We start from the raw sequence: 57,671 nt of genomic DNA, 5'->3' as shown, positions 1-57,671 counted from the left end.
CAAATATAGTTTTACAATCTGTAAATGAATCTATAGAGATATTTATAAACAAAATAAATGAAAGTAATTATTATAAGAAGTTGTTTATTGGAAAAGAGGAGGCTATTGATAACTGTACTAAAAATACACTAGTTGTTGTAGTTGATACTCATAGACCTAATTATACTGAATGTGAAGAACTCTTAAAGTTATCAGAGAAGGTAGTAGTAATAGACCATCATAGAAGAGGTGTAGAGTTTATAAATGATGCAGTGCTTTTATTCCATGAAATATATGTATCTTCAACATGTGAAATGGTTACAGAATTAGTTCAGTATATGGATGAAGAGGTAACAATCAATAAACTTACAGCTGAAGGTCTTTTAGCAGGAATAAGCTTAGATACTAAAAACTTTGCATTTAAAACAGGTGTGAGGACATTTGAAGCTGCTTCTTACCTTAGAAAAGTTGGAGCAGATACAATAGAAGTCAAGAAGTTTTTCAATTCTGATGTAAAAGATTTTATAATAAAGGCTGAAATAATTCAAAGTACAAAGATAATTAATAATAGAATATGTCTAGCATATTCAAGTACAGAAATAGATAGTATAAACGTCATAATAGCTCAAACTGCTGATGAGCTATTAAATATAAAAGAAGTAGAAGCCTCCTTTGTATTAGGAGAAAAAGATGATACTATATTTATAAGTGCAAGGTCTTTGGGGCAAATAAATGTACATGTACTTATGGAAAAATTAGGAGGCGGGGGACATATAGATATAGCTGGTGCACAGTTAAAAAATGTTTCTCTAAAAGAAGCTTACAAGATAGTAAATAAAATAATAGAGGAGTATTTAGAGGAGGAAGAATAGATGAAAGTTATATTATTAAAAGATGTAAAAGGAACTGGTAAAAAAGGGGAAATGAAAGAAGTAAGTGATGGATATGCAAGAAATTTCTTATTTCCTAAGAAAATGGCTGTGCAAGCAGATAGTGTAGCAATCAAGGAATTAAATGAAAAGAATAAATCTAAAGAAATAAAAGCTCAAAAAGAATATGAAGAAGCTGTTTTACTAGGAAAACAAATGGAAGAAATTAATATAGAAATATATTCAAAATCAGGTGAAGGTGGAAGATTATTTGGTTCAATAACAGCCAAAGAGATAGCTGAGCAATTGAAGAAACAAAAAGATATAGATGTAGACAAAAGAAAGATTTTATTAGATGAACCAATAAGAACTTTAGGTTCAACATTTGTAGAAATAAAAATACATCAAAAAGTAACTACTAAAATAAGAGTAGATGTAAAAGAAAAACAGTAATAACTAGAGGTGATAAAGATGGAAGACATGACGAGAATTCCTCCTCACAGTGTAGAATCAGAGCAGTCAATATTAGGTTCTATACTACTAGACAAAGATGCTATAATAACAGTTACAGAAACTATAAGGCCTGATGACTTCTATAAAGAGGCTCACAAAATAATATATGAATGTATGATAACTTTAAGCAATAAAGGTGAGCCTATAGACTTAATAACATTGACAGAAGAGCTAAGAAAACAAGGGCATCTTAATGATATTGGAGGAATCAGTTATATTACAAGTCTTTCTACAATAGTGCCAACAACTTCAAATGTAAAATACTATGCTGATATAGTAAAAGAAAAGTCTGTACTTAGAAAGCTTATAAAAGCATCTAATGAAATAATAAATCTAGGATATAGTGGAGCAACGAAAATTGAAGATGTTTTGGAACAAGCTGAAAAGAGAATATTTGATATATCACAGGAAAAAACTAGTGACGATTTTAAATCTATAAACTTAGTTTTGATGGATGCCTATGATATGATAGAAAAATTATATACAAATAAAAGCGATGTAACTGGTATAACTACTGGTTTTAAAGATTTAAATAAAAAAATAAATGGTCTTCAAAGAACAGATTTAATATTAGTTGCGGCAAGACCTGCAATGGGTAAAACGGCCTTTTCTTTAAATTTAGTACAAAATGCAGCTTTAAAAGGAGATGCTTCTGTAGCTGTGTTTAGTTTAGAGATGTCAAAAGAACAGTTAGTACAACGTATGCTATCTTCGCAATCTAGTGTAGAATTGAAAAAGATAAAGACTGGAACACTTAATGATAATGATTGGCCTAGGATTATAGATGCAATGGCAGTACTGTCAGATGCAAAAATACACATAGATGATACTCCTGGAATAAAAATATCAGAATTAAGGTCAAAGTGCAGAAAGTTAAAGATAGAAAAAGGTCTAGATTTAGTGCTTATAGATTATCTTCAACTTATGGAAGGTGAAGGTAATAATGAAAGTAGACAACAAGAAATATCTAAAATATCAAGGTCATTAAAAGTATTAGCAAAAGAATTAAATTGTCCTGTAGTAGCATTATCTCAGTTATCACGTGCCCCAGAGCAAAGAGCAGACCATAGACCTATGTTATCTGATTTAAGAGAATCTGGAGCAATTGAGCAGGATGCAGATATAGTTATGTTTTTGTATAGAGATGAATACTATCATGCTGATTCTGAGAGTAAAAATATAGGAGAAATAATAATAGCAAAAAATAGACATGGTGAAACTGGTTCTGTGGAACTAGTTTGGCTTGGTGAGGTTCAAAGATTTGGGGATAAGTTGAGAGACCTATAATTTAACTAATATCCACAGAACATCCTTTCTTTCTACAGGAAAAATGTGGATACATGTCACTAAATATGTCTAAACCTTGAAATTTAGCTAAAAAATTATCCACACTATCCACAGATAGCCTGTTGATAAGTGTGAATAAGTAGATAAAGCAAGCTTTTAGCTTGCTTTATCTGTGTATAAGTATTAATTATCAGGAGGAATAATATGGAAAAAATAAGCTTAAAATGTATATATCCCAATATAATTAAAGTACTTGATGAAATAAACTTATTTAGGATAGTTGATAATAATTTAAAAGAATCAATTGTTGTTTATGCTAGTATTGTGGACAATCAATATCATATAAACATGACTAATACAAACTTTGGAAATATAATTAATGTATGTAAATTAGAAAAACTTTTAGACGTGGACAAGTTTATAGAAAAAGTTATAAAAAATAGCACAGAAATTAAAAAAATAGATGACTTTTCAAAAATAGAAGAGTATCTGTTAAATATTGGAGAACGTTAAAAAAGTTGAAAAAAATACGAATATTTGATAGAATAAATAAGTAAAGCGTTCGAGAATATATAAAATATAGAGGTGAATTACATGAAAACAGTTGCAATTGTTGGTTCTCAATGGGGAGATGAAGGTAAAGGTAAAGTTATCGATTATCTTGCTACTCAAGCAGATGTAGTAGTAAGAGGACAAGGTGGAAATAATGCAGGTCATACATTAGTTGTTGAAGGTAAAAAATATGCATTACACTTAATTCCATCTGGAGTTTTAAATCCAAAGACAGTGAACATAATCGGAAATGGAATAGTATTTGACCCTAAAGGATTCTTAGAAGAATTAGAAATGTTTAAAGCAGATAATATAAATACAGAAAACATAAAAATTAGCGATAGAGCTCATGTTATATTCCCATACCATAAAGAGCTAGATGCATTATCAGAAGAAGCTAGAGGCGATTTAAAGATAGGTACGACAAAAAAAGGTATTGGACCTTGCTATATGGATAAGACAGAGAGATCTGGAATCAGAATATGTGATTTAATGGATAAAGATAAATTTGCCATAAAATTAAAGGCTCAGATAGAAGCTAAAAACAAATTAGTTAGAAACATATATGGAAAAGAAGAATTATTTGATTTTGAAGCTATATATAATGAATATATTGGGTACGCAGAACAAATAAAAAAATATGTAGCAGATACATCAGTTATTGTATATGATGCGGTAAAAGCAGGTAAAAAAGTGTTATTTGAAGGAGCGCAAGGTACTTTATTAGACTTAGACTTAGGAACTTATCCATTTGTTACATCTTCTCATCCAATATCTGGAGGATTTGCTATTGGTGCAGGTATAGGACCAAATATGATAAAGGATGTTGTTGGTATAGTAAAAGCTTATACTACAAGAGTTGGAGAAGGTCCATTTGTTACAGAACAAATAAATGAAACTGGTGATAAGATAAGAGAACAAGGGCATGAATTTGGAGTAACTACTGGTAGACCAAGAAGATGCGGGTGGTTTGATGCTGTTATAGTAAAATATGCAGCTAGAGTTAATGGATTAACTAGTATTTCATTTATGTTATTAGATGTGTTAACTGGATTTGACAAAATTAAAGTTTGTACATCTTATAAAATGGACGATAAAATAATAACAGATTTCCCAGCTTCGTTAGATGATTTAGCAAAATGTGAACCTATATATGAAGAATTAGATGGATGGAATGAAGATATAACTCAAGTAGACAATTTTGATGACCTTCCAGAAAATGCAAAGAAATATATTGCTAAAATAGAAGAGTTGATTGGAGTAAGTGTAGATATGGTTTCTGTTGGGCCTAATAGAGCTCAAACTATAATAAGAAAAAACATATTTGCTTAGTATCTTAAGTAAGTGATTTAAATTATAAATGATTAAAAAAAAGAGTATCTCAAGATAATATTTACAATTATTAGAGATGCTCTTTTATATTGAGTTAAAATTATTTATGTATATTTTAATAAAATTAAGGTCGAATTTATACCCTTGAATTAGATGTCTTATTTAGATGATTTTGTTGAAAATCAATGATTCAGGATTATTTTAATTATATACTAAAAAAAATAAAAAAAACTGTTGACTAAAAGTTATACAGCAGTTATAATATAACTTGTGAGTGAAAGAAACGACGAAAAAAGTCGAAAAAATGTGGTCTATTAGCTCAGTCGGTAGAGCACCTGACTTTTAATCAGGGTGTCCCGCGTTCGAGTCGCGGATAGATCACCAAATCATGGCTCGTTGGTCAAGAGGTTAAGACACCGCCCTTTCACGGCGGTAACAGGGGTTCAATTCCCCTACGAGTCACCAATATGGGACTATAGCTCAGCTGGGAGAGCACCTGCCTTACAAGCAGGGGGTCACAGGTTCGAGCCCTGTTAGTCCCACCAGTTTTTAGATGAAAAATACTATATATGCTGGTGTGGCTCAACGGTAGAGCAGCTGACTTGTAATCAGCAGGTTGTAGGTTCGATTCCTATCACCAGTTCCACAAAATACATACATGTAAATTAATATAATTTTCTATGCTACAGGATACTTTTAGGTATCTTTTTTTTAATTGCGTCAAAAATTAATTATAATTAAATTTTTAAATATTATACAATATCATATATTTAGAAACAGAGTCTATAAATGTACTATAATAAATTTAAATAATGCAATATATTAAGAATGATATTAATATATATAAAATTACAAACTAGATAAATGATTAGTATATTAAAAGGTATATTAGGAATACAATTAGAAAAACTGAATGGATAATGTGATTATATAGTATAAGTTTTAAACAGAGAAGCAAGTATGTTCTTACCTCTCTATTTAAAAATAAAAAAATGTTTTTTAAGGGCTACTTTATTTAAATCTCTCCCATCTCAAATCATCTCCAGTAAATTCTAAAATTCTAAACTTATCTAAAATCCTAGATAGAATTCTTTGAGTATAAGTATTTCCTATTTGAGATGGTGTTAAGTTGGTTGATATAATAATCTTTTTACCAGCAACAAGTCTTGTGTTTACAATATTGAAAATTTCTCCACTAGTAAAAGAATTATTAAGTTCAGTACCAAGGTCATCTATTATTAATAAATCACAATCAAACAAGTTTTTATAATTTTCTTCACTTATTTGATTGTTTGGGTCTCTTCTAAATTTATAGTCTTCAAGAATATCTAAAATTCTAAAAGATGTTTGATAAATTACAACATTACCTTTGTCTAACAATTCTTTTGCAATACAGTTACACATATATGTTTTACCTAGTCCAGTAGAACCATAAAACAATAAGTTTTCACTATTATCTACCTTAAAGTCATGAACAAAATTTTCGCAGATACTTAGATTATTTAACATATTTTCTCTTGGAGATATTTCTCCATCAGGACTTTTCTTAGGAGAAAATATATTCAAGTTAAAATTCGAAAAATTTTCCTGACTTAAAATTCTATCTAAATTAGACATTTTATAAGCCTCATTTACAATTTCTTGTTTTAGACAAGAACATTTTTCACCATTAGGTAAAAATCCTTTGTCTTTACAAGAGTCACATTGAAACTTTATTTCTAAGTAATCAAGAGATATGTTGTTTTTAACTAAAAGTTCTTCTTTTCTCAATTTTAAAGATTCTATAGTTTTCTTAGACTCATTCACAATTTCATCTTTAGATTTAGGATTTAAAAGAACTGTTTTAGCTAAGTTAAGACCTATTTTAGAAATATCATCATCTATAGATTTTATCTCAGGAATTCTATTATAGACCTCATTTTTTCTATGTTCCAATAGTAGCTCATTTTTATCTCTTTTATTGGCATATTTAGCCAGTATTTTTCTTATTTTATCTTCATTCATTTAATCACCTACTTAAACTTTTCTTTTTGACTTTTTTTAATAATTTCATCGAGTTCATCAGATGTATATTGAGTAAATGTTTCGTTGAAATTATGAAACTTAGTTTTCTTGTAAGTATTGTTGTTTTGAGTAGTATTAATCTGCTTCTTATTAATATTCTCCTTAACTATACGTTCTTCCTCTTTTTGCTTTAAATCATTTAAATTTTTTATATTTTTTTCGTGCCAATTTTTAATTATTCCATTTATATAAGATATACTTGGGTTTGGTATATTCTTAGATTTAGAACATGCATTTACTATTAAGTCCATATCCATGTCAAATTTATCAAACCAAGCATCCATGAGTTCTTTTTCTGATTTCGTTGCTTGTCTTGAAAATCCCAATTCATTGAAAATAGTTTTATATAAAATATATCGTTCACTTCTAATCAAGAAGCTGTCTTCAACATCTTTTGGGGTATATAAATTTGAATCATACCAGTTTCTAATAATGCCTTCGATGTATTTAACTGGTTTAGATGTACCAGTTTTATCTTTAACATATTCATAAGCACAAAGTATCATATCAGGGCCCATGTTGTATTTATTCATTATATCCATAATACTTATTTTTTCACTTGGGTCAAGATATCGACCAACTATTTTATTTATAGAATTGAACATCTTTCTAATACTTGGATTTTCAGAAGTAGATACAACTTTATCTGTATTAGATTTTACAGATGAATTATTACCTAATATATTTTCGATATAGAAATTTTTTAAATCTAAAAATTCTATTGAATAATTAAAATTATCATATTCTCCATTATCATGTATTTTTATAATCTTTTTTTCTTCCCAGAATTTCCAAGCAGATAGTACATCAGACAAAGGTATATTTAGGTTCTTGGCTATTGAGCTATTGTCAAACTTAGGATTAGAAGTAATATCACATGCCTGTCTATAGCCTAAAAGATAAACTTTTACGTATAACCCGTCCGCCATTGGCATAAATATATCTATAAAGATATTGGGAATAGTGATTTCACCTAAATCTATTTCATTGCTTTCTTTGAAAAACATTTTATCACCTCAGATTAAATTATATCATTTTTTGTATTACATTTGGTTGTAAACAAATAAAAGGTCATAAGATTAGCATGTAAATATTTTCTAAAAGTATTCATTTTAAAAAGGAGGAGATATTTTGGTTATAAAATTCAACCAAAAAGTAAGAAGAACATTATCAGTAGCAATTTTATTTATGGTACTAATAATAGGTTGCTTCATAGAAAAGGATGACAGTTTAGAAACGTACAAAGAAAAATCTAATTCAAAGATAAATCAATATAATATGGATGTTATATTTGATGATGAAACTAAGAGGTTAATGTGCAATCAGAGTGTTGAGTACATAAATAAGACAAAATCAAACATGGATAAAATATATTTCCATATATATCCGAATGCTTTTTCTAAAAAAGAATTTGCTCCTTTTGAAAAAGGTGAGATGACAAGAGCCTATCCTAATGGATTCAATGAAGGATATATAGATATAAAAAACATACTAAATAATAGCAGTAAAATGGAATATAAAATCAAAGGAGATAAAAATGATATACTAGAAATAGAATTGGGGAAAGAGTTAAAGCCAAATGAAAAGATATCTCTGGATATAAAATATAACGTAAAAATACCAAACTCAGTGGGAAGGTTTGGATATGGAGAAAACACTATAAATATTACTAATTGGTTTCCTATAGCTTGTGTTAATGATGAAAGAGGATGGAATCTAAAGAGTTATGAAACTATTGGGGACCCATTTTATAGTGAAACTAGTGATTTTCATGTGAAACTATTGATTCCAAATAAGTATAAGATTGCTCATACAGGTAAACTTGTTAATGACAAACATGATAACAAGAAAATGTTGTATGAGATAGAAGCTGAAAACGTTAGGGATTTTGCATTTATATTAAGTAGTAAATTTGATGTAAATAAAGTTGACTCAAAGGGTGTAGCTATTAGTACATACAATTTAAATAAGAAACTTTCTAGCAGAGCAACAGAGATTGCAAAAGATTCAATAAATATATTTAGTGAGTTGTTTGGCAAATACCCATATAAAGAATATTCTGTTGTAGCAAGTGATTTCTTTATAGGTGGAATGGAATATCCAATGCTTGTTATGATAGACCAAAGCTTATATAATGAAAAAAATGAGTTTTTACTTGAGTATGTTATAGCACATGAAACAGCGCATCAATGGTGGTATTCTGCTGTTGGAAATGATGAAATAAGTGAACCTTGGTTAGATGAAGCACTTACTGAATATTCTACAATAGTTTATTTTGAACAAAAATATGGAAAAGAAATGGCAAATAAACTTATAAAAACTATGCAAATACAAACAAAGAGTTATTTGAGTGAAAACATATTTAAACCATCAAATGAGTATAAAAATTCTACTGAATACAGTTTAAATGTTTATACAAAAGGAGCAACAGCTTTTAATGAAGTAAGAAAAGAAGTTGGAGATAAGGTATTCTTTGAAACACTAAATGAATATTACAATAAATACAAACATAAAAATGCCAATGGAAGAGCTTTTGTAGAGTTATGGAACAGTAAAGGGGTAGATATAAATAAGATTATAAGTGAATACAAGTAAATTTCGTACAGAGTATTAAATTTTATTTAATACTCTGTTTTTTTGGTATAATATAATTTATAAGGCAGAAAAAGAGGTGAAATAATGCTAAAGTATTGTTCAGTGGGAAGTGGTAGTAGTGGAAATTGCCACTATATAGGATATAAAAATACTAATATACTGGTAGATGCAGGATTAAGTGGAAAGAGAATAACTACAGGTCTTAAAGACATTGGAGTAGATTCAGATAAATTAAAAGGGATATTTATAACTCATGAGCATATTGACCATATAAAAGGGGCAGGTATATTGTCAAGAAAGTTTGACATACCAGTGTTTGCTAATATAAAGACATGGTGTTCTATGAAAGACAAGCTTGGTGATATTAAGGACAAAAATATGAAGGTCTTTGAAAATGATAAAACTTATTCATTAGGAGATGTTATAGTAAGACCTTTTTCGATAGAACATGATGCAGCTGACCCAGTTGGATATAATTTCTATACAGAAAACGATGAAAAAATGTCTATAGCTACTGATATAGGGTGTATTACTGAAAATATAAAAAAACATCTATATAAATCTAAATTAGTGGTATTAGAATCAAATTATGACCCTAATATGCTTATGATGGGTTCATATACATATGCTTTAAAGAAAAGAGTAATGTCAGATACAGGACATTTATCTAATGAAGATGCAGCAAATTTCTGTGTTGAACTTATTGATAAAGGTACAGAATCTATATTGTTAGCACATTTAAGTAAAGAAAATAATTTTCCAGAATTGGCATATGAAACTTCAAAGGGAGTATTAGCATCAAACGATATAGTAGTTGGGCAAGATGTAAAACTAGATGTATTATCACGCAATGATGTTTCTAATGTTTATAAGATGAAGTAGAGGTGAATAACTTTGCTAAAAAGAAATTTCGAAAATGTTGAGGATAATAAAATCTTATATTCTATAAAGCAAGGGATGATTTTAGCAATACCTGCTATTATGACTGGTTCAATTGCACTTGTTATTTTGAATCTTCCAATAAAAATTTATCAAGAATATATAGCAAGTTTATTTAATGGTGAGATTTTAAATATGCTTACATTTATAAATGATTCTACCTTAGGAATTATCTCATTAATAATATTGTTGACAATAAGTTATAGCTATGGAAAAATCTATGGGAGCAAGTATACAGTACTTGTTCCTATAGTTGCAATGTGCTCTTTTTTAGTATTTTCACATGGTAGTGAAATAGATTCTTATGTGGAGATATTTAAAACAAAGTGGTTGTTTACAGCTATTATTGTTTCCATAACGTCTTCTATGTTATTTGTAAAGCTCACAGAGTCTTTTATAACAAGTGTAAAGTTTCATACAGAGGGGGCTGATGCTGATTTTAATATGGTGGTTTCAGCTATAATTCCATTTATAACTGTAGTATTTTTATTTTCTATTTTGCGTGTAATAGTAATAAATCTAATTGGAAGTTCAAATTTTCAAGATATATTTTATAATTTATTTTCAAATATATTTAATAGTATGGGAAGAAACCTTATGAGTGCTTTGCTATTTATATTTCTAATGCATTTTATGTGGTTCTTTGGTATTCATGGAAGTAATGTACTTGACACAGTTGCAAAAAATTTATTTGAAAATGGGATGGCAATTAACATAAATTTAGTTAATAATAATCAATTACCAACAGAAATTTTTACTAAGACTTTTTTTGATACAATGGTTTTATTTGGTGGATGTGGAGCTTTGTTGTGTTTAGTAATTGCCATTTTTCTTAGTGAGAAACGTATAAATGTAAGAAAGCTGGCTAAAATTGCTTCAATACCAGCTCTTTTTAATATAAATGAGATGCTAGTTTTTGGGATTCCAATTGTTTTTAACTACATCATGTTTATACCATTTATAATTACACCTATGATTCTAACAATTACAAGTTATGTAGCTATGTCTACAGGTATTGTACCTTGCACAGTTTCTGCAGTAGAATGGACATCACCTATATTTTTAAGTGGATATATGGCTACAGATTCAATAAGAGGAAGTTTGTTGCAATTGTTTAATTTGTGTGTAGGAGTTATGATTTATATTCCATTTATAAAGATGTCACAAAATAGATATATTTACATGTTTAAAAATAATATAGAAAATTTAACAAATTTAGTAAAAAAATGCGAATTAACAGGAGAACAACCAAATATTTTAAATCATAGTGGAAAAATAGGTTCAATATCAAAAATGCTAGCATCAGATTTAAAGTTTGCTATGAAAAAAGAAGATATAGAGATTTTTTATCAACCACAAGTTAATTATGATGGGAATATTGTAGGAGCAGAGGGGTTACTTAGGTGGAGGCATTCAATAGGTGGATTTATTTATCCGCCACTTGTTATACTTTTAGCTAAAGAAGAAGGTTTTTTAGATGAACTTGGAAAGTATATTATTAATAAAGCATGTGTTGATTTAAAGAAAAGTGAAAACTTATTAATAAATCCTATTAAATTTTCTGTAAATATATCTCCAGACCAACTTAATGCTCCTAATTTACCAGAGCAAATAAAAAATATAATTGAGAATAATAATATCAACCCTAATATGCTTGGTATAGAAATCACAGAGCAGGTTGCATTGTCAGGTTCTCAGATAATTATAGATCGAATAAATGCAATACATGATTTGGGTATAAAGCTTATTATGGATGATTTTGGAATGGGACACAGTTCCCTTGTATACCTCCAAAATAATAATTTTGATATAGTTAAGTTAGATGGTTCACTTGTTAAAGAGATACTTACAAACAAAAGAAGTAGTGAAATCATAATGTCTATTGTAAATCTTTCAAAAAACCTAGATTTTGATATAATCGTGGAGTATGTTGAAAATTTAAATCAGAGAGATAAGTTGTATGGCTTAGGATGTGAAATATATCAAGGATATTATTATAGTAAAGCTATACCTTTTGAGGAGTTTATAGATTATGCAAATCGAGAACTTGCTAAATAGTCTTACTAATAGTTTGTAAGTTATATTAGTATATAAATTTGTAATAAGATTAAGTTTAGGAGAAGTATATGAATATAAGTATAGTTGTAGTAGGTAAAATTAAAGAAAAATATTTAAAGTTAGGTATTGATGAATTTAGAAAGAGGCTTTCTAAGTATTGCAAGTTGGAAATTATAGAGTTAGATGATGAAAAAGCTCCCGAAAATTTAAGTGCTAAGGAAATGGAAATTATAAAAGATAAAGAGGGAAAGAAGATTTTAGGTAAGATAAAGCATAACAGCTATGTTATAGCTCTTGCTATTGATGGAAAGAATTTGTCTTCCGAAGAACTGGCTAAGACTATGAGTGATTTAGCAGTTAGAGGTAACAGTAGTCTTTGTTTTATAATTGGAGGTTCTCTAGGGCTTTCTGATGATGTTTTGGCTAGGGCTGATTATAGATTATCTTTTTCTAGGATGACTTTTCCTCATCAGATGATGAGGTTGATATTGTTAGAGCAGATTTATAGGGCTTATAGGATAAATAATGGGGAACCATATCATAAGTAAGGGAGCACGTTAGTCTTAACCACTGAAATAAGTTGGTTAAGGCTACTTTTATTTTACAGGTATATAATAAGTTAAAGTACAAATAATATATAGTATTTTGATATAAATTATCAGATTAGATTTAGTAAAGTATCGAAATTGATTAAAATATAGATAAATAAGTAGATAAAGAGGGATTAAACAATGAAGTATAAAATAATAAATTAGGTGAGGTCTGATTTAGAAGAGAAAAACTTTGAAAAAGTGGATGAAGTTGAAATTTTAAGAAACTTAGCATCTTGTGTCGGTTTAGGTGTAACTAAAGAAGAAATGAATAAATTAAGAAATTTATCATCAGAGGAATTAAAAAATATTGCGGAGAAATGCAAGAAAGCATATTTACATGCTGTAGACTTTATAACAACAGAACTGCCTTTAACTAGTCATGGATATTTGCCTTATTCATTACAGTTAACATATTTCATTTGCATTAAGAAATGCATTAAGTAAAACATATGCTCTTATTCTTTCTAGGAACAACCTTAGAAGCTTACTGGACGGAGCTCTAATAAATACACAGTCAGTACTGTCTATAGTCAATAAAAATGAATATCATCACATTTTCCCAAAAGATTATTTGAAAAATAAAGGGTTTAATAAAAATTAAATTAACTGTAATGGAAATATATGTATAATTAATCTGAATAACAGTAGAACTATATCAAATAAAGTACCTAGTGATTATTTCAAAATAATTAAAAATAATTTAGGTGAGAACTTAAAAGATGTGTTAAGTAGTAATTTCATAGATTAAGAAAGCTATGAGTACGCCTTAAAAGATGATTATGCTGGATTTATAACAGCTAGAATAAATTAATAGTAAAAAAGCTAAGGAATTGTGTGAAGATGACTTAGCTGTTTTACCTGGACATGATTTATTTAGAGAACAAGATATTGACGAAACAAGTAACAATGAACAATTAACTCTAATTTAATATTATTTTATAAAATTGTAGCAAAATATATGCTCTGTTGGATTTATAATGGAGCAGTGTTTCAAAGGTAATAATGAATAAGAAAAGAGAAATAGATAGCATAGAGATATAAATAAATGATGATGTGATAATATACTTAATGAAGGATGGGCTGCCTAAATAACAAGGTAACCCATCCTTTTTGTATTTACTTGGAATAAATTGTGTAAATTTGAAAAGTAAATATATAAAAAGTAGACAAATACGTAAATTATAGTCTATTTGTAGTTAATATGAGATTGGCATTTTAAATAGGATAATACTCTAATTTTTATAAGAGTTAAAGCAAGCATGTATTATTACTTAAATATTTGTATAATCAACATCTAGTAATTTACCTTTTTGGTGAAAATGATTAATAAGTTTTTTAGGATAATTCATTATTAATTCATTTGGAAAATTAATTTCTTTTAAGATATTCTCAGAATACTCATAGTTACCTATATCAAAACAAATGTGAGCATCTGAAGTTAGTATGATTTTAGTACCATGTTTTTTGCAAAGTGTAGCAATATACTTACAATTATCCGAGCTACCATTTCTTGACACTCCTTTGATAGAACAATTATTTATCTCTATTAAGATATTCTTTTCCATGGCTAATTTAATGATTAATTCATAGTCGATTGGGTAGTTTGGGTTTCCAAGGTGGCCTAATATTTCAATATTATCATGCTTATTTATTGCATTTATTAAGGCTTTAGTATTATTCTCTAATGTATTTGGTGAAAAAACGGCTTCGTGAAATGACAAAATAAGATAATCTAATCGAGAAATGACAAAGGGTTCTAAATCGATGTTTCCTTCAGTGTCTAGTGTATTTGCTTCACATCCTCTTAAGATTATAATGTTATTTATGATTCTTGGGATATTTTGAATGTTGTGAAAGTACCATTTGTGGGGAGAACCAGGCATCTTAGGACCATGTTCAGATGTACCTAGTATCTTAATTCCATTTTCTTTACAATAATTAATATTTTCTAACAAAGTGCTATAGCCATGACCACTGACTATAGAGTGGGTGTGTAAATCTGATAAAAAATTCATATAAATTCCTCCTCTATAAAAGATGAGGGTAACGTAATTTATATTATAAAATGAACAGGAAAGAAAATCAATAGTTACACAATTAGACAAAAATATTGAAATATTGTAGAATTAAGCTTAATAATAAATATTTAACAGTATTACTGCTTATAGGGGAGGTTAACTATGATACAAAAGAAGCTATCAAGGAAAGAAAAAGTTTTAATTTGCTTGAAAAGATTAACAGAAGAACACTTGAACCTTAATAATGGCATTAGATTTGGATTTGATGCAGAACATATTGCTACTGAAGTAGGTATAAATAGAAGTAATGCTAGTAAGGAATTAAATCAATTAATAAAGGAAAATATCATTATAAAGATAAAGGGAAAACCTGTTCAGTACTTATATAAAGAACGTATTGAGAGTATTTTAGGAAAGAAACTAAATACAGGGATATTTGATAATATTAACTCTATAAACGAATATAGTGAAAATGATTCTATCAAAGATGAGTATATTGTAGAGGGTATAAAAAAAGAGAACAATATTTTTAATTTAGTAGGATGTGACGGAAGTTTAAAGTCCCAGATAGAGCAAGCTAAAGCAGCAGTAATATATCCACCTAAGGGGTTGAGTACATTAATAATAGGACCTACAGGAGTTGGTAAATCTATATTTGCAGAATATATGTATAAGTATAGTTTAACTATAAAAGAAGATAGTGATAATGCACCATTTATCATATTTAACTGTGCTGATTATTCTGATAATCAGCAATTATTATTAGCACAGCTTTTTGGATATGTAAAAGGAGCATTTACTGGAGCTGATAAAGATAAATATGGTATTGTACATGAAGCTAATAATGGAATATTGTTTTTAGATGAAGTTCATCGACTATCTGCAGAGGGACAAGAAATGTTATTTCTGCTTATGGATAAAGGTATATATAGAAGATTAGGAGAGGCTAATAAGGTACATGAGTGTAGGGTTATGATAATTGCAGCTACTACAGAAGATCCAGAGATAGCAATGTTGGAAACGTTTTTAAGAAGAATACCTGTAACTATAAAGATTCCGTCTTTAGAGGAAAGAGGCTTTCAAGAGAGAATGAAGCTTATATGTTATTTTTTTAAAGAAGAAAGTATTAGGATTGGTGTTAAGTTAAAGGTTTCAAAAGAAGTTATTAAGGCATTTATTTTATATAAGTGTAAGGGAAATATAGGACAATTAAAAAGCGACATACAATTAATTTGTGCAAGAGCTTTTTTAGATTATATGACCTATAAAAGAGAATGTGTATATGTAAGACTCTCTCTTCTACCAAACAATATTAGAGAATCATTATATGGAAATAATAGAAAAGAGGAGTTTGTACAAAACTTCAGTTTTATTGGGAAAGATGATATTATTTTTTTACCAGAAGAAAAGAATTTTGAAAGTGAAAATTTATTAATAGAAAATAAAAAATATGATTTAGATTTCTATGGAATGATAAAAGAAACTTGGAATAAACTTCAACAGGAAGGGATTAAAGAGTCACAAATTAGAAGCGTTATAGATGAAGATATACAGAAGTATTCCTATAATTTAATGAATACTTTTATATATAATAGTAGTAATCAAACAGCTTATAACAATATTGTTAATGATTCAATTGCAACTACTGTGAAGTATATTTTACAAAAGCATGATAAATGGAGCAAAAGAGAAGGATTAGATAAATTAATAAAAGCTATAGCCTTACATATTCAGAATTTAATTGAAAGAATAAAGATTGGGAACATAGTAAAGCATCCTAATAAAGATGAGATTATGAAGGAAAGAGCATATGAATATAACATAGCAAAAGAAATATTATCTAACATGTCGTTAATGTATGGAGTTGAGTTTCCAGAAGATGAAGCAATTTTTTTAGCAACGTTTCTTTATTTATCTTATGTGGGATTAAATGAGGAGAGTATAGCAATATTAGTTATAATGCATGGTGAATCTACGGCATCTAGCATGGTGAATGTAGCTAATACTTTACTGGATTGTAACCATGCGGTGGCAATCAATATGGGATTAGAAGATAGAGTTCAGGATATTTTAGTCCAAGCTGTAGAAATAGCCAATGAAATTGACAAAGGAAAGGGAATTTTAATTCTAACTGATATGGGATCTATTTTAACATTTGCTAAAGTTATTCATGATGCTACTGGAAAAGAAGTAAAAGCAATAGATATGGTAAGTACACCTATTGTAATAGAAGCAACTAGAAAGGCCTTAACTCCGGAAATGACATTAGAGAAATTATATTTTAATATTATAGAATCTATAAAGAAACATTATGGAGATATGGAAATTATGTATGCTGAAAAAGATAATGGTGGTAGATATTTTGATAGATTACTAATTGATAATATTAGTAAAACTTTGACTTTTTTAAATGGGGAAAAGGCTTATTTTATATTAAAAGAAGTAATTAATAGAATTAGCGAACATTATTCTTTAGTAATTCAAGATGAGCTTTTAGTAAAGTTTATATTTCATTGTTCATGTATGATTGAAAGAGTAATAATAAAAGAGTCTTTAGTTTATAAATTATATGAAGAAAGAATTAGTAGAAGTAAAGAATTATATTTAGTTATAAAAGAAAGCTTTAAGCTTGTAGAAGAGACATTCGATATAATTATTTCAGATATGGAATATGCAAATATATTAGATATATTTGAATCACAGTATGATACAGATAAATTCAAAAGTTGATACAAAATTTAAATATAGCCAAAAGGCTATCTTTTTTTTACCTATTTTTGATACAGATTTGATACAGGTTTGAAAAAGATTTTGATACATATTGAAAAAGTGAGTTTTTTTTATAAATTAAGTAAAAAGATTTGATTAAATCCTGTAAAATAGCCATTTGTTATTGATACACATAAGTTGGCACAACAATTGCTTATATAAAAAGTGACAAGAAAAGTGAGGTGAGATTGGTGATTGGGATAATAGTTATGACTCATGGGAATTTTAGTGAAGAAGTTATAAAAAGCTGTGAACTTATTGCAGGACCAGCAGAAAGAACAGCAGCAATTAAACTAAATAGGAATGATAATATTGAAGACTTAAATAGAAATTTTGTAGAAAAGTTAAATGAATTAGATGAAGGTGACGGAGTTTTAGTATTAGCTGACCTATTAGGAGGTTCACCAAGTAATGTTGCAAGTTTAAACCTTAAAAAAGGTGGAAAGTTTCATGCACTTACTGGAGTAAATCTTCCAATGCTACTTGAAGCTTTAATTAATAGAGATGGAAAAAGTTTAGAAGAGTTAGCAGAGACATGTATTGAAGCGGGGAAAACTGGTATAAACCATATTAATAAAGTTCTTGGCTCAATGTAATAGAAAAAGGAGTTCGATTAAAAATGTCTTTAGTAAAATATTGCAGATGTGATGATAGATTAATACATGGTCAAGTGATATATAAATGGGTTAAGCATCTAGGTGTTAAAAAAATAGTAGTAGTAGATGATGAAACAACCAATGATGTTATTGCTAAAGGTTTGATAAAAATGGCAGCACCAAAGAATATTGATTTATCAATATTAACTGTAAGTGAATCAAGGAGGTATTTTTATAATAACCAAGCTGATGATAACGTTTTTGTATTAATTAAAAACTTAGATACTGCAAATAGAATGAGAGAAGAAGGAATTGATATTAAAAAACTTATTATTGGAAGAATACCTACAGGGATAGGAAAAAAGAAAATATCTCAAAGTGTATACATTAATAAAAAAGAATTTCTTTTAATAGATGAATTTATTAAAAAAAATATTAATGTATCAATTCAAATGGTACCTGACGAGGACGAAGTAGAGTTAAATCACATTATTAATCGCTATAAAGGAGAGTTTGTTTAGCAATGAATAAATATAAGGCAATCATACTCTGCCATGGAACTTGGGGAAAAGTATTAGTAGAAGAAGCAAATAAAAACTTTGGATTGTCAAATCAATACGAAGTTTTATCACTAAGCCCTGAAAAAGATGTTTCTGTATTCATGAAAGAGGTTGAAGAAATAGTAGATAAAGAGGATGTGAAAATTATAATATCAGATCTGTATGGGGGATCTACATCAAATGTTGCAATAGCTGTTGCTATAAGAAGAGGGATAGATGCAATAAATGGACTTAGCTTACAGACAATTTTAATCGTAGATGAAGAATTAAGCAAAGAAGATAAAGTACATACATTACCAGAAAGAATCGTCAGAAAAAATAATAGCCTTTGTGTGGATTTAATTAAAGAATTTAAAAAAATATAAATTATGAGGTGGATATAATGTCAAAAATAACATTAGTAAGAGTAGATCATAGATTAATTCATGGACAAGTTATAACAAAATGGGTGAAAATCGCTCAAGCTCAAAAAATAGTAATAGTTGATGACTTCTTAGGTCAAGATGAATTTATGGCTGACGTATATAGGATGGCAGCACCATCAGGAGTAGAAGTGGCTATTTTAACAGTAGAAGATGCAGGGCAAGCATTCCAAAACAATACTTTAGGAGATAAAAATATATTTATTCTATTTAAGAACGTTGATATGGCAAATAAGGCGTATAAGGCAGGTCTTAAGTATGAAAAGATTCAATTAGGAGGTATTCCAAATGAAGCAGGAAAGAAGATGGTATTTACAGCTGTTTCATTAGGAAATGAAGATGTAGAACAACTAAATGAACTTAATGAAAATGGGGTTGAAATAGTTCTACAGGTTATACCAGAGGAATCATCTATGACGTATGAAAATGCGTTAAAGAAATTTAAATAAAAATTTATAAATTAGGAGGAATTATAAATGGAATCTGTTTTGATGTTGGCAATTGTAACAGGATTATGGTATTGGTTTGCAGCAGGTCTTGCAGGGTATACCCTTTTCTCAACACTAAAGTCTCCTTTATTTATAGGTTTTAGCCTTGGATTACTTTGGGGTGATGTAACAACTGGTATGATTGTTGGTGCAAGTATAGAAATGGTTTATCTAGGAATGGTAGCAGCAGGAGGAAATATTCCATCAGATAAATGTTTAGCTGCTCTTATTGCAATACCAGTAGCACTTCAAACTGGTGTTAATGCAGAAGTTGCAGTATCTATTGCGGTACCTTTAGGTGTTATAGGAGTATTAGTTAATAACTTAAGAAGAACTGGTAATGCTGTATTAGTTCATAAGGCAGATAAGTATGCCGAAGAAGGTAATACAAAAGGTATCTGGAGATGTGCAACACTTTACTCTTTAATATTTGGGTTTGTTTTAAGATTTCCAATAGTTTTTGTATGTAACTTTTTTGGAGCAGATTTAGTTCAATCATTATTAGATGTTATACCACAATGGTTAATGAATGGATTAACAGTAATGGGTGGTATATTACCTGCATTAGGTTTTGCAACAACAATATTTACTATAGGTAAAAATAAATTCTTACCAATGTTTATTATAGGATTTTTTATGGTTCAATATTTTGAAATATCAATTACTGCAGCTGCAATATTTGGTGTTTGTATAGCTCTTTTAATTACATTTATGAAAGAAGATAAAAGGGTGGGTGAAGTATAATGCAAGAAATAAAAAACAAAGAAGTTAAAAATGAACAAGGTACGACTGAAGTTAATAAGACAAGAGTACTTACGAAGAAAGATGTAACAAAAACATATCTAAGATGGTGGTGGACAGCAGAATTATCTAACTCTTTTGAAAGAATGCAAGCATTAGCAGTTTGTGCAAGTTTCACTCCGGCTTTAGAAAAGTTATATAAGAGAAAAGAAGATTTAATAGATGCGTTAAAGAGGCACTTACAATTTTTTAATACTCAAGCTATATGGGGAGGGTTAATTCACGGTACAGTTTTAGCTATGGAAGAAGAGAAAGCTACTGAAGGAAAAATCCCAGGAGAAGTTATTTCAGGTGTTAAGAATGGGCTTATGGGACCTTTGGCTGGAATTGGAGATACTTTAGATTTTGGTACATTTCAAACAATATTCTTGGCTTTAGGTGCTTCATTTGGAGCAGAAGGAAGTGTTATAGGTGCATTTTTCCCAATAATGTTTAGTATATTACTATTTTGCGAAGGTTATTACTTATTCCATTTAGGATATTCTTTAGGTAGAGATTCAATTAAGAAAATTCTATCAGGTGGTATTGTCAATAAGATAATTGATGGTGCTTCAATTCTAGGAATGTTTATGATGGGAGCATTATCTGCAACTACAGTTAAGCTTTCAACTCCATTATCATTTGATATTGGTGGTAAAGCAATTGTTGTTCAAGACACATTAAATATGATTGCTCCAGGTTTATTACCACTTGGTGTTGTATTCTTCGTATATTGGGGAATGAAATACAAGAAGTGGACAATAACTAAGTTATTAGTAATTTTAGTTGTAGTAGCATTAGTAGGATCATTAATTGGAATATTCTAATTTACAATGATTAAAATATAGAATTTAATTTTAGGAGGAGAAAGACATGTCAGAAAAAATGTATACAGAGAAGGAATATTTAGAAGGAATTAGAGGAGCAACAGGAGAAAGAGCAGTATGGTTCTATCTTCTTATGAAAGAAGCTGAAAAATTAGGAGTTAATCCAGATGATATATGTAAAGAAGCAATATATGGATTTGGCAAAATGAGAGGTCAAAAATATAGCGTAGCAGATACTCCAGGAAAAATGGCAGAAATGTTATATAACAGTAAAGGACAAAAAGTGTTTGAAATGGAATTAGTAGAAAATACAGATGAGAATGGAGTTTTAAAATTCCATCACTGTCCATTAGATGCTGCTTGGAAAGAGTATGGATTAACTAAAGAAGAAAGAAAAGAAATTTGTAGATTAGCTTGCTACGGTGATTATGGAAGAGTTGATTGTGCACAAGGTGTTAGATTAGAGTTTGCTCAAAAATGTGCTCATGATGATGAAGTTTGCGAATTAGTATTCACAAGAAAATAGTTTTTAATGCTAAAAGCCTGTTCTTTAAGAACAGGCTTTAAAAAACAGAAAGTAGGTTGATTTATGGATATAAGCAGAAGTGTAGATAATAGTTTAAATAGAACAGTAGAATTCCTAAAAGAATTAATAAAAATTGATACACAACAAGGTGAACCTATTTCACAATGTCCTTTTGGTATCGGACCTAAAAAATCTTTAGATAAAACTTTAGATTACTGCACTAGTTTGGGTTTTAGCGTTAAAAATATTGATAATTATATTGGATATGCAGAAATTGGAGAGGGAGAAGAATTAATAGGAATTCCAATGCATTTAGATGTAGTTCCCCCAGGAGATGGTTGGAGTGTAGATCCATTTTCGGGAGCAGTAATTGACAATGTTATTTATGGAAGAGGTGCCATAGATAATAAGGGGGCTGTATCTATGCTTATACATGTATTGAAAAACATAAAGGATATGTACCCTACAATTAATAAAAGAATAAGATTAATTTTTGGTACAAATGAGGAAACAGGTATGAAGTGTATCAAATATTATTTAGATAAAGGTGAAGAAATTCCAAGTATGGGCTTTACTCCAGATGCTATGTATCCAGTGGTTAATGGAGAAAAAGGAAGAGTTCATATAAGGATAGAAAAAGAGATTAAAATTGATAAAAGTAAACCTTACATAATAGTAAGTGGAGGAACTAAAGAAAATGTTGTTCCGTCTTATTGTACTGCAAAGATTATTAATGGAATTATTTCAGAATTAACTACTAAAGGAGTAGCTGTGCATGCAAGTAATCCTGAAAAGGGAGAAAATGCTATATCTAAAATGATAATAAAGATAGTTAAAGATAATATGGATTTTCAGTATAGAGAAGATATAGAATTAGTTTCAAAATACCTTTGTAGTGACTATTATGGAGATGCATTGGGAATTAATCAATATGATGAGGTGTTCAAAAGCACTACTTTAAATTTAGGAATATTAAAAGTGAATGAAGAAAAAATCATATGTGAGTTAGATATAAGGTATGGTAAAAATATAGTTTTAAACAATATAATAGATAGATTCAAAAAGTTTTTTTGTAATGGTTGGAAAATAAAGATTATTGATCATAAAGACTTACATTATGTGGATGAGAGTAGTTTAGTACTTAAAAAGTTATTAGAAGCCTATGAAAAAGTAACAGATGAAAATGGATATACAATTGCTATGGGTGGTGGCACATATGCAAGTTGGTTTAAAGATATGGTGGCGTTTGGACCTAAGTTCTTAGAGTATAAAACTGGTGGTCATGGAGCAGATGAAAGAGTACCAATAGAGCATATACGAAAGAATATGGAGATATATACCTTGGCTTTAATAAAACTATTAGAATTGTAAAAGGAAAATAGAACTTATGTGCAAATATAATTAAGAATACATTAAAGGTAGGTATACCTGGAACTGGGAAAATAGGAATAAAAATAGCAGCTGGACTTGGTGGTGTTATTAAAACAATAAGGTTTTTGAGTTTGGAAATATTTATGTGTATTCTTTAAATAAAAGTTTATCTTTTAAGTGATAATTAAATATTTATTGATAAGGCTATGGCTTTAAAAATCATAGGCTTATTTTGATATTTTTTCCATTTTTGCAAAAATTATTATCCCTTTAAGAAAATTTCTTGAATTTTTTGAAATATTTTTTTATTAACTTAAAGTTAAAATTCTTTCTTCAAAGTAAATACTTAAATGAACTAAAATTTGAGTCCAATTTCTAATTACCTTTGGTTCAAAATCTCCATTTCGGTCTCTTGGAATATTTAAAGTTATTTCTCCAAAATCTGATTTAACATTTTTATTTCTATATCCATTTCTAGAGTTTTAGTATTTTTATTCTTATTATCATACCTATCATAACCTAGATGCTCATCAAGCTCCGCTTCTAACATTTGATGAATTGTACTTGCAAATAAATCCTTTAACATGTCTTGAACATCTGTAGTTGTTTTAACATCATATTCTTCAATAAGTTTTTTTAATATTTTGTTTTTGTTAAACATAAAAAGTGTGCACCTTCATTTATATAGTGATATTTAATATTTTAATTATCATTACTTTTTAGAAGAATACACACTTTATTTTAAAGACCAAGTTAATATTAATTAATTTTATATTATAGAAATAAATTTTTCTAATGCTGGATTTGTATTGTTTTTATTCCATACAACTACAACCTCGATTCTATTTTGTACTTCATTTATAGGTACAATTGCAATATCCTGTTTTATCATAGTATCTACAACACAAAATGAAGGTAAAATGGATATACCCATGTTAGAGGCTACTAGTGACTCAATAGTATTAAAATCATTTGAACGTTGTACAACATTAGGTACAAATCCCGCTTCACGATATCTATTCTGTATCATGGATTTTTGCCCATACTCATCTCCTGTTTCCTTTACAAAAATAAACTTCTCATGTTGTAGCTCAATTAAATCAATAGAATCCTCATTGCAAAGTGGATGACCATGGGGTAAAAGAGCTACCAAAGAATATCTTTCTACAGTTTTATATTCAAAATCTTTTAATGGTTGATTCTCTGGATTAATAACAAAGGCAAGATCCATAAAATTATTTTTTACTAAGTTTAAAAGTTCAGTTATCTCGTTAGTACAAATTTCCATAGATATATTAGGGTATGTATTAGAAAATTCTTTTAAATATTGTTGGAATTTGTTTTTTTCATATCCTATTAAGATTCCAATACTCAAAGTTCCAAAAGAACCATGTGCAAATTGTTGTGTCTTTTCAATAGCGTCATTGATATTTTTTATTATAGTACGAGCCTCAGATAAAAAAACTTTTCCAGCTGGTGTTAGCTCAACATGTCGTTTACTTCTTGTAAATAGAGTCACATTTATTTTTTCTTCTAAAGCTTTTATTTGTTGTGTAACAGCAGTTTGGGAAATATAAAACTTTTCTGCTGTTTTGGTAAAACTTAGATTTTCTGCTACAGATATAAAATATTCCAATTGCTTAGTATTCAAATAATCACCCCTATTTAAACTTTATTGTTTGTAGACCTTATTCATATATAATTAAAACTTATTATAGTATAAGAAAATTTACTTTTAAATAATATTGGAAAATATTTGTATAAAAATATATGTTTTAGACATATTTCTATATTAGGTTTTATAAAATTATCAAAGATAGACTAACTACTCCATCCTCAACATAAGTAGGCTGGAAAGGTAGTTAACATGGAGTAGCTCAATAATAAGAATAACTTATATATTCCCATGAAAACGATATTGGATTTAAGTAAGTTTGTCTCATAAAATGAAAGTATAGCAATTAATAATATTTTAAATGAGAAGGGAGAAAAAATGGAAGATAAATTTTATGCAAAAGGAAAAGGAAATAACGGATATGTTAAAAATCTTGAAGTTTGTTCCTTTAATGACTTAGATGGAACTTGTGGAATGTTTCAGATGGCTCTGTACAAAAGAGATGAAAAATACTATTTATATGGATGTTGTTTTGGGGGAAGTAAAAAAAATGGAGTAATGATTAGTGATGTGACAGATCCTTATAATCCACAATTTATAAAACATTTTCAAATGTTAAATCCAAAAGAGTATCCTACAACAACTACTCCAAAAATTCAAATAGCAGATGATTTAATGATAGTAGCTATGAGTTGTGGAAGTGGACCAGGAGCACTTGTAGATCAAGCTAAATTAGCAAGTATTAAGTGTGAAGCAGGAATCAGAATATATAGTTTAAAAGAAGACCCTTTAAATCCTAAGTTTTTAGGTTACTGGGATTGTGGATTAAAGCATGTAATGGGTGTTCATAGATTTATGTACAATGGTGGAAGATATGTACATTTATCAAGTGATTGTGTTGGATTTGAAGGTCTGATTTATAGAGTTATAGATATAATAGATCCAACTAATCCAGTGGAAATAGGTAAGTGGTGGAGACCAGACCAATATGCAGATGGATATCCAGATAGAACTTTTGATGCAGGAGCACCTCATTGCCCAGAATTTATGGATAAAGGATGGCTCCATGGGCCTCCATTTGTAAGAGATGGAAAAGCATATTGTGGTTATGGAGGAGCTGGTTTAGTTGTATTAGATGTTGAAGATTTAACAAGACCAAGATGCTTAGGTGAATTACCATTTATGCCTGCATTTTCTAGTAAACTCGCAGGAGCAAGAACTCATACAGCACTACCATTACCAGGAAGAGATTTAGTTGTTGTGCAAAATGAGGGAGAACGTTTCCAGTTTTTTAAGCCAGAGAGTATTACAGATGTTCAAGCTATGAATAATATACATATGGTTGATGTTAGTAATCCAACAAGACCAACATTAATTGCTCAATTCCCATATCCTGAAGTACCAAAGGATTTCCCATATCCTAACTTTAATGTTGCAGGGCTAGGAAAACCAGGGCCATTTGGTCCACATAACCTTCATGAGCCAATGGATAATAAACCATGGCTAGAGCAAAGAGGAGATAGAGTATATTGCTGTTATTTCCATGCAGGATTAAGGGTTTATGATGTATCAGATCCATATTACATCAAAGAGTTAGCATATTTTATACCACCAAATCCAAATAAAACGCCAGAAGAATCTTATTTCCCAGGATTCCCTGGACCACGCTTGGCAGTAACAGAAGATCTTATTGTTGACGATAGAGGTTACATCATTATAGATGCCCTAGATGATGGATTCTATATATTAAAAATGAAAGAAGATTAATAAACACTAAAGAGGGAGAGTTAAAAATGAAAATACTAGGTATTTCTTTTGGAACAAAAAATGGAAATAATGACACCATGTGTAAAGTGGCACTTAAAGGTGCTCAAGAAGCAGGAGCTGAAGTAGAATTTATTCAAATGTCATCTCTTAACATTAAACATTGTACTGGATGTTGTGCATGTGTTAAGACTTTATTATCTGGAAAAGGTAGTATGTGTGTATTAAAGGATGATTTTGAATGGTTACTTGACAAAATGAAAGATGCAGATGGGATAGTAGTTTCAGACCCTATATTTGAGGAAGGAGCATCAGGTCTATTCCATACTATAATGGACCGTTTTGGACCAAGAGCAGATAGAGGAAATAATATTATAGGAATAAAAGTTGCAGAAGCTACAGGAGGAAAAACTCCAGACCCAAGAATGCTTAATGATAAAGTAATATCATTCATGGGAATAGGAGGGTCAGACTGGGGTACAAGAGTTCAATGTGAGCATGCTATGTTAGCATTAATACCAATGTGGAAAGTTATAGATAATGCTTGGTTCCCATGGGCAAAGGAATTAGTAATGGATGGCTCAAAACTTGCTCAAGTTCATCAAATAGGTTTAAACATAGTTGAAGCAGCAGAAGATTTTGAAAAAGCTTTATACAAAGGAGAAGAAGGAGTCTGTCCACATTGTAATAATAGATTATTCTACCTTGAGCCAGGTACTAAAAAATCAATATGTGCTCTATGTGGTATAGTTGGAGAATTAGATACTGCAAGTGGAAAAACTGTATTTAGTTTCCCAGAAGAGCAATTAGGTCATGCTCATGATACTTTAGCAGGTAAGTTTATACATGGTGATGATATTAAGAAAATGGAAGGTCATTATGCAGAAGTTCGTAAAACACCAGAATTTAAAGAAAGAAAAGCCGCTTACAATTTTATAGAACCATTAACCAAAGAAAAGCATGCTGAACTTTCATTAGGAGAATAATTAAAATATGAAGACTCATATTTTAATTAGTGTTATAGGAGATTTATTATATGAATGAAAAGCCACACTTTAAACAAATTGGAATTATTAATATAGTAAATAATATCCAAATAGCACTTATCATATCGACTATAGAAGCAATTATTGCTTTAGTACCTGCATATTACAATGTTAGATTAGCTCCAGTGTTCATTGCTATGTTTATACCACTACACTTAATTTGTTTTGTAGTATCTATGATTGCAAATCCAATAACAATAAGGTTAGTGGGAATGAATCAAGCTATAGAAACTACTAATTATAATATAGGAAATGGATAGAAAGAAAAAAGAAATATTAACACTATCCATAGGGATTGCTTTACTACCTCCTTTATGGGCAGTGCTAGCACCTTATATAGGAATAAAAACTGGAGCAGTAGCATTAATTTGTGCAGGATTATATGTAACAAATGGTAATAAACGAAAAGATGGATTAAAAATAATGTTTGGTTTTTGGTGTGGAGATTTATGGGCAGTGTTGGCTATTATAATTATGGAATACATAAATCTCAACCCAAATCTAGAATTATTTTTAACACTTGGTATATTAGGTTTTTTTGCAGTTATAATTGCATCCTTATTTGAAAAAGTAATTTTCTTACCATCATGGCTTTGTGGTTGGGCCATAGGGCTAACTATTATGACAGGTGAAAGTATTATTAACTTACAAAGTCTTTGTATTCAAGTTGCTGTGGCTATGGCAGTAGGAGTATGGTATGTAGGAGCAGGTGTAGATTTATTTACTGTATGTATTTTGGAGAAAGATAAAAAAACGGGAAATTGAAAGCATATGAATATAATTTGATTATAGGAGAATGTTTATGGGATTTGAATTTAAAATAATGAGAAGTTTAATATATGTAGGACTTGCTAAGGAAGAGTATAGACCTAAATTAATGGACTGGTTATATCGCTACCATATTCCAGATAGTATTAGTAATTTTGGGCCATATTGTACTAAATATGCTTTTTATCAAGCATATCCTACACCAGATGAAGGCGAACGTTTTGGTGTACGTAAGATGCAATTAACAGAGCATTATTGGATTGTAGATGAACATATGCCTGAAATGGCAAATAGAATTATGACAGAATACATGCCTATGGATGTTCTCCGTTGGCAAGGGTGTATACCAGATGTGGAGAATAAAAAAGTTCATGAGAATGCAGAAAGTGGAGATGCAGGACGTGCAGTAGGTGGGGATAATGGATGTCCACCATTTATATTTGCTTTTGTTCCAATAAACTGGGAAGAAGATTTTAGAGGAAAAGGACGTACTGTACAAGATGGACCAAACTATCGTTGGCAATTTATGATTAAGTACCCAGATGGAATTTCTAAAGAAGAAGGAGAAGGATGGTTCTATGATGAGGTAGTTCCATACTTTACAAACTGCTGTTATGTTAATCGTTTTGTAAGTAGTAAAATCATGATTAACTATGGAGCAACTGCCTTTGATCGTGTAGTAGAACTATGGTTTGAAGGAGAAGAAGAATGGTATAAAGCTGTGGTTGAGGGGACAAAATCATTTATCAAAAAGCCAGAATGGGCACAAGAAGAAGAGTTCCCATATTTAAAACCACAATTTAATATTGCCTCAGTATTCTTAGGTGATATAGCAACTATGGACGCATATTCACAGTATCGTGGATATATTCCAATGAGATAAAATCAAGAAGTTCCTTTTATGATGACAAATAGTTAAAATAATAAAACTGTTATCATGAAGGGAATATTTTTGTGTCTAGAAAAACTTTTGAAGTAAAAGTTAAATATGTGAGAGAGTATTTTAAAGGTAAAGAATCATTGTTAGATACATGTAGACAATATAATATTTACAACGTATCATATTAATAAGTTTATACTTGAGTTATGAAGTAAAAAGAGTAATTCCAAAGATTACAAATGGTATGATAATTGTGATACTTCAAGTTTTAGAAGGTGTTGGAATTGTTAATAGGAAGAAATTTAATGAACATGAAGAACTCATATAACAGTAGGAGGATACAATGTATACAATTGGACAAGTATCTAAATTTTTAGGAATGTCTAGAGACACACTAAAATTTTATGAGGATAAAGGATTAGTAAATCCTAAGAAAAATGATGAAAATGGATATAGAAAATATAATCAGTTTGATATATATGATATTACAACAATAAATTTTTATAGAGAGATTGATATCGAAATTAAAAAAATTCAAGAAATAAGAAAAAGCAAGAGTATAAGCAATTTAGAACTTTTGCTATAAGAGAAAGAACAAACTCTTTAAGAATGTAAGGGATAATCATATGCTAAGTGAGTGATATGATTATCTCTTATTTATTAATTGAATTTAAGTAAAAATTACTTGTAGATATTCTCTTAAGCTGGAGCCTAGTTTTAATAGGTTTTTCACAATAAAAATTTATAGGCTAATATTTACTTTTATAGTAAAATATAAAGAAATTATTAGAGTAACATTCAAGGAGGAATAGGTATGGTTTTATTAATTGTTGATACACAAAAACTAATAACAAATGAAAAATTATATAAATTTCATGAATTTGTAGTAAATATAGAAAGCTTAATTGATACAGCAAGAAAAAATAATATAGAAGTAATCTATGTACGTCATGACGATGGAGTTGAAAATGAGTTGACTAAAGGTAAAAACGGATTTGAAATATATGAAAAATTTAAACCATGTGATGAAGAAAAAATCTTTGATAAAGGAGTAAATAGTGCTTTTAAGGGAACAGGCTTATTAGAATACTTAAAAAGTACTAGTGAAAAAAATATAATTATTGCTGGACTTCAAACAGATTACTGTATTGATGCTACTATAAAATGTGGATTTGAACATGGATTTAACATAATAGTCCCAGCTTATGCAAATACAACTGTTGATAATTCATTTATGTCAGCAGAACAATCATATAAATACTACAATGAATTTATCTGGAATGAAAGATATGCAGAATGTATTTCAGTGGACGAAACACTTAGAAGGATGAAATAAATATAGATTATTACATAAGAAAAAACTTAACTTATTTAGTCTAAAATATTAAAATCATAAGGAACATAGACTGTGACATTTATATTTACATAAGTTGATTTCAAATTTAAATTCCAACAAGGGATGTTAAATTCCAAATTAAAAATCAGACTTAATATATTAGAGTTATATATAAGGCACATCAATTTTATTTTGAATTAATGTGCTTTTTAGTTGTAGTAATTTATTCATAATCAATATAATTTTTATTATTTAAATCAATTTTTCTTGTGTTTCTTTATTTAAGAAACTCTTTTTTTATCTATAGAATCTATACATGTATTATAGTTTGTATTTTAGATAAGTTTAATTTTTGTCTTAATCTAAAACAAAAGTTAGACTTAAATGAAATTGAAAAGGCTAAAATTATCAAATAAAATAAATATTGTGGAGGTGATGAAAATCTAGTGATAATATAAAGACTAATCTTAACAAGAAAGTAGGGATTAATAGAAGTGGATAAAGAAATTGTATCAATTCTTCAGGTTTTATTAAATAGCACATTGATTACAGCTGACGAACTACAAGAAGAATCTAATGCATCAAAGAGGCAAATTACTTATAGAATAAATAAAATCAATGACATACTTAAAGTAAAAAAAGTACCACTTATATATTTAAGAGCTGATAAAGATATTATTGTTAAAAAAGATACAAAAGATGCAATTAGAGAAATCCTCGAAAAAAACTATTCTAAGAATACTTACTATTTTAGCAAAACAGAAAGACTTTTATATATGTATTTAATGCTTTTTATTAATCTGGAGGATATTTCAATTAATCATTTTATAGATTCTATAAAAGTAAGTAGGTCTACTGTAAATCTTGATTTTAAAGATTTGATACCAGAACTTGAAAAAAAGAACATTAAAGTTAAGAACAATCGTATAAACGGATATTACCTAGTCGGGAATGAGATGGAAATTAGAAGAGTACTTATTAAAAACATTATAGAAACTCTATCTAATGAGAAAAGTTCAAGAGTATTTGATATTTTTATTGAAGAGTATAAGTTAGATAGTTTTGAAGAAGCTAAAAAAATTATATTAAAGCTTGTAAAAAAATATGAAATTACTTTTGTTGAAGATAGATTAATAGAGTTTATATATATCTTTATCTTTCTAAAAGCAAGAATGTATTCAAATAGAATAGTTATTCAAGAAAATATAGATATTCCTAATATTGCAGTCATGAGTTCGATGAAGGAATACAAATTTGCTAGGGAGTTATTAGAAGTATATGAGAGTAAAGAGAAGATAAAATCTCATAATATAATGTATATTAGTGCTTGGATTTTAGGTATATCAGTAGGAAATGATGAAGAAGATACAGAAGATAGAGCTGTTATTTCAAAAATTGTAAATAAAATGATGACAAAGTTTGGATATTTAAGTGGAGTTTATTATATAAGTCAAGACAAAATATTTAAGAGACTATATTCTCATTTTAGACCAGCCTATTACAGACTTTTATTTAAATTACCTATTTATAATCCAATTTGTGAAAAGGTAAAAGAAGAATATAGATTAGTTTATAGAATTGTGAGTAATGCAATGAAAGAGTTTTGTGGGCTATTTGGAGAAGACATTCAAGAAGAGGAATTGGCATATTTAACTATGCATTTTGCAACCCTTTTCTCAGATAAAAAAGAGTTTGATGGACCTAGAAAAAGGAGAGCATTGATAGTTTGTTCAAATGGTGTTGGCAGTTCAGCTATTTTACATGCAGAACTTACAAGCTTGTTCCCTGATTTGCATTTTCTACCAATACTAGAATCCTCTGAACTGGGAAATATTAGTGAATCTGTAGACATTGTGTTTACAACTAATTATAAGGCGGAGGGTTTAAAAACAGATGTGCCAGTGATTAAAGTTAGTCCTGTTATGACCCCAAAAGAAAAATATAAGGTTACACGTGAAGTGTACATTCAATTGGGTGATATTTTTTTAAGGCAACCTAAAATCGATGAGGTTATGGATATAATAAAAAAATATGCGAAAGTAACTTCTGAAAGTATGCTTTCAAGTGAGTTATTAGCCTATTTTACACAGATAGAAAATTTTACGTCTAAGGAAGGAGAAGGACCTATGCTAAGTGACATTACTAATGAAACGCTAATAAAACTAAGGATAAAAGCTAAAGATTGGGAGGAAGCTATTAGACAGTCAGCTTCTGTCTTAGTTGAAAATAATAAAGTAACTGAAGCCTATGTAGATGCTATGGTTAATTCAGCAAAAGCGTCTGGACCATACATAGTAATTACAAAACATGTGGCACTTCCACATGCTAGACCAGAAGCAGGGGCAAAAGAAATTGCAATAGGGATTGCTACTTTAGAAAATCCTGTTGAATTTGGAAATGATAATAATGACCCTGTAAAATATGTATTTTGCTTAAGTGCAATAGATAATAATAGTCATTTACGTGCTATGTCAGAGTTAGTTGAACTATTGGAAGAAGAAGAATTCTTTAGAGTTTTGGATAATGCTAAGGAAGCTAATGAAATTATTGATTTTATAAAAACACATGAATTATAAAAGGGGGATTTAATTATGTATAAAATTTTAATCGCATGTAGAGCAGGAGTTGGCTCAAGTTTGATGTTAAAAATAAAGACTCAACAAATTATTAAGGAAAATAATTTTCCAATTGAAGTAGAGCATGGTTCATTAGACTCCTTAAATGGATTCAATGGAGATGCTGTAGAAACATTAATTGATGTTGCTGAAGAGTTAAAAAATAAAAATTTGAAATTTGATATAATTGGAATTCACAACATTGTTGACCGTAATGAAATTAAAACAGCATTAGAAAAATTTCTTGCATCAAAAGAAAAATAAAATTTAATAGAATAAGGAGGGCTATTTATGGAGTTTATTATTAGTTTATTGAGTACGCCAGCTGTTTTACTTGGTGTAGTTGCATTTATAGGATTGATTCTTCAAAAGAAACCAGCTGTCGAAGTATTTACTGGAGCTTCAAAAACACTTATAGGTTTCTTGATATTTGGTATTGGTGCTTCAGCTATGACTGGAGCATTACAGAACTTCAATAAATTATTTCAACAAGGTTTTGGAATTACAGGTGTTATAGCTTCACCAGAAGCAGCTACTGCACTTGCACAAGGTACATATGGTTTTGCGGTTTCATGTACATTGATTCTTGGATTCATATTAAACTTAGTTTTTGCACGTATTACAAGATTCAAAAATATTTTCTTTACAACAGGTCATAGTTTATTCTTTTCTTGTGTATTAGTTTTGATTATGAAAGCACATGGATTCGATAACACAATTACTATTTTAGTGGGTGGTACTATCTTAGGATTTATGTCTGCTGCATTACCTCAATTCTGTCAACCATTTATGCGTGAACTGACAGGTGGGGATGAACAAGCTATTGGTCACTTCAACATGATTGGTTATGGCTTATCAGGTTATATTGGTCGTTTATTTTCAAAGCATAAAGAAGAAACAACAGAAACGATTAAATTTCCTAAGTGGTTATCAATATTTAGAGATTTCTTAATGGGTCTGTCTATAGTTATGTTAATCTTATTCTATGTAGCAACTTTAAAAGCTGGACACGCATTTACTCAGGAACTTGCTGGCTCAACACATTGGTTAGTATTCCCTCTTATAGAAGCATTTACATTCGTAGCTGGTATGTCAATATTAATGTCTGGTGTTCGTATGTTCTTGGCTGAAATAACTGCAGCATTCGTAATTATTTCAGAAAAATATATTCCAGGTTCACGTCCTGCATTAGATGTACCAACAGTATTTCCATACGCACCAAATGCAGTTATTATTGGATTTATCTCAGCATATGCTGCTGGTCTATTAGCAATTGTTATTATGGCATCATTTCCTAATATATTCCCTGTAGTAATTATTCCAGCTGCTCATATATGTTTCTTCTCAGGTGGTACAGCTGCGGTATTTGGTAATGCATCAGGAGGATGGAGAGGAGCTATTGTTGGCTCATTCGTTGTAGGATTATTTCTTGCATTCTTACCAGTTATACTATATCCAGTTTATGGAACACTTGGTATAGAAGGAGCAACTTTCCCTAATATTGATTATAACGTGGTTGGTTCAATATTACATAATATTTTACAATTTATAAAACCTATCTAAAACATATTAATATTATACAAGGATAATAGGTATTCCTATTATAATTTTAAGGAGGATAAATCTATGGTAGAAAATACATTACCTGTATTTCTAGAGAATCTATCTAATGAAGTTGCAACGTTCATTGCTTCAATAGATGAAGTATCTATAAACAAAGCATGTGATTTAATTTTCGAAGCAGAAAGAAGTTATGGACGTGTGCATGTAACTGGTATTGGTAAACCAGGTCATGTATCAGGGTATATTTCTTCATTACTTTCATCTACTGGAACACCAGCATATGTATTGCATGGTACAGAAGCAGTACATGGGTCAAGTGGTCAAGTACTTGAGGGTGATGTTGTTATTGCAATATCGAATAGTGGTGAAACTCAAGAATTAAAAGCAACTGTTGAAACATTAAAAGCAAATGGAGCAAAAATAATTGGGGTGAGTGGTAATGTTGATTCATACTTAAAAAATTCTTCTGATATATTCCTATTTGCAGGCGTTAAACAGGAAGGAGATTGCCTTAATAAGGCTCCTCGTGCATCAATTCTTGCTGAAACTATAGTATTACAATCATTAAGTGTTGCACTTCAGTACGCTAAAGGTCTTGATGCAAAGCAGTATTTAAAGTGGCATCCAGGAGGAAGTCTTGGAAAGTCTATTAGAGAGGGAATATAATTTTATGAAATATAAAGGTATTATATGTGCAATGATAACTCCATTTGATGAAAATCAAAATATCAATCCACACGCAACATGTGAATTGATTGATTATCTAATTGATAGAGGAATCTATGGATTATTTATTTTAGGAACTAATGGTGAATGTCATGTACTTACAGATGATGAAAAGGTTGAATTTGCAAAGATTGTTATCAATCACACTAACAATCGTGTACCTGTTTTTGTTGGAACAGGAGGTAATTCAACTCGTGAAGTTATAAGTTTATCCAAGAGAATGGAAGAAATAGGTGCAAGTGCATTATCAATTATTACGCCATATTTTGTAACACCAACACAACAGGAATTAATTTTACATTATAAAACTATTGCTAATGCAGTTAACTTACCAATTATGATGTATAACATGCCAAGTAAGACTGGAATTAATATTGAACCTGAGTCAGTACATGAATTATCTAAGGTAAAGAATATTGTTGGAATAAAGGATAGTAGTGGTAAGCTTGATAATATAAAAGCTTATATTGAAATAACTAGGAATGAAGACTTTAGTGTATTTTCAGGTTCAGATTCCCTTATTCTTGATACTTTGAAATCTGGTGGGCAAGGTGCTGTAGCAGCCACAGCAAATTTTTTAACAGAGATTGATATTGCTATTTATGATAACTTTATTAAGGGTGATTTAAGAGCAGCTCAAAAAGCTCAAAATAGTATTGAAGAACTTCGTCGTATCCTAAAATTTGGGACTATTCCATCTGTTATAAAGAAAACTGTTGTCTTGAATGGAATTAATGTTGGGACTGCACGACTTCCTGTAATTGAGCCAATGGGAGAATTGCTTGAAGAAATTAAGCAAGTAGTTGAAAATTATAAAACTTTATTCAATAAAAACTGTGAGAATAGATAACACAGATAGTGACATCACATTGACATATAACTAATATAGTATTGTAAAATGGGATTGGAATTAATGAAGAATCAAAATGCTTTGATGAATGTAGAGGTGAATGGTATGAAAAAGATGAATATAACTAAAAGAATGGTAGAATGTGGAGCTCTAGCAATTGTAAGAGTGGAAACACTTGAGCGTGCATGTGAGATTGCTGAAGGCTGTATTAAAGGTGGAGTACCAGTTATAGAAATGAGTTATACCTTGAATAATGCTGGAGAAATCATTCAAGGGCTTAGCAAAAAGTATGGTAAAAGACTTTGTGTGGGTGCTGGAACAGTTTTGGATAGTGAAACAGCTCGTCATGCCATTTTACATGGAGCTCAGTTCATTATTGCACCGAATTACAATGAAGGTGTAGCAAAAACTTGTAATAGATATCAAATTCCTTACGCACCAGGGTGTACATCACTAACAGAAGCAGTAGATGCATTGAGTTTAGGAGCTACCTTTATCAAAGCTTTTCCAATATCAGATTTCTATGGACCTAAACTAGTAAAGGTATTTAAAACACCAATACCTGATATGCCAATATTGGCAAGTGGTGGAATTACTCTTGATAACTTGCATATATGGTTGGAAAATGGTGTTGATGTGTGTGGATTTGGTGGGTTATTAACCAAGGGTAGTGTTGAAGATATTGCTGAAAATGCCAGAAAGATTCGTGAAACAATTAAAAATATAAGAAAAGCTTAAAGTTAGAGCTGTTGCTAAACAATTATAAATTGATGTGTAACAGCTTTTTTTTTACGAAGAGTAGCTTATTTTCAAGAAATAAATTTCATTTAAAATTCCAAAAAAGGAGTTGAATTTAAAATTTGATTAGAAAAAAATCAATTTTAAGGCAACTCCTTTATTATTTTTTTATTTGAAATGTAGATAAATTCAGCAATGCAACTAATAGTTAACATGGTGCAACTATATAAGTCTTGTGAATAAATCAATAAATAAATATAATTTAAATTGAGATGAGGTGATTATGTTGAACTTGGGGGAAAGTTTAAAAAGACTAAGAAAAGAAAGAAATCTATCACAAGAACAACTTGCTGAAATGCTAAATGTATCTAGGCAAGCTATATCAAAATGGGAATCCAATAAAACATATCCAGATATAGAAAATTTAATACTATTAAGAAATCTATTTAATGTAACTTTAGATGATTTGATAGTTAATACAAATAAAACTGAAGCTGAAGATACGATTGTACCAGGTAAATTACCTACTGATAATATCGCAGATTATGATAAAAATGAGGAAGAAAATGACCCATCAGATAATTTAATTATAGGTGGTTTTATAATTGGCATCTCAATTGGATTTGTCACAAGTAATTTTATGTGGGGGATAGTTGGTAGTTTTATAGGTATGGGAATTAGTTATATACTGGACTATATAAAAAAATAGAATAAATTAAATTTTAAAAAAGTTAAACCTACAGATTTACTTTTAGTTGAAGATTGAGGTAGTTTTTCTGATGCTATATTAGATAATAATTATCTAGGTATAACCACTTACTTTTTAATTATTGATAAGAAAGAAAATAAATTTATTAAACAATTTTAGTACATTTACTGTAGTACACTTAAAAATAAAACTTTATAATAATGAATAATTAACATAGACCATATAAGATAATTACTTATGTGGTTATTTTTTAGTGAAGAAATTACTTTTAAAAGTATAGCAAATAACTATACTATAAGTAATAGATACAGTTTTTATGTGTATAGTATATAACATAGAATAAAAAACAAATAATATATTTAATTGATATTAAAAGAATTTAAGAATAGATAGTATCTCTAAGTTTAAAAAAATGAATATTAATATATAATTAACTCGAAAAACATATAGTTTTATAAGATAATTTAGAAGAATATTTAAAAATACGTATTAAAAATAGCAATGGTCAATCAGACTTGTAGAGTTAATACAAAACACTGTAGATAGTATATTTAAATTGATATGATTTTCTATTATTTTTTCCATAATTTCAATGGTTTTATCTTATTTTTCTATTTAGAAAAGGACTGATTTAAAGTTCAAGTTATGATATAATTTCATTAAAAGAAGGCAAATTTTAGATAAATATCAGAAAATTATGGTTAAGAAACAATAAGTTCCACCCTATATATAAAATTAATCAAGTTTTGTTTGCAATAAATCAAACCTATTGCCTAAATTAGAAGAAATCAATTTGTATAATTTTTGAAGTTGTAGCATTAGGGAAATCAACAATAGCCATACCTTTAGCATTCAAGCTGGACGATGTGTGAAAATTTAAAAGTTAAATAAAACAATATTGTAAATAAAATAATTTGACACACTGATTATTCACTTTTATCATTATGCTAATTAGCACAATAGATTAGAAGTGGGTATAAAGAGAGGAGGATAATTAAAAATGAAGCAAGAAGATACTGGGACACATCGAATGTGTAAAGAAGAGAAAGTAACAAATAATGAAGTTATTTCAGAGGACATGCTAAAAGCTATGGATATTGGAGTTAGTAAGCATATTTTAGATGATTCATTTACAATTATCTGGGGAAATACAGCTTTTTATCAGTTGTTGGGATATACAGAGAAAGAATTTTTGTCTCATTTTTCTAGTCTTAGACATTATTATGAAGATAATCTTTATCATTTTGAAGCTATGAAAAGTCATTTTTTAGATGCTTATCAGAATGGTAAGAAAAGTGTAGAATATCAAACTTGCATTCCAGTAAATCATGGAGAATATGTTTGGGTAATAATGACTGGTATATTAGTTGAGCCACAGGAGGATGGAAAAGCAATAGTCTATATCATATATTCAAATATTGATGAGTTAAAAATTAGACAGAATGAACTATATGAGATGGAAAAAGAAAGTACAGAGAGTTTTAAGTGGATGATGTCAGAGTATGCTGGAAATGTATATATAAGTGATATGGATACATATGAGTTGTTGTACGTAAATAAACAGTCATGTAATACTCTACAGGCATCAGCAAATGAGGTGATTGGGAAAAAATGCTATGAGGTAATTCAAGGTAGAACTTCCCCATGTCCATTCTGTACCAATTCATGTTTAAAAAAAGATGAGACATATGAATGGGAGTTTTACAATTCCAAGTTGAAGCGAACATTTATGATTAAAAATCGTATGATAAATTGGGAAGGACACAGAGCACGCATAGAGTTGTCTTATGATATGTACAGTTCTGAGTATAAACTTGCAAAAAAAGATCAGGAAAGAGAATCAATCCTGAAAACTATTCCAGCAGGAATGATTCGAATGGATGCAAGGGATTATCTTACAATACTCTGGTATAATGATATATTTCTGAATATGATTGAATATACAAAGGAGCAGTTTAAAGAGGAACTTAATAGCCAATGTTTATATTTATATCCTGAGGATTATAAGCGTGCGAAGATGATGGCGCAAGATTTAAAAGAGTCTGGAGATAATGTTGTATTTGAAGCAAGAGCATATACGCGCTCAAAAGAAGAACGTATATGGACTATCACTCTATGTTATATTAGTGGAGAAGACAGTTGGGATGGAATACCATCTTTTTATAGTGTAGGACTTGATATTACAAAAGAAAGAAAACAGATTGAGAAATTGCAATACATAGCAGAGAAAGATGCATTGACAGGAATTTATAATCGTGCTGAAACAGAAAAGCAGATTAAGGAATATGTTGAACAAAATTTAGATGCTATGGGTGCGCTATTTATGATTGATACAGATAATTTCAAACATATTAATGATACAGAAGGTCACATGATTGGAGACATAGTGCTCACAGAGATGGCATCAGGCATGAAAAAAATAATGCGCGATAGTGATGTTGTTGGCAGAATAGGTGGAGATGAGTTTGCAATTTTTATGAAGAACATTTCTTCAACTAAAGATGCAGAAAAGAAAGCAGAAGAATTGCTGTATATGTTCCGTCATCTATTTCAGAAAGAAAAAAGCTCTGTAAAAGTAACCTGTAGTATTGGAATCTCTATATATCCGAAAGATGGTAATACATTCAAGGAAATGTATACAAGAGCTGATAAGGCTTTATATCAGGCAAAAAGTTTGGGTAAAAACAATTATGTCATCTATAATCATGATGCCTTTAAAGGCTTGGAAGAATTGAATTACTCTTCTCTTGGGACAGCTATTGATTCAGAAAAAAAATACGTCGAATCTTCTGATAATCTTACACGTTATATATTCCGTGTCCTTTATCAGACCGATAATATAGACCAGACGATTAATATGATACTTGAAATTATTGGTAAGCAGTTTAATGTGAGTCGTGCTTATATCTTTGAAAATTCAGAAGATGGTCGATACACTTCTAATACTTATGAATGGTGTAATGAGGGAATCATTCCTCAAATAGAATACTTGCAAAATGCTGATTATGAGGACTATGGAGATTATGAAAAACTCTTTGAAGATGATTCTGTTTTCTATTGTCGTGATGTACATACATTAAGTCCTGAATTAGAGGAATTGTTTTCTAGTCAAGACATACATTCCACACTTCAATGTGCATATAGAGAAGATGAGGTATTCAGAGGATTTGTTGGATTTGATGAATGTACTGGTCTACGTCTATGGACACAAGAAGAAGTCAGTACATTAGCTTTGATTTCTCAAGTTCTATCAATATTTTTGCAACGTAAGAAAAAGAAGAAATTAAATCAACAGATGCAGCAATACCAGGCTATTATAGATAGTATTGATCAATGTATTTATGTTGTTGATAAGGAAGATAATTTGTTATTGTATGGAAATAAAAGATTTAAGAGTACATATCCTAAATTACATATTGGGCAGTATTGTAATTATGACTCTATAGATATTAATAAGACTCTTATAACATGGAATCAAAAGGAAGCATATTTATGTGTCAGTATGATTTAGTAGTAAAAGAAGTACTATGTTGGGCATAAATTAAATTTTACTTTAGACAAAATATTTTCGTTGACTATAGGAAATATTAGAGTTCTTATTTAAGGAATTAGGTAAATTTTGTAATGATATTGAAATATCAATTTATAAAAAATAGTATTAGTTTTAAAAGCAGTTGATTATAACAGATTGACTGTTTTTTCTTTTATAAATATTTAAAACTATAAGTACAAGGCTATATTTGTCAATATAATTATAATGTGGTATCATATAGGCTCAAAAGAAATTTTATATATTTAAAAATAAAATTAAAAATAATAAATGGAGGACATATGAATATGGAAAATTTGCCAAATTGCCCGAAATGTAATTCAGAATATACTTATGAAGATGGAACTCTTCTAGTTTGCCCAGAATGCTCTCATGAGTGGACTTTAGAACTAGATACAGAAGAAGATACAAACATTATTAAAGATGTAAATGGAAATGTGTTAAATGATGGAGATGCTGTGACAGTAATCAGAGACCTTAAAGTAAAAGGAAGTTCATCATCTATAAAAATAGGAACAAAAGTAAAAAGTATACGTTTAATTCATGACCCATCTGATGGGCATGATATAGAATGTAAAATAGATGGTTTTGGAGCTATGAAACTAAAGTCTTCTGTTGTCAAAAAAGCATAGTATAAAAAATTTGTGGTATTTATGAAATAATCTATATAGCTATTATACAAATATAAATTTAAGACTTTAATGTAGTAATAGAAAATTCATTAGGAGGGTAACGTATGTGTTATTTTTTAAAAGGTGAAGAACAAGATTATTATGTAAATAAAGTAATGGAAGAAATGAAAAAAGTAGTACCTATAGTATACAGATGCTGTGAAGATAGTGAAGATGGAGAAGCAGTAGTTGGGTGTGACGAAAATGGGGAAGCAAAGTTATGGATAACATTTGGCCCAAATGAAAGATTAGAAATGGATAAACACATAGAAAAAGGTACATTACTAGAATATATTATTGGTTAAGAAAGAAATCATATGATTTCTTTCTTTTTTTGTGACAACTTTAGATTATATATTTGAAAAGAAAATTAATGATGTAATACAAACATCAATTCACATTGGAGAATAAAAAGCAAAAAATTTTTAGTTTATTCTGCAATGTGTAATATTAGACTATTGTGGATGCAAAAACTATTGGCATGAAAAAGGCATTGTCACAGATATTAATATTGATAGATTACTGTATACTATTGGAATAAAGGACACTTTAACTTATAATTAAGAAGAAGTAATTTTGTATAAATAGTTTAAAAATGATTTGTTAATAAATATTAATTTATATTATAAAATGTAAAAATAAAAGGAGAGTAAATATGAAAGCTATACATAGAGATACATATAATAATCAATTATTTAAAGATTTAAAAATTGATTGTGAAAAGTGCTTTGGACTTTGTTGTGTGGCACTTTATTTTTCTGCTTCAGAAGGTTTTCCTGCTGATAAGGAATCAGGTAAGCCATGCACTAACTTACAATCAGATTTTAAATGTTCTGTACATAAAAATCTTAGAAATCAAGGATTTAGAGGCTGTACTACGTATGATTGCTTTGGTTCGGGTCAAAAGGTAGCACAGGTAACATACAAGGGAAAAAACTGGATACAAGAGCCAGAATTAGCAAACCAGATGTTTGAAGTATTTTTAATTATGAGGCAGTTACATGAAATGTTATGGTATCTTAAAGAAGCATCTACATTAGATATACCTAATTCAATCAAAGAAAAACTCAATCTAATAATTGAAGAAACTGATGAGCTAACTAATATGAGTCCAGAACAACTAATAGATTTAGATATAATATCACATCGAACAAAAGTTAATTCATTATTGTCACAAGCTAGTGACTTTGTACTAGAAAAAGCTAAATCCTTTGTAAAGACTTCTAATTTTAAAAATAAGAAAAAATTAAGTAAAAGTATAGATTTAATAGGAGTAGACCTTAGAAAAACAAATTTAATAGGAGCAGATTTAAAAGGTAAATTTCTTATAGCGGCTAATTTAAGGGAAACAGATTTAAGTGGTGCTAATTTGATAGGGGCAGATTTAAGAGACTGCGATATTAGAGGGGCAAATCTTAAAAATAGTGTATTCCTTACACAATTACAGATTAATACTGCAAAGGGAGATTCTAATACGAAGTTACCAGATACACTAGTACATCCTAAATACTGGGATAAATAATTAAATTATTACATAACTTTACAAAATATGAACCTTTTTGACTCCAGTTCATAGTATATATTAGAGATTCTTTAGAGGAATTTCTTAATATATAATATAATAGGAGAGATATAAAAATGAGTTGTCAAAATTGTAAATGTGAAAAAAATTATATGTATGAGGATTATAAATATAATAAGTGTAATAAGTGCTATAATGACTATGAAGAAATGACACATGTCCATGAATACTCAGAAAGTGTTAAATTAGCAGAAGAATGTGAAGATAGACATAATCATCGTGCTGCAGGAGTTACAGGTGAAGTTATACCAATAAATGGTGGAACAAATCATGTTCATAAAATAAATGATAATGTAGATTTTCTTGACCATTTCCACAAGATATGTGTTACAACAGGTCCAGCAATTAATATACCAGGAACTAATAAGCATGTTCACTTAGTATGTGGAAATACTACTGTTAGTGATGGTCATTGCCATAAATTCCTTTTTACTACTCAAATAGAAGCACCTTTAGTATAAACTAAGGTAAATTATTGTAGCAAATTTATTGAATGTAAGTAAAGTATAAAAGTGTATTATATACAATGTTTAAACTTAATGAGGACTATGATATTAGCTTTCATAGTCCTTTATAACTTCTATCTTTGATAAAAAAGAATATTCATTTATAAGTATCAGAGGCATTTTAACTAGTATTCAACAGTGAATTTATTTGCCCAAAATACATGATTATAAATTATAATAAACTATTTACAAAATAAAATTTTATTGTGATTATACTTAACATAAGGTTGTACTATGTAATTAAAATATACTATGGAGAGGAGACTATTATGAGCTCTGAAATAGTTTTTGAAGTTAAACAAAGTAGTGCAAAAGAGCTTCAAGAGATGTTACAAATTTGGGAATCATCAGTAAGAGCAACACATGATTTTTTGACAAAAAAAGATATTGAATCTTTGAAGCCAGTAGTTAAAATTGGTTTGACACAAGTAGAAACTATGGTTTGTTTAAAAGTTGATAACATGATTAAAGCTTTTATGGGAATAGATAAAGATAAAATTGAAATGTTATTTATAAAAGATGAATATAGGGGTAATGGTATTGGAAAAAAACTAATATTATATGCTATAGATAAATACAATATAAAATATGTTGATGTAAATGAACAAAATAAAAAAGCAGTGGGATTTTATATTCACTTAGGATTTAAAGAGTTTGATAGGTCTGAAATAGATGGGCAAGGGAATCCATTTCCAATATTACATATGAGGCTAAGTTAATATAGATATAGTTAAATGAAAAAATATGCATATGAAAATATAAATATGCATATAGAGAATTCTACAACTTAAATAAAATTGTAATTGTCCTAATCTATTTGGGTAAATATGATACTATATTTGCTACAGAACTTACAAATGATAATACACTAAAATATGACTGTAAAGAAGGAAGAAAGTTATATTTAGTTATTGTTTGATATGTCCAATAAAATAATATTATAAAATGATAAACCTTATAATTTTAATTCTAGCAATTAAATTTGAAAATAATTTATTTTATTTTCTATAGATTCAGCACTATATTAAATATATAAGCAAATACAAGTTAATAGTAAAAAGCACTTTCTTAAGAAGAAAGTGCTTTTTTATTTGTGAATAGTTGTAAATATAATAATTTGAGAGATATTAAATTATAAATTATTAAAAGATAATATATATTTAAGTGATTTACAGGTTAAAATATAATAAAAAGATTAAGGGGATATCATGAAAAAGAAAGTTTTAAATAATTTTATAAAATTGGTGAAATATAACTGGAGTACATTAATTCTATTTGAGCTATTTCATAAAGGATTAGCTTTGTTGATTATATTACCATCAATCAAATTTGTATTAAGTAGCTCTATGAAAAGTGCAAATATAGTGTATTTAAGTACTGATAACATAGGAGAAATATTAACGAATCCTCTATCAATAATATTAGCCATACTGTCAATTATAATATTGGCGTTTTATATGTTTTTTGAATTTACTTCAGTGATTATTTGTTTTGATAAATCACGAATTTCTGAAAAAATTACTTTGTTTAAACTTATTAAATTATCCTTAAGAAAATCTATAAACATATTGAATCCTAAAAATATATTATTATTTGTGTTTGTATTACTAATAGTTCCATTAACGAATATAGCCCTAACCTCAGGCTTTATAGGGAAAATAAAACTTCCTGAATATATATTGGATTATATAAGTTCTAATATTGTTCTGAATATAATTTATATGGTTTTAATTTTAATATTATATATATCAGTCATTAGATGGATTTTTAGTATACATGAGGTAACTCTAAATACAAATAGTTTTAAAGAAGCAAGGAAAAAAAGTGCTAGCCTTACAAAAGGAAAAGCAATAAAATTAATACTTTATTCCTTAGGATTATCTCTAATAATTACTGTTATGGGGTATATAATTTATCATGTTATTATTATATTGATAGGAATATGGACTAAAAATTACACAAATGCAAACTTTTTAAAAGATATATTTATTAGTAGATGCATTATGTTTAATGATTATGCAGCATTTATTTCATCAATAGCTATATTTATAATTAGTACTGGATTTATTTCTGCATTTTATTATGAATATAATGACATTCGTGTCTATAAAAAGAATCTAGAAAAACAAAAAAACTCAATAAAGTCAGTATTAAAAGTTACTTTGAAAATAGTAGTAATTTTATTTATCTTACATATTGAGTCAATGATGTACTCTTTAAATAATGATATTTTATTTAATACTTCATTTTTTTACAACACAACAGCAACGGCTCACAGGGTTTCAGCGTTGGTTGCTCCAGAAAACACTATAGCAGCATTTAAAGAAACCTTCATAACTCAAGCTGAATATGCTGAAATTGATGTTCAAGAAACTAAAGATGGAGAGTTGATTTTATTTCATGACTCTAATTTTGAAAGAGTCACTGGTGTAAATAAAAATGTTTGGGAAGTGAATTATGATGAAATTAAGACATATGATGTAGGAAGTCATTTTAGGTCAGATTTTGCTGGGGAGAAAATACCAACTCTTGATGAGGCAATGAAGTATTCTAAAGGCAAAATAAAATTGCTAATAGAAATAAAGCTTAATGGTCATGAAAAAACTGATGTAGAAAAAAGAGTATTAGAGCTAATTAAATCAAATAGAATAGATAATCAATGCGTTGTAGCATCCATGAATAAAAATGTATTAAAAAGGGTTAAAAAATTAAATCCAAATATGGTAACTTGTTATTTAACGGCAGTTGCATATGGGAATTTTTATGACTGGGACTATGTTGATATATATGGAATAGAGTCCACATTTATAAATAAAAAGGTAGTAGATAACATACATCAAAAAGGAAAACAAGTTTTTGTATGGACTATTAATAACAGTAAATTAATGAAAAAAATGATTATTTTAAATGTAGATAGTATAATTACAGATAATCCATTTTTAGTAGATGATGCAATTTATTGGCAGAAAAATGGATTCATAAATAGAGTAGCTAATTATTTATTTAGGCATGATTCTAATAAAGATATAATTGAAGTGTATTAGACTAAAAAATGTGCAAATTGCAAAATAATAATATATTCATTTTATAATATTTTTAAATAACCGTATCATAGTGAAGAGATACGGTTATTTTTATTTGTTAATAACTTTGTGTCTGTAATCATTTCCCCATTCATGCATTGAATTTAGAACTGGCTCAAGACTATAACCAGTTTCTGTTAGAGTATATTCTACCTTTGGAGGAACTTCTGGATAAACTTTTCTAGTTACTAAATCACTTTCTTCCATAGACCTTAAGTTTGATGTTAAAACTTTTTGAGTTATATCTCCAATAGATTTTTTGATTTCACCAAATCTTTTAGTACCATCTAATAGCTCTCGTATAATTAATACCTTCCATCGATTACTGATGAGTTGTAAAGTAATCTCTACAGGACATTCAGGTAAATCTTTTTTCATAAATCACAACATCCTTTCTTTAATAATCTTCTTTAAAGTATTATATCATTTTAGGGAATATGTATAAAAATTTCTTTTAAATATATAAGTATTAAAAAAATAAACTGTGCCAATAGTTTCTATTAGGTAACTATAGTACTTTAAAGTGCTTACTATACAATAGATACTAATGAGTTTATTATATTATTAAAGAAATAAAAAATACAACAAATTATTTTAGGGGGTAGATGAAATGAATGAAGTAGTAAAATTTTTAAAGGAAAATCCAGTTCAATATTTTGCAACAATAGGAGCGGATGGAAAGCCAAAAGTTCGCCCATTCCAATTTATGATTGAAGAATGTGGAAAATTATATTTTTGTACAAGTAATGAAAAAGATGTATTTAAACAAGTTAAAAAAAGCCCATATGTAGAAATAACTACATCAACTCCTGAATTTGCTTGGATAAGACTATGTGGAAAAGTCATATTCTCAGACAATAAGGATATAAAGAAAAAAATAATTGAATCTAGTGAACTTGTTAAATCAATCTATAAGAATGAAGATAATCCTACTTTTGAAATATTTTATCTTGAGGACGCTAAGGCTGTAATCTCAGATTTTTCAGGCGAGCCACCAAAAGAATATAGTATTTAATACAAAAAAATAATTAATATCAAGAGCTAGCAATATTATTTTAACAACATTAAAATAGAATTTAAGTTAGATGATAATATTATCCTTGTTTTAACATAATTAATTTTAAGAAATAAAATAAATGTTTAAAAATCTTATACAAATCCATCACATTACAAATATATAAGAGAGTCATATTATATGAAATTAAATGATTCTCTTGTTTATTTGTATAAGTTTATATATTGACATTGACGCTACGTAATTCTATATACTTTATTTTAAAGGAGATGATAAAAATGAATATTGTAGAGGTACGCTCAGATAAAATATATAAAAAAATAATGAATGCACCTGCAAATAAGAAAGAGGATATATACAGATATGAGTTGATGAAGCCTTTTGAGTTTAAATGGATGTGTATAAATGTTCCAATCACTGCAAAACAAGAAGGTGGATATGATGTAATTATGGCAAGTGATATGATGGGGGTTTTATCTCCAAAAGATATTAATGAAAGTCAAATAAATAACATAGATATTCTATCCAATGACAAACTTTGGAACAAGTGTAAAGAAACTATTGAAAGTTCCATAAAGCCTTTTATAAAAGAGGGGTATAAATTGAACACTGAGGAGTATAAATTTTCAATATTATTAGCAAATCCAGAAAACCCTTATACAATATTAAGTGATGGATATTTTGGTGATGGTGGAATTCCAGGATATATATTTTTATCAATAGTCCCAAATGAGTATACTATTAATAGGTTACCAGCAGCACTAGCACATGAATGTAATCACAATATTCGATTTCAATTTATAAATTGGAGTAATAACATAACTTTAGAAGAAATGATGATAAATGAAGGTCTTGCAGAAAACTTTGCAACATGGATGTTTGGGGATGATATGGTAGGGCCTTGGGTTAGTAAGACTGACATTGAGACACTGAATAGCTATATAAAGCCAATAATCAAAAGTGGCTTAAAAGAAACTGGATTTCAAAATATAATATCATATCTTTATGGTGATGATATAGCTAAAATGCAAGGATATTTTCCAGTAGGACTACCTTATTGTGCAGGATATGCCTGTGATTACTATATGATTAAGTATTATTTAGAAAAAACAAACAAGTCAATAGTGGAGGCTACTTTATTACCATATAGTGAAATCATAGAGGAAGTAAGGGAATTTTGGGATTAAATCTATAAGTTGCATAATCTAAAAAAGATTATGCAATTATTCTATTTTTGAGAAAAATAAATTGACAATGATTTGTAAAAAATATACAATAATATATATAAAGAAATATTTCAATGATAAAATTTTGAAGATTTCATATCTAGTGTATCTAATACTACATGCTAGTTTCTTATTACTTATCTAAATATTATGTATTTCATAGTTACCTGTAAACTTACTATAAAAATATGAAATACACTAAATAATCGACTGAAAAATGAAATATTAATTAAATAAAATTCAAACTATAAAGATTAAATGAATATAATTAAAGTAAATATATGAAATTGAGCATAATAATCAACTTTTAATAGATTGTTAAATTTTAATTATACTTTGCACAATATAACTTATATCATATTGATACTTAAAGAATCAGTATAATTATAGATATAATTTAATCTGTAAAATTTATATGAAATGGAGATGATGCTATGACAGAATTGATGATTGTAAGTGGGTTAGTACTATTGATTTGTATAACCTCAAGTAAGGTATTATATAAATTTGGAGTACCAATATTATTGATTTTTATCTTATTGGGTATGTTATTTGGGTCTGATGGAATGGTAGGAATCTATTTTGATAACTATGAGTTAACAAAACAATTATGTTCTATTGGCTTGATATTTATAATGTTTTTTGGAGGATTTGGAACAAACTGGAATATGGCTAAACCAGTTGCAGTACCTTCTATACTGATGTCTTCATTAGGTGTAATAATTACAGCAGGTGTTACAGGTATATTTTGTTACATGGTAATAGGAACTACTTTATTTGAAGGTTTGTTAATTGGAGCAATTGCAGCTTCAACAGATGCTGCATCTGTATTTGCTGTATTACGTTCTCAAAAACTAAACCTAAAAGGTTCTCTTGCTTCATTATTAGAAGTTGAAAGTGGAAGTAATGACCCAATAGCATATATGTTAACATTAATTATTTTGACATTGATGAATAATTCTGGTGTAGAACTTATTATTCCAATGGTAATAAAACAAATAACTTTTGGGTTGGCAATAGGATTTATATTGGCAAAATTATCTGTTTATATTTTGAGAAATTCAAATTTTGAGATAGAAGGATTTTATACTATATTTATTACAGCTATTGCGTTACTTTCTTATGCACTTAGTGAATATGTTGGGGGAAATGGATATTTAAGTGTATATATTTCAGGTATTATTATAGGCAATAGTAAGATACCTCATAAAAGGAGTCTAGTTCATTTCTTTGATGGAATTTCATGGATTATGCAAATAATGTTATTCTTTATGTTAGGATTGTTATCCTTCCCTTCAAAACTACCAAGTGTATTTGGTATAGCAATGGCCATATCTGTATTTATGATAATTATTGCAAGGCCATTAGCCACATTTATAACTCTAGCAAAATTTAAATTTTCAAACAGAGAAAAATTGTTTATATCATGGGTAGGTCTTAGAGGTGCTGCATCAGTAGTTTTTGCAATTTATGCAGTTACTCAAGGAGTAGTCATAGAGAATGATATATTTCATATAATATTTTTCATAGCATTACTTTCAGTAGGACTACAAGGTACGTTGATACCAACTGTAGCAAGGAAGTTAGACTTAGTTGATGATAATACACCTGTATTAAAAACATTTAATGACTATGATGGTGAAATTAGTTCTAAACTTATAGAAGTAAATATAGACGATGATAATAAGTGGGTTAACAAGAGTATAATGGATTCTAATATACCAGAAGAGATATTAATAGTTATGATAAAACGAAAAGAGCAGGTTTTAGTACCTAAAGGGTCAACTGTTATAAAAAGAGGGGATATTTTAGTATTAAGTGGAGACAAAATTGAAGAATTAATATAATTATAATTTATTTAATATTGACTTTGACCTAAGGGAAAGGTTTAAACTTAAATTAATCAAATCTAATGCGCAGGTGATGAGATGTTTTCTATAGGAATGTTTTCTAAAATAAATAAAATAACTACAAAGACATTAAGGTATTATGAAGATATAGGGCTGTTAGAGCCAGAATACGTAGACGAATTTACAAAATACAGATACTATACAACAGAACAATTGCCAAAATTGCATCAAATAATCACCTTAAAACAAATGGGCATATCACTAGTTGAAATAAAAGAAATAATAGAAAAGCCTGAAGAAGTGGAAAGGATTTTAATAAACAAAGAAAAAGAGATATTAGATGTAATAAGGAATGAAGAATATAAGCTTATTAAACTACGTAATTACCTTAAAAACTTAAAAGGAGAAGTCGATATGAATAATGTAATTATTAAGTCTCTACCAAAAGTTAAAATTGCTTCTATGAGAAAAGTATTAAAGAATTATGATGAGCTTTTCAATTTGTTTCCAAATGTAATGGCTGGAGAAATGATGAAATCAGGGTGTACATGTATGGTTCCAGACTATTGTTTTAATATATATCATGATGGTGAATATAGAGAAACAGATATGGATGTTGAGATGTGTCAGGCGATAAATGACCTAAAAGAAGACACAGATTTATTAAAATTTAAAGAAATAGACGAAGTTGAAAATGCAGTTTGTATATTGCATAATGGACCATATTCAACATTAGGAAAAACTTATGCAGATGCATTTAAATGGATACAAGATAATAAATATGAAGTAATAGGGCATTTTAGGGAATCTTATATAGATGGTATATGGAATAAAGAAAATGAAGAAGATTGGTTAACAGAAATTCAGATACCCGTGAAACATATTTTATAATAAATTAAAATAATATATAAGTAATTAAGTAAGGTCTGTCTAAATAAAAAGATAGACCTTATTTTTATATTTAATATATTTTACTAGATTTTTATGTATTTAAATATGCAATTTAAAATAGAGTTTTATACAACTAAGCTTAGAAAAACTGGTCTAACATAAGACATACAATTAATTGTTTAATTTTAATTAATTAATGATAAGATATGAAAATATACAACTTTATAAATAAAATATATTGATATTTTATTTATAAAGTTGTATATTTTCGTTGAGGTGATAAAGTGGAAAAATATAAAGTATTAACGGATAAAGTAAAACAAGTATTTAATGGATTTTATATTGATTATGAAAATGAAGATTTACCATATATAGATTTAGATAGAACTGACAAGATAATACTAAATGAAAGGTATTTTAAAATAGATAGTTTTCCTAAAACGATGGATAAAGAATCTCCACATAGTATCCTTGAGGTATTTTGGGATTTAGATAAAGTAAAGGATAAGTATTTTATACAGGAAAATAAGTTTCTAAGAGCACTATTAATTATAATGAGTTACAGTAAAGAAATAATAATTGTAAGTGAATATTTTGTAAGTGAAAATAAAAAACATATAAAAAGAGTACTAAGTAAAAAGGAGAGTACATATCTAGAACAATTAAGCGATACCTTATTTGATTTTAAAGAAATAGGGTATAATTACTATATAATTGATGCTCTTATGAAGTTGGCACTAAGAGAAAGAGTTTATCTCTCTATATATATGTTGGATTTGGGAATAGGATTAGAAATAAATGGATTATTTAGCAATGTATATATAGGGTTAAATGGAAGTATAGATATAGTTAAGTATATTTGCAATGTAGAGGGCTTGTATGTAAGATAGATTATCAATTGTATAAAATAGTAATTTTAAGAATAGTAGGTGATTGTATGGAAATATTTGCAATAGGTCATTCAAATTATCCATTTGATAAGCTTATTAATATGATAAAAAAATATAATATAAACTGTGTAGTTGACATTAGAGAAACACCATATTCTAAATATAATATTCAGTATAATAGGGAGGCATTCAATGAATCCCTGAGAAAGGCTGGATTTGTATATATATACATGGGCAAGGAATTTGGGGCAAAAAGAACTAATAAAGATGTATATACAAAAGAAGGTTATGCAGATTTTGAAGAGGTAATAAAGGAAGAAGTATTTTTAAAAGGAATCGAAAGATTAAAAAAGGGATGTCAAATGGGTTATAAAATAGTTTTATTAGGTGCAATGCAAGAGCCTATAAGGTGTCATAGAAGTATTTTACTAGGAAAAATATTAAATAAAGAAGGTTTCAATGTAAAATATATAATGCATGAAGGACATTTAGCATCTCAAGAAGATATAGAAGAGTCATTATTAGATAAGTATTTTAGTGATAGAAAACAACTGAGTATTGATAATTTATTAGGAAATGCATTAACAAGAGAAGATATGATACAAGAAGGCTATAGATTAGCTAATAAAGAAATAGGATATAGAACAGAAAAAATAGGTAAGTAAAATATATGAACTACCCAAAAACTTAAACACCATTTGATAAGAAAAATTATTATAAATTTGTAACAGTTAAACATGATGTACTAGCTAAGGTTTTTATGTTAAATTAATATCATTATCTAAAAGGTTACATTGTTTTAAATAGCACATCATGTTGTACTGTTAAAAAATAAAATCTCTAATATTACCATAATCAACTGTTCTATTAAGAGTAGGATGGCTAGATATAAATCTAACTGTAATTTTTGAGTTTAATAAACAAGGATTCGAAGTTAAAAACACTCTGTCTCCATTGACAATAGAAGTAATAGCCACTGGTAAAATATCAACAAATGTATCATATCTACTTTTAGCAATTTGATAAGGATAGTTTCCTACAAAAACAAATAGATTTAAGTCATATATATCATCAACGAACCAAGCCCATTGACCATAAACTTTGTCAATACTTACTGTACCTAAACCAAGTGTATCAAAGTATGTTGCTATAGTTAAATAAATATTTTCCATGTTTTCTAAGTATGAAACAGTATATCTTCTGAAACGTATAGGTGCTGTGGCAGAAATAGGGTAAACCATATTTACATTTAAATTATTCGCATTCAAATTAACCAAAGTATCACATCCTAAAAATAGTCTATAAGATACAATATTTAAATTGATGTGATTTTGTTACAGATATCTTATAAGATTTTATAAATGATTAGAATTAGGATACAAAGTGAATTAACAAGCCTAATAAGATATTCTACACTAATAGGTACAGGTTGGTAATAGTGTCAAATTGTTATTACAGGACTTATATGTGATAATATTATGAAATTGTTATTATTGTACAATAGTGGTACAATATTATCGAAATACAGTGATTGCGTTTGATGTCCAGCTATATTAACTGGTTAATTTAACTCATAAATATTTTAAATCTAGTATCCATAAAAAATAATAAACATAAGATAATTATAAAGATATACTGCGTTCAAATGATATTAAACAAGATTTATATTATTTGAATACAGTATATTATAACGTTGAAAATACAATTCTAAACCTTATGGTATCAATTCATAGTTTGATAAACTAATTAAAAATTAAATTTATATAAAGAGGGAAAAGAGGAAAAGGGATGTTTATAAGGAAGAATGTTATAAGATTAGCAATTCCTATAATGATAGAGCAGACATTTGTTATGCTTTTAGGGGTATTTAATACAATGATGGCAGGTCATATTGGGGAAGAGGCTGTATCTGCAGTTGGAATGGTTGATTCAATCAACAATATATTTATATCTGTATTTGCTGCGCTATCTGTTGGTGCTACTGTTGTTGTAGCTCAACAAATAGGAAAAAGAGATAATGAAAAAGTAAATGAAACTATCAAGCAAGCATTAATATCTGGTGTAATATTATCATTTACAATAACAGTATTAATGTGGATTTTTAGAACAGGTGTAATCAATTTGTTTTATGGTTCAGCAGAAGAATTGGTAAAATCAAATGCAAAACTATACATAGAGTTTACATTATTCACCTATCCATTTATTGCAACACAGCAGATAGCAAATGGTATTCTAAGGGGTTGTGGAGATGTAAAGAAACCTATGTATGTGACTATGTTTATGAATATAGTAAATGTAACATTAGGATATATACTTATATATGGTGTTGATTTAAATACTTTAGGAATAAATTTACAGACACCTTCTTATGGCATAACAGGAGCAGCTATGTCTATTGCCATAGCCAGAATAATCGGATGTATAGTTATTGTAAGGGCTTTGTTTAAAGGGAATGAATTTATATCTATAGGTAAAATATTTCCATTTAAGATTGATGTTGAAACTCAAAAATCTATATTCAATATAGGTATACCAGCAGGGGTTGAACAATTACTTTTTAATGCAGGTAAATTGATTGTTCAAATATTTATAGTTACTATGGGAACATCAGCGATTGCATCAAATGCAATAGGAATGTCAATTGCATCTATTATAAATGTAATTGGAAATGCATTGGCCTTGTCTGCTACCACTTTGGTGGGGCAATATATAGGACGGGGAGACATCAAAGGGGCTAAGAGTACTTTATTGTATCTAACTAAATTTGCAACGGTTTGCTTATTTGCAGTAGGTGCTATATTTATACCAATTGCACCATGGATTTCAAGCATGTATACTCAAAACTCGAATGTAATTGATGTATCAACACAATTGATTCGAAGTGATTGTTTAGCTATGGTAATATGGCCTATATCCTTTGTATTATCAGCAGGGCTGAAAGGTGCTGGAGATACTAGATATACAATGATGACAGCCGTAATAGGAATGTGGATTTTTAGAATTTTTACAGGTTACGTATTAGGGGTTGTATTAGAATTTGGAGTGCTAGGAATTTGGATAGGTATGTATACAGATTGGCTTGTTAGAGGAACATTATATTGTTTGAGATTAAGAGGAACGAAGTGGCTAAAACACAAAGTTGCATAGAAAATAAAAAATCACTTTTAGATAGTAAATTCTATTTAAAAGTGATTTTTTATTTAGAGAATATCATAATTATAAGTATGATATATAGAAAAATTAAAATATGTAAATTAAGTATATAATTATATGGACACTATAAATTATATACTGTAGAGAATTACATAATTTGGCGACAAATATTAGAAATATATATCTATATTTAATAATATATATGGGTATATTATTAAATATAAAAAATATTAGATATTTATTTAATAATAAAGGTGGGTATTTTTATGATAAATAAAATAGGAAAAATAACTCTCTATGTAAATAATCAAGAGGATGCGAAATTGTTTTGGACAGAAAAATTAAATTTTGTGGTAACTTATGAAAAAGAAATGGGTCCAGATATGAAATGGGTGGAAGTAGCACCAAGTAAAAATGAATTTACAACATTTGTATTGTATGATAAAAATCTGATGATGAAGCAAAATCAAGATGTAAATTTATTGCATCCATCAATAATTTTAAGTACAAGAGATATTCATGGAACTTATGAACAGATAGCAAAGAATAAAGTTGAAGTAGGGGAATTAATGGAGATGCCTTATGGAAGAATGTTTTCTTTTAAAGACCAAGATGGAAATTCTTACTTAGTCAGAGAAGATAAATAATTTTGTAAAGTGTTAAATTTACTCAATATCTGATATAATTAGATACAATAATTATTATAATTTAGTATTAAACGATAATTATATAATTAAAAATCAATTGTAAAATTTGAGTAGAGGTGATAAAATGTTTAAGAAAATGGCAGTACTAAAAGATATAGCAACTAAAATAGGACGTAAAAAAGCGTATGAATTATTAGAAATGGTTGAAGGTAATGACGCTTTTGTAGCTGAAGTAAAAATAAAAAAGAATGGGATTGAATCTAAAAAAGAAGAAATCATGTTAAAAGATAATCAAAAAATAATATTAGAGTATATAGAAGGTTAATTTTTAGATACATATATAATTAAATAATACTGATTTTTAAAGATGAGTTATGAAAACTCATCTTTTTTATTTTTTCATAACTTTGTTTTATATTTAATATATATTTTATCCCTTAGAGTTGCTGAGATATAAAAAGTACTGATATAATAAAAGAATGGATATAAATGTAATATTTTACAGAAAAGAGGGGTATTATGCTTGAAATAAAAAATCTTTCCTTTAATGTTGAGTCTAACAATGAGGAGCTAGGAATAATAAATGATGTTAGCCTTTCATTTGAAAAAGGCAAACTTATTGTTATCACAGGACCAAATGGTGGAGGAAAATCCACAATTGCTAAGCTTATTATGGGAATTGAAAAAGCCACTAGCGGTCAAATACTTTTAGATGGAGAAGATATAACTAATCTTAGCATCACAGAAAGAGCAAAAAAAGGAATAGGATATGCATTTCAACAACCACCAAGAATAAAAGGTATGACAGTTGAAAACCTGCTTACTCTTGCTCATGGAAAACCATTGTCTACTGATGTGT

General features: G+C 28.5%; 59 protein-coding genes and 4 tRNA genes (2 of these 63 only partly in view). 55 read left to right on the top strand and 8 right to left on the bottom strand.

The annotated features are described in order from the left end of the window. The 9 genes from IC758_RS19360 to IC758_RS19320 form a co-directional block, all read left to right on the top strand. Positions 1-851, top strand: the end of a protein-coding gene (locus IC758_RS19360) for a DHH family phosphoesterase (RefSeq protein WP_227436537.1). The gene continues 1,144 nt to the left of window position 1, outside the view; 851 of the gene's 1,995 nt are visible here — the last part of the coding sequence; its start codon lies off the left edge, out of view; its stop codon occupies positions 849-851. Continuing rightward, positions 852-1,301: a 50S ribosomal protein L9 gene (gene rplI, locus IC758_RS19355; RefSeq protein WP_054275501.1), complete on the top strand. Its 450-nt coding sequence runs from the start codon at positions 852-854 to the stop codon at positions 1,299-1,301. 18 nt (positions 1,302-1,319) lie between these two features. Further along, positions 1,320-2,648, top strand: coding sequence for a replicative DNA helicase (dnaB, locus tag IC758_RS19350; protein ID WP_227483326.1), 1,329 nt, complete (start codon positions 1,320-1,322; stop codon positions 2,646-2,648). Positions 2,649-2,852: 204 nt separating this feature from the next. After that, on the top strand, positions 2,853-3,161 hold the full coding sequence (locus tag IC758_RS19345) for a hypothetical protein (protein ID WP_227436532.1): 309 nt from the start codon (positions 2,853-2,855) through the stop codon (positions 3,159-3,161). An 81-nt stretch (positions 3,162-3,242) separates the two neighbouring features. Then, positions 3,243-4,532 (top strand): adenylosuccinate synthase, encoded by a 1,290-nt coding sequence (locus IC758_RS19340; protein ID WP_227436530.1) that lies wholly within the window; start codon positions 3,243-3,245, stop codon positions 4,530-4,532. Positions 4,533-4,840: 308 nt separating this feature from the next. Beyond that, positions 4,841-4,916 (top strand) — tRNA-Lys (locus IC758_RS19335). A 6-nt stretch (positions 4,917-4,922) separates the two neighbouring features. Then, a tRNA-Glu gene (locus tag IC758_RS19330) sits at positions 4,923-4,997 on the top strand. 4 nt (positions 4,998-5,001) lie between these two features. Then, positions 5,002-5,077, top strand: a tRNA-Val gene (locus IC758_RS19325). 26 nt (positions 5,078-5,103) lie between these two features. After that, a tRNA-Thr gene (locus IC758_RS19320) sits at positions 5,104-5,178 on the top strand. A 365-nt stretch (positions 5,179-5,543) separates the two neighbouring features. Here IC758_RS19320 and IC758_RS19315 read toward each other — a convergent pair. Together IC758_RS19315 and IC758_RS19310 are read right to left on the bottom strand one after the other, a co-directional pair. Then, the gene (locus IC758_RS19315) at positions 5,544-6,536 is read right to left on the bottom strand and encodes an ATP-binding protein (RefSeq protein ID WP_227436528.1); all 993 of its coding nucleotides are present in this window, start codon (positions 6,534-6,536) and stop codon (positions 5,544-5,546) included. Positions 6,537-6,544: 8 nt separating this feature from the next. After that, positions 6,545-7,603, bottom strand: coding sequence for a DnaD domain protein (locus IC758_RS19310; RefSeq protein ID WP_227436525.1), 1,059 nt, complete (start codon positions 7,601-7,603; stop codon positions 6,545-6,547). 124 nt (positions 7,604-7,727) lie between these two features. On the opposite strand from IC758_RS19310, the gene IC758_RS19305 reads away from it, so the two are divergent. From IC758_RS19305 to IC758_RS19285, 5 genes are all read left to right on the top strand, one after another. Further along, positions 7,728-9,191 (top strand): M1 family metallopeptidase, encoded by a 1,464-nt coding sequence (locus tag IC758_RS19305; RefSeq protein WP_227436524.1) that lies wholly within the window; start codon positions 7,728-7,730, stop codon positions 9,189-9,191. 84 nt (positions 9,192-9,275) lie between these two features. After that, a complete protein-coding gene (locus IC758_RS19300; RefSeq protein ID WP_227436522.1) occupies positions 9,276-10,073 on the top strand; it encodes an MBL fold metallo-hydrolase in 798 nt (265 codons plus the stop codon). A 12-nt stretch (positions 10,074-10,085) separates the two neighbouring features. After that, entirely contained in the window at positions 10,086-12,188 is a 2,103-nt protein-coding gene (locus IC758_RS19295) for an EAL domain-containing protein (RefSeq protein ID WP_227860679.1), read from the top strand. 68 nt (positions 12,189-12,256) lie between these two features. Next, the gene (rlmH, locus tag IC758_RS19290) at positions 12,257-12,736 is read left to right on the top strand and encodes a 23S rRNA (pseudouridine(1915)-N(3))-methyltransferase RlmH (RefSeq protein WP_227436517.1); all 480 of its coding nucleotides are present in this window, start codon (positions 12,257-12,259) and stop codon (positions 12,734-12,736) included. Positions 12,737-12,943: 207 nt separating this feature from the next. Further along, a complete protein-coding gene (locus tag IC758_RS19285; RefSeq protein WP_227860678.1) occupies positions 12,944-13,225 on the top strand; it encodes a hypothetical protein in 282 nt (93 codons plus the stop codon). An 827-nt stretch (positions 13,226-14,052) separates the two neighbouring features. Here IC758_RS19285 and IC758_RS19280 read toward each other — a convergent pair. Then, on the bottom strand, positions 14,053-14,796 hold the full coding sequence (locus tag IC758_RS19280; protein ID WP_227831484.1) for a PHP domain-containing protein: 744 nt from the start codon (positions 14,794-14,796) through the stop codon (positions 14,053-14,055). A gap of 165 nt (positions 14,797-14,961) precedes the next feature. Here IC758_RS19280 and IC758_RS19275 point away from each other — a divergent pair, with 165 nt between their 5' ends. The 9 genes from IC758_RS19275 (at position 14,962) to IC758_RS19235 (ending at position 23,138) form a co-directional block, all read left to right on the top strand. Next, positions 14,962-17,529 (top strand): sigma-54-dependent transcriptional regulator, encoded by a 2,568-nt coding sequence (locus tag IC758_RS19275; protein ID WP_227436509.1) that lies wholly within the window; start codon positions 14,962-14,964, stop codon positions 17,527-17,529. A gap of 230 nt (positions 17,530-17,759) precedes the next feature. Beyond that, positions 17,760-18,164: a PTS sugar transporter subunit IIA gene (locus IC758_RS19270; RefSeq protein WP_227436507.1), complete on the top strand. Its 405-nt coding sequence runs from the start codon at positions 17,760-17,762 to the stop codon at positions 18,162-18,164. A 23-nt stretch (positions 18,165-18,187) separates the two neighbouring features. Continuing rightward, the gene (locus IC758_RS19265; RefSeq protein WP_227831482.1) at positions 18,188-18,685 is read left to right on the top strand and encodes a PTS sugar transporter subunit IIB; all 498 of its coding nucleotides are present in this window, start codon (positions 18,188-18,190) and stop codon (positions 18,683-18,685) included. Positions 18,686-18,687: 2 nt separating this feature from the next. Then, the gene (locus IC758_RS19260) at positions 18,688-19,089 is read left to right on the top strand and encodes a PTS sugar transporter subunit IIA (RefSeq protein WP_227436503.1); all 402 of its coding nucleotides are present in this window, start codon (positions 18,688-18,690) and stop codon (positions 19,087-19,089) included. 17 nt (positions 19,090-19,106) lie between these two features. Then, positions 19,107-19,595, top strand: a complete 489-nt coding sequence (locus tag IC758_RS19255) for a PTS system mannose/fructose/N-acetylgalactosamine-transporter subunit IIB (RefSeq protein ID WP_227845248.1) — start codon at positions 19,107-19,109, stop codon at positions 19,593-19,595. A gap of 27 nt (positions 19,596-19,622) precedes the next feature. Continuing rightward, positions 19,623-20,378: a PTS mannose/fructose/sorbose/N-acetylgalactosamine transporter subunit IIC gene (locus IC758_RS19250; RefSeq protein ID WP_003425166.1), complete on the top strand. Its 756-nt coding sequence runs from the start codon at positions 19,623-19,625 to the stop codon at positions 20,376-20,378. Further along, a complete protein-coding gene (locus IC758_RS19245; protein WP_227436499.1) occupies positions 20,378-21,241 on the top strand; it encodes a PTS system mannose/fructose/sorbose family transporter subunit IID in 864 nt (287 codons plus the stop codon). Before IC758_RS19250 ends, IC758_RS19245 begins: the two co-directional genes overlap by 1 nt. Positions 21,242-21,287: 46 nt before the next feature. After that, positions 21,288-21,767, top strand: coding sequence for an L-2-amino-thiazoline-4-carboxylic acid hydrolase (locus tag IC758_RS19240; RefSeq protein WP_227436497.1), 480 nt, complete (start codon positions 21,288-21,290; stop codon positions 21,765-21,767). Positions 21,768-21,830: 63 nt separating this feature from the next. Next, on the top strand, positions 21,831-23,138 hold the full coding sequence (locus IC758_RS19235) for a M20 family metallopeptidase (RefSeq protein ID WP_227436496.1): 1,308 nt from the start codon (positions 21,831-21,833) through the stop codon (positions 23,136-23,138). A gap of 308 nt (positions 23,139-23,446) precedes the next feature. Here the strand turns inward: IC758_RS19235 and IC758_RS21085 are convergent, their stop codons facing one another. The 3 genes from IC758_RS21085 to IC758_RS19225 all read right to left on the bottom strand — a co-directional run bounded on the left by IC758_RS21085 (position 23,447) and on the right by IC758_RS19225 (position 24,789). Further along, complete coding sequence (locus IC758_RS21085) at positions 23,447-23,569, bottom strand: hypothetical protein (RefSeq protein ID WP_255630994.1); 123 nt, start codon at positions 23,567-23,569, stop codon at positions 23,447-23,449. Next, positions 23,566-23,799, bottom strand: a complete 234-nt coding sequence (locus IC758_RS19230; RefSeq protein WP_255606218.1) for a transposase — start codon at positions 23,797-23,799, stop codon at positions 23,566-23,568. Before IC758_RS19230 ends, IC758_RS21085 begins: the two co-directional genes overlap by 4 nt. A 108-nt stretch (positions 23,800-23,907) precedes the next feature. After that, on the bottom strand, positions 23,908-24,789 hold the full coding sequence (locus tag IC758_RS19225; RefSeq protein WP_227436494.1) for a LysR family transcriptional regulator: 882 nt from the start codon (positions 24,787-24,789) through the stop codon (positions 23,908-23,910). Positions 24,790-25,131: 342 nt separating this feature from the next. Between IC758_RS19225 and IC758_RS19220 the strand changes: the two genes are divergently transcribed. From IC758_RS19220 to IC758_RS19115, 22 genes are all read left to right on the top strand, one after another. After that, complete coding sequence (locus IC758_RS19220; protein ID WP_227483309.1) at positions 25,132-26,520, top strand: LVIVD repeat-containing protein; 1,389 nt, start codon at positions 25,132-25,134, stop codon at positions 26,518-26,520. A gap of 26 nt (positions 26,521-26,546) precedes the next feature. Then, positions 26,547-27,503 carry a flavodoxin family protein gene (locus IC758_RS19215; protein ID WP_227436490.1) on the top strand — a complete coding sequence of 319 codons (957 nt, stop codon included), beginning with the start codon at positions 26,547-26,549 and terminating at the stop codon, positions 27,501-27,503. Positions 27,504-27,553: 50 nt separating this feature from the next. Further along, positions 27,554-27,823 (top strand): hypothetical protein, encoded by a 270-nt coding sequence (locus IC758_RS19210; protein ID WP_227436488.1) that lies wholly within the window; start codon positions 27,554-27,556, stop codon positions 27,821-27,823. Further along, entirely contained in the window at positions 27,816-28,328 is a 513-nt protein-coding gene (locus IC758_RS19205) for a DUF1097 domain-containing protein (RefSeq protein ID WP_227436486.1), read from the top strand. Before IC758_RS19210 ends, IC758_RS19205 begins: the two co-directional genes overlap by 8 nt. A gap of 31 nt (positions 28,329-28,359) precedes the next feature. Beyond that, a complete protein-coding gene (locus IC758_RS19200) occupies positions 28,360-29,214 on the top strand; it encodes an acetyl-CoA hydrolase (RefSeq protein ID WP_227483308.1) in 855 nt (284 codons plus the stop codon). Between the two features lie 196 nt (positions 29,215-29,410). Then, complete coding sequence (locus IC758_RS19195) at positions 29,411-29,539, top strand: winged helix-turn-helix transcriptional regulator (protein ID WP_227860677.1); 129 nt, start codon at positions 29,411-29,413, stop codon at positions 29,537-29,539. 15 nt (positions 29,540-29,554) lie between these two features. Then, positions 29,555-29,797 carry a MerR family transcriptional regulator gene (locus IC758_RS19190; RefSeq protein ID WP_227851731.1) on the top strand — a complete coding sequence of 81 codons (243 nt, stop codon included), beginning with the start codon at positions 29,555-29,557 and terminating at the stop codon, positions 29,795-29,797. A gap of 228 nt (positions 29,798-30,025) precedes the next feature. After that, positions 30,026-30,547, top strand: a complete 522-nt coding sequence (locus IC758_RS19185) for a cysteine hydrolase family protein (RefSeq protein WP_227831477.1) — start codon at positions 30,026-30,028, stop codon at positions 30,545-30,547. Positions 30,548-31,041: 494 nt separating this feature from the next. Continuing rightward, positions 31,042-33,123: a BglG family transcription antiterminator gene (locus tag IC758_RS19180; RefSeq protein ID WP_227860676.1), complete on the top strand. Its 2,082-nt coding sequence runs from the start codon at positions 31,042-31,044 to the stop codon at positions 33,121-33,123. Positions 33,124-33,138: 15 nt separating this feature from the next. After that, the gene (locus tag IC758_RS19175; RefSeq protein WP_227436477.1) at positions 33,139-33,426 is read left to right on the top strand and encodes a PTS sugar transporter subunit IIB; all 288 of its coding nucleotides are present in this window, start codon (positions 33,139-33,141) and stop codon (positions 33,424-33,426) included. A gap of 27 nt (positions 33,427-33,453) precedes the next feature. After that, the gene (locus IC758_RS19170; RefSeq protein ID WP_227825068.1) at positions 33,454-34,725 is read left to right on the top strand and encodes a PTS ascorbate transporter subunit IIC; all 1,272 of its coding nucleotides are present in this window, start codon (positions 33,454-33,456) and stop codon (positions 34,723-34,725) included. Positions 34,726-34,788: 63 nt separating this feature from the next. Continuing rightward, positions 34,789-35,391, top strand: coding sequence for a KpsF/GutQ family sugar-phosphate isomerase (locus IC758_RS19165; RefSeq protein WP_227436474.1), 603 nt, complete (start codon positions 34,789-34,791; stop codon positions 35,389-35,391). A gap of 4 nt (positions 35,392-35,395) precedes the next feature. Further along, positions 35,396-36,301 carry a 4-hydroxy-tetrahydrodipicolinate synthase gene (dapA, locus tag IC758_RS19160; protein WP_227483334.1) on the top strand — a complete coding sequence of 302 codons (906 nt, stop codon included), beginning with the start codon at positions 35,396-35,398 and terminating at the stop codon, positions 36,299-36,301. A gap of 105 nt (positions 36,302-36,406) precedes the next feature. Beyond that, positions 36,407-37,039, top strand: a complete 633-nt coding sequence (locus IC758_RS19155) for a ketohydroxyglutarate aldolase (RefSeq protein ID WP_227436597.1) — start codon at positions 36,407-36,409, stop codon at positions 37,037-37,039. A gap of 283 nt (positions 37,040-37,322) precedes the next feature. Continuing rightward, positions 37,323-37,748: a helix-turn-helix domain-containing protein gene (locus IC758_RS19150; RefSeq protein ID WP_227436472.1), complete on the top strand. Its 426-nt coding sequence runs from the start codon at positions 37,323-37,325 to the stop codon at positions 37,746-37,748. 1,000 nt (positions 37,749-38,748) lie between these two features. Next, positions 38,749-41,259 carry a diguanylate cyclase domain-containing protein gene (locus tag IC758_RS19145; RefSeq protein ID WP_227831476.1) on the top strand — a complete coding sequence of 837 codons (2,511 nt, stop codon included), beginning with the start codon at positions 38,749-38,751 and terminating at the stop codon, positions 41,257-41,259. 326 nt (positions 41,260-41,585) lie between these two features. Beyond that, a complete protein-coding gene (locus IC758_RS19140; protein ID WP_227436468.1) occupies positions 41,586-41,930 on the top strand; it encodes a zinc ribbon domain-containing protein YjdM in 345 nt (114 codons plus the stop codon). Positions 41,931-42,034: 104 nt separating this feature from the next. Then, entirely contained in the window at positions 42,035-42,274 is a 240-nt protein-coding gene (locus IC758_RS19135; protein ID WP_227436466.1) for a hypothetical protein, read from the top strand. 350 nt (positions 42,275-42,624) lie between these two features. Next, positions 42,625-43,491 carry a pentapeptide repeat-containing protein gene (locus IC758_RS19130; RefSeq protein WP_227483302.1) on the top strand — a complete coding sequence of 289 codons (867 nt, stop codon included), beginning with the start codon at positions 42,625-42,627 and terminating at the stop codon, positions 43,489-43,491. Between the two features lie 116 nt (positions 43,492-43,607). After that, the gene (locus IC758_RS19125; RefSeq protein WP_227436462.1) at positions 43,608-44,012 is read left to right on the top strand and encodes a YmaF family protein; all 405 of its coding nucleotides are present in this window, start codon (positions 43,608-43,610) and stop codon (positions 44,010-44,012) included. A 314-nt stretch (positions 44,013-44,326) separates the two neighbouring features. Beyond that, positions 44,327-44,776: an acetyltransferase gene (locus tag IC758_RS19120; RefSeq protein ID WP_227860675.1), complete on the top strand. Its 450-nt coding sequence runs from the start codon at positions 44,327-44,329 to the stop codon at positions 44,774-44,776. Between the two features lie 489 nt (positions 44,777-45,265). Further along, on the top strand, positions 45,266-47,101 hold the full coding sequence (locus IC758_RS19115) for a glycerophosphodiester phosphodiesterase (RefSeq protein ID WP_227860674.1): 1,836 nt from the start codon (positions 45,266-45,268) through the stop codon (positions 47,099-47,101). Positions 47,102-47,191: 90 nt separating this feature from the next. On the opposite strand, the gene IC758_RS19110 is transcribed toward IC758_RS19115, so the two are convergent. Next, positions 47,192-47,518, bottom strand: coding sequence for a winged helix-turn-helix transcriptional regulator (locus IC758_RS19110; RefSeq protein ID WP_227436457.1), 327 nt, complete (start codon positions 47,516-47,518; stop codon positions 47,192-47,194). Between the two features lie 232 nt (positions 47,519-47,750). Between IC758_RS19110 and IC758_RS19105 the strand changes: the two genes are divergently transcribed. From IC758_RS19105 to IC758_RS19080, 6 genes are all read left to right on the top strand, one after another. Beyond that, the gene (locus tag IC758_RS19105; protein ID WP_227436455.1) at positions 47,751-48,155 is read left to right on the top strand and encodes a pyridoxamine 5'-phosphate oxidase family protein; all 405 of its coding nucleotides are present in this window, start codon (positions 47,751-47,753) and stop codon (positions 48,153-48,155) included. A gap of 278 nt (positions 48,156-48,433) precedes the next feature. Continuing rightward, positions 48,434-49,342 carry a DUF2268 domain-containing protein gene (locus IC758_RS19100; protein ID WP_227860673.1) on the top strand — a complete coding sequence of 303 codons (909 nt, stop codon included), beginning with the start codon at positions 48,434-48,436 and terminating at the stop codon, positions 49,340-49,342. A 473-nt stretch (positions 49,343-49,815) separates the two neighbouring features. Then, a complete protein-coding gene (locus tag IC758_RS19095) occupies positions 49,816-51,228 on the top strand; it encodes a potassium/proton antiporter (RefSeq protein WP_227436450.1) in 1,413 nt (470 codons plus the stop codon). Positions 51,229-51,309: 81 nt separating this feature from the next. Beyond that, entirely contained in the window at positions 51,310-52,122 is an 813-nt protein-coding gene (locus tag IC758_RS19090; RefSeq protein WP_227860672.1) for a MerR family transcriptional regulator, read from the top strand. 284 nt (positions 52,123-52,406) lie between these two features. Beyond that, on the top strand, positions 52,407-53,012 hold the full coding sequence (locus tag IC758_RS19085; RefSeq protein WP_227845254.1) for a hypothetical protein: 606 nt from the start codon (positions 52,407-52,409) through the stop codon (positions 53,010-53,012). A 47-nt stretch (positions 53,013-53,059) separates the two neighbouring features. Next, positions 53,060-53,677 carry a DUF488 family protein gene (locus tag IC758_RS19080; protein WP_227483295.1) on the top strand — a complete coding sequence of 206 codons (618 nt, stop codon included), beginning with the start codon at positions 53,060-53,062 and terminating at the stop codon, positions 53,675-53,677. Between the two features lie 159 nt (positions 53,678-53,836). Here IC758_RS19080 and IC758_RS19075 read toward each other — a convergent pair whose 3' ends face one another. Then, on the bottom strand, positions 53,837-54,289 hold the full coding sequence (locus IC758_RS19075) for a staygreen family protein (RefSeq protein WP_227436443.1): 453 nt from the start codon (positions 54,287-54,289) through the stop codon (positions 53,837-53,839). A gap of 511 nt (positions 54,290-54,800) precedes the next feature. On the opposite strand from IC758_RS19075, the gene IC758_RS19070 reads away from it, so the two are divergent. From IC758_RS19070 to IC758_RS19055, 4 genes are all read left to right on the top strand, one after another. Next, on the top strand, positions 54,801-56,159 hold the full coding sequence (locus IC758_RS19070; RefSeq protein ID WP_227436441.1) for an MATE family efflux transporter: 1,359 nt from the start codon (positions 54,801-54,803) through the stop codon (positions 56,157-56,159). Between the two features lie 272 nt (positions 56,160-56,431). Further along, a complete protein-coding gene (locus tag IC758_RS19065) occupies positions 56,432-56,812 on the top strand; it encodes a VOC family protein (RefSeq protein ID WP_227436439.1) in 381 nt (126 codons plus the stop codon). A gap of 124 nt (positions 56,813-56,936) precedes the next feature. Further along, positions 56,937-57,137 (top strand): hypothetical protein, encoded by a 201-nt coding sequence (locus tag IC758_RS19060; RefSeq protein WP_003420681.1) that lies wholly within the window; start codon positions 56,937-56,939, stop codon positions 57,135-57,137. Positions 57,138-57,331: 194 nt separating this feature from the next. After that, positions 57,332-57,671, top strand: partial view of an ABC transporter ATP-binding protein gene (locus IC758_RS19055; RefSeq protein WP_227825061.1) — the 5' end (the start) only. It continues 389 nt past the right edge of the window; 340 of the gene's 729 nt are visible here — the first part of the coding sequence; the start codon lies at positions 57,332-57,334; its stop codon lies beyond the right edge, outside the window.

It is taken from the genome of Clostridioides sp. ES-W-0016-02, from assembly GCF_020641035.1.
In the GTDB taxonomy this organism is placed as follows: Bacteria; Bacillota; Clostridia; order Peptostreptococcales; family Peptostreptococcaceae; genus Clostridioides.
The sequence above is the reverse complement of the archived record's forward strand: the minus strand, read 5'-3'. Positions and strand labels throughout refer to the sequence as shown.

What these genes read in the sequence shown, in the direction of transcription:
- IC758_RS19250 (WP_003425166.1), top strand. Translation starts at nt 19,623, where the DNA reads ATGGAATCTGTTTTGATGTTGGCAATTGTAACAGGATTATGGTATTGG.
- IC758_RS19120 (WP_227860675.1), top strand. Translation starts at nt 44,327, where the DNA reads ATGAGCTCTGAAATAGTTTTTGAAGTTAAACAAAGTAGTGCAAAAGAG.
- IC758_RS19245 (WP_227436499.1), top strand. Translation starts at nt 20,378, where the DNA reads ATGCAAGAAATAAAAAACAAAGAAGTTAAAAATGAACAAGGTACGACT.
- IC758_RS19260 (WP_227436503.1), top strand. Translation starts at nt 18,688, where the DNA reads ATGAATAAATATAAGGCAATCATACTCTGCCATGGAACTTGGGGAAAA.
- IC758_RS19175 (WP_227436477.1), top strand. Translation starts at nt 33,139, where the DNA reads ATGTATAAAATTTTAATCGCATGTAGAGCAGGAGTTGGCTCAAGTTTG.
- IC758_RS19135 (WP_227436466.1), top strand. Translation starts at nt 42,035, where the DNA reads ATGTGTTATTTTTTAAAAGGTGAAGAACAAGATTATTATGTAAATAAA.
- dapA (WP_227483334.1), top strand. Translation starts at nt 35,396, where the DNA reads ATGAAATATAAAGGTATTATATGTGCAATGATAACTCCATTTGATGAA.
- IC758_RS19105 (WP_227436455.1), top strand. Translation starts at nt 47,751, where the DNA reads ATGAATGAAGTAGTAAAATTTTTAAAGGAAAATCCAGTTCAATATTTT.
- IC758_RS19210 (WP_227436488.1), top strand. Translation starts at nt 27,554, where the DNA reads ATGAATGAAAAGCCACACTTTAAACAAATTGGAATTATTAATATAGTA.
- IC758_RS19220 (WP_227483309.1), top strand. Translation starts at nt 25,132, where the DNA reads ATGGAAGATAAATTTTATGCAAAAGGAAAAGGAAATAACGGATATGTT.
- rlmH (WP_227436517.1), top strand. Translation starts at nt 12,257, where the DNA reads ATGAATATAAGTATAGTTGTAGTAGGTAAAATTAAAGAAAAATATTTA.
- IC758_RS19185 (WP_227831477.1), top strand. Translation starts at nt 30,026, where the DNA reads ATGGTTTTATTAATTGTTGATACACAAAAACTAATAACAAATGAAAAA.
- IC758_RS19265 (WP_227831482.1), top strand. Translation starts at nt 18,188, where the DNA reads ATGTCTTTAGTAAAATATTGCAGATGTGATGATAGATTAATACATGGT.
- IC758_RS19215 (WP_227436490.1), top strand. Translation starts at nt 26,547, where the DNA reads ATGAAAATACTAGGTATTTCTTTTGGAACAAAAAATGGAAATAATGAC.
- IC758_RS19280 (WP_227831484.1), bottom strand. Translation starts at nt 14,796, where the DNA reads ATGAATTTTTTATCAGATTTACACACCCACTCTATAGTCAGTGGTCAT.
- IC758_RS19115 (WP_227860674.1), top strand. Translation starts at nt 45,266, where the DNA reads ATGAAAAAGAAAGTTTTAAATAATTTTATAAAATTGGTGAAATATAAC.
- IC758_RS19150 (WP_227436472.1), top strand. Translation starts at nt 37,323, where the DNA reads ATGTTGAACTTGGGGGAAAGTTTAAAAAGACTAAGAAAAGAAAGAAAT.
- IC758_RS19095 (WP_227436450.1), top strand. Translation starts at nt 49,816, where the DNA reads ATGACAGAATTGATGATTGTAAGTGGGTTAGTACTATTGATTTGTATA.
- IC758_RS19255 (WP_227845248.1), top strand. Translation starts at nt 19,107, where the DNA reads ATGTCAAAAATAACATTAGTAAGAGTAGATCATAGATTAATTCATGGA.
- IC758_RS19315 (WP_227436528.1), bottom strand. Translation starts at nt 6,536, where the DNA reads ATGAATGAAGATAAAATAAGAAAAATACTGGCTAAATATGCCAATAAA.
- IC758_RS19155 (WP_227436597.1), top strand. Translation starts at nt 36,407, where the DNA reads ATGAAAAAGATGAATATAACTAAAAGAATGGTAGAATGTGGAGCTCTA.
- IC758_RS19205 (WP_227436486.1), top strand. Translation starts at nt 27,816, where the DNA reads ATGGATAGAAAGAAAAAAGAAATATTAACACTATCCATAGGGATTGCT.
- IC758_RS19230 (WP_255606218.1), bottom strand. Translation starts at nt 23,799, where the DNA reads ATGTTTAACAAAAACAAAATATTAAAAAAACTTATTGAAGAATATGAT.
- IC758_RS19235 (WP_227436496.1), top strand. Translation starts at nt 21,831, where the DNA reads ATGGATATAAGCAGAAGTGTAGATAATAGTTTAAATAGAACAGTAGAA.
- IC758_RS19275 (WP_227436509.1), top strand. Translation starts at nt 14,962, where the DNA reads ATGATACAAAAGAAGCTATCAAGGAAAGAAAAAGTTTTAATTTGCTTG.
- IC758_RS19110 (WP_227436457.1), bottom strand. Translation starts at nt 47,518, where the DNA reads ATGAAAAAAGATTTACCTGAATGTCCTGTAGAGATTACTTTACAACTC.
- IC758_RS19100 (WP_227860673.1), top strand. Translation starts at nt 48,434, where the DNA reads ATGAATATTGTAGAGGTACGCTCAGATAAAATATATAAAAAAATAATG.
- IC758_RS19145 (WP_227831476.1), top strand. Translation starts at nt 38,749, where the DNA reads ATGAAGCAAGAAGATACTGGGACACATCGAATGTGTAAAGAAGAGAAA.
- rplI (WP_054275501.1), top strand. Translation starts at nt 852, where the DNA reads ATGAAAGTTATATTATTAAAAGATGTAAAAGGAACTGGTAAAAAAGGG.
- IC758_RS19065 (WP_227436439.1), top strand. Translation starts at nt 56,432, where the DNA reads ATGATAAATAAAATAGGAAAAATAACTCTCTATGTAAATAATCAAGAG.
- IC758_RS19310 (WP_227436525.1), bottom strand. Translation starts at nt 7,603, where the DNA reads ATGTTTTTCAAAGAAAGCAATGAAATAGATTTAGGTGAAATCACTATT.
- IC758_RS19125 (WP_227436462.1), top strand. Translation starts at nt 43,608, where the DNA reads ATGAGTTGTCAAAATTGTAAATGTGAAAAAAATTATATGTATGAGGAT.
- IC758_RS19080 (WP_227483295.1), top strand. Translation starts at nt 53,060, where the DNA reads ATGGAAATATTTGCAATAGGTCATTCAAATTATCCATTTGATAAGCTT.
- IC758_RS19345 (WP_227436532.1), top strand. Translation starts at nt 2,853, where the DNA reads ATGGAAAAAATAAGCTTAAAATGTATATATCCCAATATAATTAAAGTA.
- IC758_RS19060 (WP_003420681.1), top strand. Translation starts at nt 56,937, where the DNA reads ATGTTTAAGAAAATGGCAGTACTAAAAGATATAGCAACTAAAATAGGA.
- IC758_RS19090 (WP_227860672.1), top strand. Translation starts at nt 51,310, where the DNA reads ATGTTTTCTATAGGAATGTTTTCTAAAATAAATAAAATAACTACAAAG.
- IC758_RS19190 (WP_227851731.1), top strand. Translation starts at nt 29,555, where the DNA reads ATGTATACAATTGGACAAGTATCTAAATTTTTAGGAATGTCTAGAGAC.
- IC758_RS19165 (WP_227436474.1), top strand. Translation starts at nt 34,789, where the DNA reads ATGGTAGAAAATACATTACCTGTATTTCTAGAGAATCTATCTAATGAA.
- IC758_RS19170 (WP_227825068.1), top strand. Translation starts at nt 33,454, where the DNA reads ATGGAGTTTATTATTAGTTTATTGAGTACGCCAGCTGTTTTACTTGGT.
- IC758_RS19130 (WP_227483302.1), top strand. Translation starts at nt 42,625, where the DNA reads ATGAAAGCTATACATAGAGATACATATAATAATCAATTATTTAAAGAT.
- IC758_RS19140 (WP_227436468.1), top strand. Translation starts at nt 41,586, where the DNA reads ATGGAAAATTTGCCAAATTGCCCGAAATGTAATTCAGAATATACTTAT.
- dnaB (WP_227483326.1), top strand. Translation starts at nt 1,320, where the DNA reads ATGGAAGACATGACGAGAATTCCTCCTCACAGTGTAGAATCAGAGCAG.
- IC758_RS19340 (WP_227436530.1), top strand. Translation starts at nt 3,243, where the DNA reads ATGAAAACAGTTGCAATTGTTGGTTCTCAATGGGGAGATGAAGGTAAA.
- IC758_RS19300 (WP_227436522.1), top strand. Translation starts at nt 9,276, where the DNA reads ATGCTAAAGTATTGTTCAGTGGGAAGTGGTAGTAGTGGAAATTGCCAC.
- IC758_RS19070 (WP_227436441.1), top strand. Translation starts at nt 54,801, where the DNA reads ATGTTTATAAGGAAGAATGTTATAAGATTAGCAATTCCTATAATGATA.
- IC758_RS19240 (WP_227436497.1), top strand. Translation starts at nt 21,288, where the DNA reads ATGTCAGAAAAAATGTATACAGAGAAGGAATATTTAGAAGGAATTAGA.
- IC758_RS19200 (WP_227483308.1), top strand. Translation starts at nt 28,360, where the DNA reads ATGTTTATGGGATTTGAATTTAAAATAATGAGAAGTTTAATATATGTA.